We start from the raw sequence: 57,475 nt of genomic DNA, 5'->3' as shown, positions 1-57,475 counted from the left end.
CCAAGCACGGTCTGGAGGGGCTGAGCAAGGTCGCCGCGCTCGAAGGCGCCGCGCACGGGGTCACGAGCAACTGCGTCGATCCCGGCTACGTGCGCACCCCGCTGGTCGAGAACCAGGTCGCCGACCAGGCCCGCGCGCGTGGCATCGCCGAGCACGAGGTCCTCGGCGAGGTGTTCCTCGGCCGCACCGCCGTCAAGCGGCTCATCGAACCCGACGAGGTCGCGGCCGTGGTGCTGTGGCTCTGCGGCGAGCACGCCGGGCACCTCACCGGCGCCTCGATCCCGTTGGACGGCGGCTGGACCGCGAGCTAGTCCCCGAGGTTGTCCCGAGTCCGCACAAAAGGTTCGCACAACGGAGTGGTGAGCAGAATGCCCGAGAAAACGTCCATCAAACGTGTCGTCGGTGCCAGCATGATCGGCACCACGGTCGAGTGGTACGACTTCTTCCTGTACGGCTCGGCCGCCGCCCTCGTGTTCAACAAGCTGTTCTTCCCCGACGCCGACCCGCTCGCCGGCACGATGCTGGCCTTCGCGACCTACGCGATCGGCTTCCTCGCCCGGCCGCTCGGCGGGCTGGTGTTCGGCCACTTCGGCGACAAGCTGGGCCGCAAGAAGCTGCTCGTGCTGAGCCTGCTGCTGATGGGCGGGGCGACGTTCGCGATGGGGCTGCTGCCCACGTACGCGACGATCGGCGTCGCCGCGCCGCTGCTGCTGGTGTTCCTCCGGCTGGTGCAGGGCTTCGCGGTCGGCGGTGAGTGGGGCGGCGCCGTGCTCATCGTCTCCGAGCACGGCGACGACCGGCGGCGCGGCTTCTGGGCCTCCTGGCCGCAGGCCGGCGTGCCCGGTGGCAACCTGCTGGCCACCGCGGTGCTCGCCGTCCTCGCCGGGGTGCAGAGTGACGCGGCGTTCGAGGCGTGGGGCTGGCGCATCCCGTTCCTGCTCTCCGGCCTGCTGGTCGGGATCGGCCTGTGGATCCGGCTCGCCGTCGCGGAGTCGCCGCTGTTCGTCGAGGCCGTGCGCAAGCGCGACGAGCACGCCGCGCCGGAGAAGGCGCCGATCATCACCGTGCTGCGGCACAGCTGGCGCGAGGTGCTGATCGCGATGGGCGCGCGGTTCGCGGAGAACGTCTCCTACTATGTCATCACCGCGTTCGTGCTCGTCTACCTCACCAACCATCTCGACCTGTCGAAGTCGGTGGGCCTGAACGCGGTGCTGGTCGGCTCGGTCGTCCACTTCCTCACCATCCCGGCGTGGGGCTGGCTCTCCGACGTCATCGGCCGCCGGACGGTGTACCTGTTCGGCGCCACCGGGATGCTGGTGTGGAGCTTCGTGTTCTTCACGATGCTGGACACGAGGTCCGCACTCGGCACGATGGTCGCCGTCACCGTCGGGCTCGTGCTGCACGGCGCCATGTACGGCCCGCAGGCGGCGTTCTTCTCCGAGTTGTTCGGCACGAAGGTGCGCTACTCCGGCGCCTCGATCGGCTACCAGCTCGCCTCGATCGTCGCGGGCGGGCTGGCGCCGCTCATCGCGACCGCGCTGCTCAGCGGCACCGGCGGCAGCCTGATGATCTCGGTGTACGTCGCGGCGACGTGCGTGGTCACCATCGTCGCCGTTTACCTGGCTAAGGAGACCAGGGGCATGTCGCTGGCCGACGCGGGCGAGCGCTCGTCATCGTCGGTGTCAGCATGAGCGGGTGAACGATTCCGTGCACCGTCTGCTTGAGCTGCTGTCCGCGGGCGCGAGCAGCGAGGAGCTGGCTCGCGTTCCCGCGGACAGCGGCCTGGTGGAGCTCGCGATGCGCATCCGCCGCACGCTCGACGCGCACAGCCGCCGGGAGGCCGAGCTGGCGGCGCTGTTCGACACCGCGAGTGATCTCGCCCGGCTGCGGGATCTCGACGCGGTGCTGCGCTCGATCGTGCGGCGGGCGCGGATGCTGCTGCGGGTGGACGTGTCCTATCTCAGCCTCAACGACGAGGCGGACGGGAGCACGTACATGCGGGTGACCGACGGCTCCGCGTCCGCGCTGTTCCAGCAGGTCCGGCTCGGGATGGGGGAGGGGCTCGGCGGGCTCGTGGCGCAGACGGCGCGGCCCTACGCCACCGCCGACTACCCCGCCGACGACCGGTTCGACCACACCGAACCGATCGACCGGGCCGTCGGTGACGAGGGCCTTGTGGCGATCCTGGGCGTCCCGCTCTCCCTTGGCGACCGGGTGATCGGCGTGCTGTACGCGTCCGACCGGCGCACCCGCAGGTTCACCCCGGACGAGGTCGCGCTGCTGTCGTCGCTGGCCGACCACGCGGCGATCGCGATCGACAACGCCCGGCTGATGGAGGAGAGCGCCGCCGCGCTGGCCGACCTCGGCGCGGCGAACGCGACGATCAAGGCCCACCACGAGGCGATCGCGCGGGCACAGGACTCCCACGACCGGCTGACCGAGCTGGTGCTCGGCGGCGCGGACGTGCCGGAGGTCGCGGCGGCGGTGGCCGAGGTGCTGGACGGCGGGATCATCGTGCACGACGCCGACGGTGCCGAGCTCGGGCGAGCGGGCACACCTCCGGCCGAACCGTCCGGGCAGGCGCTGGTCGCCTCCCGCTCCGGTGGCCGCGCCGTCGCCGACGGCGACACGTGGCTGTGCGCCGTGATGGCGGGGCCGGAGCTGCTGGGCAGCATCACGCTCACCGGGCGGCCCGGCCTCGCCGACGCCGACCGGCGGCTGTTCGAGCGGGCGAGCGTGGTCACCGCGCTGCTGCTGTTGCTGCGCCGCTCGGCGGCCGAGGCCGAGGACCGGGTGCGGGGCGAGCTGGTGGCCGATCTGCTGACGGCGCCCGATCGGGACCCGGCTGCGCTGCTGGACCGGGGCAGGCGGGTCGGGGTGGATCTCACCGCGCCGCACGTGGTGCTCGCCCTGCACGCTGAGGGTGTCTCGCGGACCCGGCTGGCTTCCGCGGCGGCGCGGGAGGCCGCGCTCGCCGGGGTGTACGCGGAGCAGGTCGTGGTGTTCACCGGTGCCGCCGAGCCCGGCCCGGCGGCCCGGCGGACCTCCGCCGAGCTGACCGCGCGGCTCGGTTGCGCGGTGACCGCCGGTGCGGCCGGGCCGGCGAGCGGTCCCACCGGGCTGGCGCGGGCCCACGCCGAGGCGGCGCGTTGCCTGCGCGCCCTGCTGGCGCTCGGCCGCGCCGGTGCCGGTGCGGCGCCGGAGGACCTCGGCTTCGTCGGGCTCGTGCTCGGCGACAAGACGGAGGTGCCCGCGTTCGTGCGCGCGACCCTCGGGCCGGTGCTGGACTACGACGCGGCCAGGGGCACCGAGCTGGTCCGCACCCTGCGCGCGTACTTCGCCTGCGGTGGCAACCTCAGCCAGGCCAAGGACGAGCTGCACGTGCACGTGAACACGGTGGCGCAGCGGCTGGAACGGATCTCGGCGCTGCTCGGCGCCGACTGGCGGGAACCGGACCGCGCGCTCGAGCTCCAGCTCGCGTTGCGCCTGCACCGGCTGGCCGTCTGACTCGTGAGTGCCTACGCGCGTGAGAACTCGTGTGCGCACGCGAGCGTCGCGCTAGGTGTCCTGCCTGGCGAGCAGCTCGTCGAGGAAGCCACGGGCCTCGGCGGCGGCACGGTCGGGATCGCCGTCGGCGATGGCCGCCAGCAGGCCCCGGTGCTCGATCTCGTTGGACCCCGACACGTCGGTCTGCGAGGTGGTGGCCACGCTCGCCGTGATGACTTCGGTGAGCCCGCGGTAGAGCTCGGTGAGCAGGGTGTTGTGTCCCGCCTGGACCACGGCGAGGTGGAACTCGGTGTCCGTGCGGACGAACCTCTCGAAGTCGTTCCCGGCCTGTGCGCGGTCGCGCAGGTCGAGCCACTCCGTGATGGCCGCGAGTTCGGCGTCGGTGCGCTCGGTCGCCGCGAGCCGGGCGCCCTCGACCTCCAGAGTCCGGCGTACCTGCAGCACCTCGCGCAGCTCGGACCCGCACAGCCTGCGGACGGCACCGGAGACCTCGCTGGTGGCGCGCACGTAGGTGCCGTCACCCTGGCGCACCTCGAGCAGGCCGCTGTGGGCGAGCGCGCGGACGGCCTCGCGCACGGTGTTGCGCCCGACGCCGAGGCCGGCGACCAGTTCCGGCTCGGTCGGGATGCGCTCGCCGACCGGCCATTCGCCTTTCCGGATCGCCTCGCGGAGCTGGCCGATCACCTGGTCGACGAGTCCGGATCGGTGGGTCGCGGCCAACGGCATCCGTATCGTCCTTTCAGCCGATCATCCTACGTATTGTTAGGATAACGGACATGACGGCCGACGGCGGAATGTCCGTGGGCGGGGCCCCGAGCGTGGGCGAGCGCCCCGCCCGCCACCGGAGCTGGCTGGGCGGCGGGCTGCTGCTCATCGTCGCCGTCGTGCTGGCCGCCCTGAACCTGCGTCCCTCGATCACCGCCGTCGGCTCGGTGCTGGACGAGATGCGGGACGGCCTCGGTGCCTCGGCGACGTGGGCGGGTGCGCTGACCACGATGCCCGGCCTTTGTTTCGCGCTCGCGGGCCTCACCGCGCCGTACCTGGCCAAGAGGATCGGCGTGAACTCCGCCGTGGCCACGGCACTGGCGGTGCTGACCGGCGGCCTGCTGCTGCGAGTGCTCGACGGGCCGCTGGTGGTGCTCGGCGGCACGCTGGTGGCGAGCGCGGGCATCGCGCTGGCCAACGTGCTCATCCCCGTGGTGGTGAAGGCGTCGTTCGCCACCAGGGTCGGGCTGATGACCGGCATCTACACGGCGGCGTTGCAGACCGGGGGCGCGCTCGGCTCCTCGGTGACACCGCCGCTGGACAGCGCGCTCGGTGGCTGGCGGCCCGCGCTGGCCAGCTGGGCCGTGCTCAGCGCGCTGGCGCTGGCACTGTGGCTGGCCGCGACGCGCGGCAGCCCCGGCGTCACCGGTGCGCCGGGCGGGGTGAGCGGTGGCCGCTCGATGCTGCGCAACCCGCTGGCGTGGACGGTCACCCTGTTCTTCGGCTCGCAGGCGTGCTTCGCCTACATCATCATGGGCTGGCTGCCGCAGGTGCTGATGGACGCGGGGGAGAGCCGCGCGACCGCGGGCCTGCTGCTGGGCCTGGTGTCGATCCTCGGCCTGCCGGTGAGCCTGTTCGTGCCCGCACTGGCCGCGCGGCAGGGCAGCCAGAGCTGGTGGATCGTGGGCCTCGGCACGTTCGGCCTCGCGGGCATCGCGGGACTCATGGTGGCGCCTTCGGCTTCGCCCCTGCTCTGGTCGGTTCTCGTGGGCATCGGCATGAGCGTGTTCTCGCTCGCGCTGACGACGATCGCGCTGCGCGCCCGCGACAGCGCCGACACCGCGAAGTTGTCCGGGATGGCGCAGGGCTTCGGCTACCTGCTGGCGGCGCTGGGACCGTTCCTCTTCGGCCTGCTGCACGACGTGACCGGCGGCTGGACGGTGCCCTTCGCGATGCTGCTGACCGTGGTCGCCGGGCAGATCGTGTTCGGCTTCCTCGCCGGCCGCCCGAGGTATGTGTAGCGCCTCAGTCGAGTGGCAGGTTCAGCAGCGCGTTCTCCACCAGCTCCGGCATCGCGGGGTGGATCCAGTACTGGCCGCGGGCCATCGAGCGCGCGTCCAGGCCGAAGCTCATCGCCTGGATCAGCGGCTGGATCAGCGTGGGCGCCTGAGGGCCCATGATGTGCGCGCCGAGCAGCTGCCCGGTCGCCGGGTCGGCGAGCAGCTTCGCGAACCCGCTGGTGTCCTCCATCGCCCAGCCGTACGCGATCCCCGCATAGTCCTGCGTCGACACGACATGACGCACCCCCCGCGCGGCGGCGTCCCGCTCGGTGAGCCCCACCGAGGCGATCTGCGGCGAGCCGAACACGGCGTGCGGCACGAACCGGTGATCGGCCGCGACCGGCTCGTCCGGATGCAGCAGGTTGTGCTGCACCACGCGCGCCTCGTGGTTGGCGACGTGCTTGAGCTCGTGCCGCGCCGAGATGTCGCCGAGCGCGTAGATGCCGTCCACGCCGGTCCGCTGGTACTCGTCCACCACGATGTGCCCGCTGTCCCGCGTCGCCAGACCGGTGGCCGCCACGTCGAGCACGTCGGAGTTCGGTGTCCGTCCCGTCGCGACGAGCAGCAGGTCCGCCTCGACGGTCTGCGCACCGACCGGGCCCTCCAGGTCGAGCGCGACTCCCGTAGCGGTGCGCCGGGCGCGCACGGTCCTGCTGTTCAGCCGGACGTCGAAGCGGCGGCAGGCGAGGTCGGTGAACCGCTGGCTGATGTCGTTGTCCTCCACGCGCAGCAGCGCGTCGGAGCGCGCGACCATCGTCACGTCGACGCCGAGGGAGCCGAACACGTGCACGAACTCCGCGCCGATGAAGCCGCTGCCGAGGATGATCGCGCGGGCGGGCAGCTCGTCGATCCGCATGACCGTGTCCGACGTGTGATACGCCACATCGGCCAGGCCCGGCACGTCCGGGACCACCGGCCGGCCGCCCGCCGCCAGCACGAACTGGTCCGCCGTGAGTGTCTCCGGCCCGCCCGGCAGCTCGACCGTCAGCTCCTTGTGCCCGGTGAACCGCGCCCGGCCCTCGTACACCGAGACGTTCGCGTTGTCCTCGTGCTCGCGCCGGTACTCGCGCCCACCGGCCGCGATGGGGTCGATCCGGCCGAAGATCCGGTCCCGGATGTCCCGCCAGCGCACGCTCCGCAGCTCGGCGTCCACCCCCAGCCGCGCCCCGGCCGCGGGCGCCGCCGCCACGTCCGCGGTGTGCACGAACATCTTCGTGGGAATGCAGCCGACGTTGAGGCAGGTGCCGCCGAAGACCCCCTTCTCCACGACGGCGACCTTCCGGTCGGCGAAGCGGTGGTCGAGGATCGAGTTGCCCGATCCGGTCCCGACGATCACCAGGTCGTAGTGCGGCACGGCGTTACCCTTCGGACGGATGTGGTTGTGCCCGGCCGTCCGGCTCAACCGCGGTGTCCCCTGAGTTGTTCCCCGAAGGGTATGTCCTTGGCCAGCGCACGCGTCCCGGTCGTCCTCGTCGCCGGCTTCCTCGGCTCAGGGAAGACCACCCTGCTCAACCACCTGCTGAACAACAGCGGCGGCACCCGGATCGGCGTGGTGGTCAACGACTTCGGCAGCATCAACGTCGACGCCATGAGCGTGGCAGGCCAGGTCGACTCGATGATGACCCTGCAGAACGGCTGCCTGTGCTGCGCGGTCGACGCGGGCGGCCTCGACGCCATGCTGGCCAAGCTCACCCGGCCGGGGACGGACCTCGATCTCGTCGTCGTCGAGGCGAGCGGGCTGGCCGAGCCACGGAGCCTGGTCCGGCTCCTGCTCGCCAGCACCAACCCCGGCATCGAGTACGGCGGCCTGGTCGAGGTGGTCGACGCCGTGGAGTTCGAACGCACCCGCGAGCGGCATCCGGAGCTCGATCAGCAGCTGCGGCTGGCCGACCTGGTGCTGCTCAACAAGACCGACCGCCGCACCGACCACGGGCACCTGCTCGCGGACGTGCGGCGGCTGGTGGACGGCGTCCCGGTGCTGCCGACGAGCCACGGGCGGGTCGATCCGGCCCTGCTGTTCGACCCGGAGCGGCGCGCGCCGCGCGAGCCGGTGGCCCGGCAGCTGTCCTTCGACGACCTGCGCGAGCCCGACGACTGCGCCGCCCACGCGCACACCGCCTACGAGAGCGTGGAGTACTCCGCGGAGGCGGCGCTCGATCCGCGTCGGCTGATGCGGTTCCTGGAGTCCCGCCCCGGCGGCCTCTATCGGATGAAGGGCGTCGTCTACTTCGGAGTACCCGGGCACCGGCAGAAGTTCACGCTGCACACGGTGGGCGCCTACCTCCGGTTCCACCGCTCGCGCTGGACCGCGGCCGAGCGGCGGCGCACCGAGCTCGTGCTCATCGGGGCCGGCATCGACCCCGCCGTGCTGCGTGCGCGGCTGGAGTCCTGTGTGGAGCCCGCACCGGAGCGGGCCGATCCGCAGGGCATGCTGCGGGTGCTCCGTCACACCGAGGACTGATCAGCCTGATCGGCCTGATCCGCGCGGCCGAGCCGGATCCACGGCAGGCCGGGCGGCACCCCGCCGGAGACGAGCGCGAGCAGCGCTCCGGTGTCCACGTGCTCCTCGATCGCGTCGGCGAGGTCGTCGAGCATCGCCTCCCGCCGCGCCGCGAAACCCGGCGCGTCGGCCGGTCGCCACGCCACCCCGGCCTGCGCGGCCGCCTCGGCGAGCCACGCCCGCCGGAAGTCGTCGTTCTCGAAGACGCCGTGCCACATCGTCGCCCAGACGGCGCCCCGGCGCAGGCCGTCGAGAAACGGCTCGGCACCGTCGCCCGGCCTGGTCTCGGTGATCCCGTGGTGGATCTCGTAGCCACGTACCCGGTGCCCTCGCCACCGTCCGGCGGGCCTGGTCAGCGTCTTCTCCTCGGCGAAGCGGACGGTGAGCGGCAGCAACCCGAGCGCGGCCACCGCGCCGGCACCGGACTCGACGTCGTCGGTGATCGTGCCTGCGAGCATCTGGCAGCCGCCGCAGATGCCGAGCACCGGGCGGCCCTCCTCCGCCCGTGCCTCGATCACCCGGGCGATTCCGTTCTCCCGCAACCAGTTCAGGTCGTCCACAGTGGATCGGCTGCCGGGCAGAATCACCACGTCGGCCGCGGCGAGCACGTCCGGGTCGGCCGTCACGGTCACCGAGACACCCGGCTCGGCGGCGAGCGGGTCGAGGTCCGTCGCGTTCGACACCCGGGGCAGCCGCACCGCGGCCACCCGCAGCGTCGCGCCGGGGCCGCGCCGGTGGCCTGCCCAGCCCGCCATCGCCAGCGCGTCCTCGGAGTCGAGCCACGCGTCCGGCAGCCAGGGCAGCACGCCGAGCACCGGCCGGCCGGTCAGCTCGCTCAGCGAGCGCAGGCCCGGTTCGAGCAGCGCGGCGTCCCCGCGGAACTTGTTCACCAGGAAGCCCGCGACGTGCGCCTGATCCTCCCTGCCCAGCAGTGCGACGGTGCCTGCCATCGCGGCGAGCACGCCGCCACGGTCGATGTCGCCGACGACCACGACCGGCAGGCCCGCCGCCCGGGCGAGTCCCATGTTGACGTAGTCGCCGTCGCGCAGGTTGATCTCCGCGGGGCTGCCCGCGCCCTCGCAGAGCACCACGTCATAGCGTTCGCGCAGCTCCGCCAGCGCCTCCTGCGCGGCGGTGGCGAGGGCGCGGCGCCCCTGCGCCCAGTCGCCCGCGACGAGCTCGCCCCACGGCTTGCCGCGCAGCACGACATGGCTGCGCCGGTCGCCGCCCGGCTTGAGCAGCACCGGGTTCATCGCCGACTCGGGCTCGACGCCGGCGGCGACGGCCTGCAGCCACTGCGCCCTGCCGATCTCGGCGCCGTCGGCGCACACCATCGAGTTGTTCGACATGTTCTGTGCCTTGAACGGCGCCACCCGCACACCCTGCCGCGCCAGCCAGCGGCACAACCCCGCGGTGACGGTCGACTTGCCGGCGTCCGACGTCGTGCCTGCGATGAGGAGGCCACCCTGGACGGTCACCTGACCAGCTTCGCAGAAACGCTGAGTAAGCATGTACTCCACCCGGTTCAGTGACACCGATCCGAGCTCGTTCCCTCTATTGTGGGCGCCGGTCCAGTGAGGGGGATGAAGCATGTCCACGAAACTCCGGCGTGCCGCTGCCATGGCCGCCGCCCTGCTCGCGGGCGCGATGTTCGTACCCGCCGCCTCGGCCGCGCAGTCCGGGGGGACGCAGCCGTACATCGTCGGTGGCGGGGAGGTCTCGATCGCCGACCATCCTTACGCCGCCTACCTCGTCGACCGGCGGGGCAACCAGTTCTGCGGCGCGGTGATCGTCGCGCCCGACGCCGCGCTGACCGCGGCACACTGTGCACTCGCCGTGCGACGCTCCGAGCTCGGGGTGGTCGCGGGCAGGCAGGACAAGCGCGGCTCCGGCGGCACGGAGGCCGGCGTGCGCCGCGTGTGGACCGCCCCGGACTACGAGGAACCGAGCTCCGGAAACGACATCGCGGTGCTCTCGCTCGACGACCAGGTGCCCTACCGTGCGGCACGGATGGCCGGAACCGACGACCGCTCGCTGTACGCCCCTGGCACCATGGCAACCGTGCTCGGCTGGGGCCGCACCTCCGACGGCGGGCCGAAGGCGGACTCGCTGCGCGGCGCGCAGGTGCCCCTCGTCGACGACAAGACCTGCGCGGGGGCGTACGGCTCCTACGATCCGCGGACCATGGTGTGCGCCGGTTACCCGGAGGGCGGCGTCGATGCTTGCCAGGGCGACTCCGGTGGCCCGCTGATGGTGGGCGACACGCTGATCGGGATCGTGTCGTGGGGCCAGGGCTGCGCCGAGGCGGGCAAGCCCGGCGTCTACACGCGCGTGTCGAGTTTCTTCGAGGACGTCAGTCGCAACGTCGAGATGTGAGTTTGGTACGCATGGGGCGTGACCGAGATTCTCGCGTGCGCGGGCGGTGAGCTGACGGCGGCCCAGCTGCACGACATACTCAGGCTCCGGGTCGACGTGTTCGTGGTCGAGCAGGAGTGCCCGTACCCGGAGATCGACGGCCGGGACCTGCTGCCCGGCACGCGGCACTTCTGGGCACAGGGCGAGGACGGGGCCGCGGGGTATCTCCGGGTGCTCGCCGAACCCGGCGGTGTCCTGCGCATCGGCCGGGTCTGCACGGCACCGCAGGCCCGGAGCACCGGCCTCGGCGCGCGGCTGATGACGGCGGCGCTGGAGTACGCCGGTGGCGCGGAGTGCGTGCTCGACGCCCAGACCTACGCGCAGGGCTTCTACGCGCGGTTCGGGTTCCGGCCGGACGGCGAGGAGTACCTCGAGGACGGCATCCCGCACATCCCGATGCGCCGGTCGTGAGTGCGTAACAGTGTTCTAACTTGCGTGCGCACTCACGAGTGGTGACCGGGCACAACGCCGAGCCTCCGTGGGATCTCCGTGACCAGCCGCTAGCTCGCCCCCGCGGGGGCGGCCTCGCCGATCACCCTGACGGCGCGGTCCAGTTCGGACTCGGTGAGGTCGGCGCGGGCGGTCAGGCGCAGCCGGGAGATCCCGTCGGGTACCGAGGGCGGGCGGAAGCAGCCCACCCGCACGCCCTGCTCGGCGCACCGGGCCGCCCATGCCACCGCCTCGTCCGGGCCGGGGGCGTGGACCGCCACCACGGCGCCGTCCGGTGTGCTCACCGTGAAGCCGGCCGCTCCGAGTCGTTCGGACAGCTCGTGCGCCGTGGCCAGCACCCGCTCGGGCAGTCCGGGCTCCTCGCGCAGCACCCCCAGCGCGGAGAGGGCCGCCGCCACGCTGCCCGGGGCCAGCGCGGTGTCGAAGATGAAGCTGCGCGCCGTGTCGACGAGGTGCCGGATCACCCGCCGGGGGCCCAGCACCGCGCCGCCCTGCGCACCGAGCGCCTTGGACAGGGTGATGGTGGTGACGACGTCCGGCTCGCCGGACAGACCCGCCTCGTGGACGGCGCCCCGGCCGCCCTCGCCGAGCACGCCGAAGCCGTGCGCGTCGTCGACCAGCAGCGCGGCGCCGTGCTCGCGGCAGGCCGTGGCGAGCGCACCGAGCGGGGCGAGGTCGCCGTCGACGGAGAACACCGAGTCGGTCACTACGAGCGCGCGCTGCTTGCGGCGGGTGGCCAGCGCATGGGTCACGGCGGCCGGGTCGCGGTGCGCGACCGCGGCGACATCGGCCCGGGAGAGCCGGCAGCCCTCGATGAGCGAGGCGTGGATGTACTTGTCGGTGACGATGGCGGACTCGGCACCGGAGAGGGCCGTGACCGCGCCGAGGTTCGCCATGAACCCGGAGGAGAAGACCAGCGCGGCCTGCGCGCCGCAGAACCGGGCGAGCTGGTGTTCCAGCTCCGCGTGCAGTTCGGTGGAGCCGGTCACCAGCCGGGAGCCGGTGGAACCGGCGCCCCAGCGCAGGGCGGCCGCCGCGGTGGCTCCCGCGACCCGCTTGTCCCTGGCCAGGCCCAGATAGTCGTTGCCTGCGAGGTCGAGCTCACCGGTGTCCGCGGCGCGTGCCCGCAGGCGGCGGACCAGGCCGGCCTCGGCGCGGCGCTCCGCCTCGGTGTCGAGCCAGTCGAAGACCTGCTCCGGCGGCATCGCCGGTGACGTCGCTGTGGGGGCTGGACCGGGTGAGTTCACGCCCCGCAGTGTCCCAGGACCGCTCCGGACGCGACGCAGGCCACCGTCCCGGGGGACGATGGCCTGCGTCACGGAAAGGCTGAGCGGATCAGCCCTCGGCTCAGTCCTGCGCGGAGTAGCGGCGCGCGGGGCGGCGGTTGCCGCCACGCCCGGGAGCCCCGCCGCGGCCCTGCTCACGACGGCCACCGCCGCCGAAGGACGGCCGGCCCCGGCCAGCCGGGGCGCCACCGCGGCGCGGGCCCGCCTGGCGCTGGGGCCGGTGCTGCTCCACGATCGGCACGCCGCTCGGAACGCGCGCACCGGTGATCCGGGCCAGCTCGCCGTCGCCAGGCCGGACCACGGTCTGGGCCGCCTTGACGCCGGCCTTCTCGGTCATCCGGCGCACGGTGCGGCGCTGATCGCTGGTCATCAGCGTGACCACGACGCCCGACGCGCCCGCCCTGGCGGTGCGGCCGGCGCGGTGCAGGTAGTCCTTGTGGTCCGCCGCCGGATCGACGTGCACCACCAGGCTGATGTCGTCGACGTGGATGCCGCGTGCCGCGACGTCGGTGGCGACCAGCACCGGCGTGCGGCCTTCCTTGAAGTCGGCGAGCACCCGGTTGCGCTGCCCCTGCGTCTTGCCGCCGTGCAGCGCCGCGGCGTGGACGCCGTTGGCCCGCAGCTTGGTGGCCAGCCGGTCGACGTGGTGCTTGGTACGCACGAACATGAGCGTGCGGCCCTCGCGGGCACCGATCTCGGCGAGGATGTCCTGCTTCTCCTGGTGCGACACCTGCAGCAGGTGGTGCTCCATGGTGGTCACGCTCGCGGTGACCGGGGCCACCGAGTGCGTCACCGGGTCGGCCAGGTACGCGTCGACCAGCCGCTTGACGTCGCCGTCCAGCGTCGCCGAGAACAGCAGTCGCTGCCCGCGCGGCGGGGTGAGGTCGAGGATCTCCCGCACCTGCGGCAGGAACCCCATGTCGGCCATCTGGTCGGCCTCGTCGAGCGCGACGAAGTTCACGTCACCGAGCACGCACGTGCCCTGGCGGACGTGGTCGGAGAGCCGGCCGGGAGTGGCGATCAGCAGGTCCACGCCGCGGCTGAGCGCCTCGGCCTGCCGGTTGAAGGCCATCCCGCCGACGACCGTGCGGCACCACAGGCCGAGCGTCTTGGCCAGCGGGGTGAGCGCGTCGGCCACCTGCATGGCCAGCTCACGGGTGGGAACGAGGACGAGCGCACGCGGCCGCTTCGGCCGTGCCTTGCCGCCGTCGAGCCTGGTCAGCAGCGCGAGGCCGAAGGCAAGCGTCTTGCCGGAGCCGGTCTGGGCGCGGCCGAGCACGTCGCGGCCGGCGAGCGCGTCGGGCAGCGTCGCGGACTGGATCGGGAACGCGTTCGTCATGCCCGACTCGCGCAGTGCCCGCAGCAGCGGCTGGGGCAGGTTCAGGTCGGCGAACGACCTGGTGGGGATGTTCTCGGACGAGGTCTCGCCGTCCCGGCCGCGGTGGTTCCGCTGCTGGCTGGACGGGCGGGAAGTCGATGTCGTGGTCACTCATGCCTCTCGGACGTGGCACGTCGCAAGGAGGCCCGGTTGCCTGCACACGGGCAGGGCACGATCTTGGTGCAATGGGCGTTCACAGGGACGAACCCGGCGTTCGGTTCCTGCGTGGTACCGCCCGCCGCTGATGGATGGAGCACCGCATGCCGAATCGGTCGGCTTGACGGCGCGCAAGTGCGTCGCCAACGGCGGTGCTCCCTCAGCTTACCTCAGGGTGGGAAGGCGCTTCGGCACCCGGGCCGCCGATCATGTCACCATGTTAGCTGCGTCACAGCCGGAACACCGCGAACAGCGCCGCCTGCCGATCGTCCACAAGCGACCAGCCGCGCCGGTACGGTGTCCTGCGGCAAGCTGGCACCTATGCGGATCATCGTGATCGGAACGGGGATCGCCGGCGCCGCGGCTGCCTACCAGCTCGCCCGGCTGGGTGCCGACGTGGTCGTCGCCGACGCCGGCCTCACGGGTGCGGCGACCGACGCGGGTGCCGGGATCGTCAGCCCGTGGGCGTCGCGCAAGCTCGACGACCCGGCGATGGAGCTGGCCGCGCGGGCCGCCGCGTTCTACCGGACGCTCGGGGAGCAGCTCGCCGCGGACGGCCGGCCCGGCGGCTCATTCGAGGTCGTCGGCGGGATGGTCGTGTCGGCGGACGAGGGTGAGCTGGCCGCCACTCATGACCGGATCACCGCGCGGGCCGCCGAGTGGCCCGACGCCGGTTCCGTGGACCTGCTCGACCCCGCACAGGCGCGGGGGCTGTTCCCGCCGCTGGCGCCCGGTCTCGGCGCCGTGCACCTCTCCGGTGCGGGCCGCGTGGACGGCAGGCGGCTGCGCGAGACGCTGCTGCGCGCCGCGGCCGGGCTCGGCGCGCGGGCGATGGCGGGCCGGGCGGAGCTGCACCTCACGGGCGGCCGGGTGGCGGGCGCCCGGATCGCGGGCGAGCTCGTCTGGGCCGACCGCGTGGTGGTCGCCGCGGGCGCGTGGAGCCCGCCGCTGCTCGCCCCGCTCGGGGCACGGCTGCCGGTGGAGCCGCAGCGCGGGCAGATCTGCCACTTCGATGTTCCTGGCGCGGACACGGCGGCCTGGCCCGTCGTGCTGCCGGTGTCCAGCCACTACCTGCTGGCCTTTCCCGGCTCGCGCGTGGTGGCGGGGGCGACCCGGGAGGACGGGTCGGGCTTCGACCACCGGGTGACCGCCGCCGGGCAGCACGAGGTGCTCGAACACGCGCTGGCGGTGGCGCCCGGCCTCGGCGGGGCCACGCTCGCGGAGACCCGGGTCGGCTTCCGGCCGGCCACCCCCGACGGCGCCCCGCTGCTCGGACCGGTCGCCGGCCATCCTGAGGTGATCGTGCTCACCGGATTCGGCCCCTCCGGGCTGACGCTCGGTCCCTATGCGGGGCGGCTGGCCGCCGCGCTGGCGCTCGACCGGCCGCCGCCGATCGACGTGAGCGGGCTGCGGCCAGGGCGGTTCAGTGACCGGTGAGCAGCTCCAGTTCCCGCTCGCCCGTGCGCTCGACGAGGTGCCCGCTTCGCGTCACCAGGCGCACGAGCCGGTCCACCGTGGACGGTTCGGACCGGCTCCTGGCGAGCGTGGCCGCCAGCGTGCCCTTGTGGGCCTTGTTGTGATGGCTGACGGTCCTGCGCCTGCCCGTCCCGTCGTCGGTGACCACGCGCACCGTGACCGCGCCCGGCACGCGGGCCAGTGCCGCGTAGGGCCCCGAACGCAGGTCGACGACCAGGCCGCCGGTCCCGGCGAGCGCGGGCTCCAGCACCGGGCGCCACAGCGCGCGCAGTGACCCGGCCGCGGGCAGGGTGTTGCCGCCGGAGAGGCGGTAGGCGGGGATGGGATCGGCCGCGCGGACCAGGCCGAACAGCGCGGAGGCCACGGCGAGCCGTTGCTCGGCCCTGGCCAGCTCCGCCCTGCCGAAGCCCGCGATGTCCAGCGCGTCGTACAGCACGCCGGTGTAGCGGCGCACGGCGGGCGTGGTCGGTGCCGACCACAACCGGGCGTTGCGGGCGACCTCGTCCTCCTGCCGCGGCGACAGTTCCAGCGCCCGGAGAGCGGCAGGCACGTCCTGGGCGAGGTCGACGAGTTCGTCGGCGAGCTTGCGCCGTACCGGGTTCAGCTCGGCGAACGACAGCGCGCCGAGGTCGAGCGGCGGGCCGGCACCGCCCGCGGCCTTGGTCTCGGAAGGGGGCAGCAGCACGAGCACGACCAGCAGGGTAGTCGTGAGTGCGCACGAGCTCGGCGGGCACTCACGAGCCCTCGTCGTGGTGGGTGCTCACGCAGAACTCGTTGCCCTCGGGGTCGGTCAGCACGGTCCAGCTCAGGCCAGGCACGTCGTGCTCGGCGACCCGCCGCGCGCCGAGCGCGACCAGGCGCTCGATCTCGCGCGCGGGGTCGTCGGTGCCCAGGTCGAGGTGCACGCGGTTCTTTCCGGCCTTCGGCTCCGGGACCCGCTGCAGGCCGATGTTCACGCCCGCCTGCTCGCCGCCGGTCAGCACGATGTACTCGTCGTAGTCCGCGGCGATCTCGCCGCCGAGGACACTTGTCCAGAATCCGGCGAGCCTTCGCGGGTCCGCGCAGTCGATGGTCACCATGCCCAGTCGCAGAGTCATGCGCGTGACGCTATGGAAGGGGTCCGACAATCCGAGGGCAAATACCCGTTGGAGCAGCTCGGGGCCGGTTGACTACGCTTCGCACAGCGTTTCTCTCCAGGTTTCTCTCCAGCCAAGGAGCTCAAAGTGATCACCAGGATGTCGTCGCTGTTCCTGCGCACCCTGCGCGAGGACCCGGTGGACGCGGAGGTGCCCAGCCACCGGCTGCTGGTGCGCGCCGGTTACGTCCGCCGCGTGGCCCCTGGCGGGTACTCCTGGCTGCCGCTGGGCCTGCGGGTGCTGCGCAACATCGAGACCGTGGTGCGCGAGGAGATGGACGCCATCGGCGGGCAGGAGATCCAGTTCCCCGCGCTGCTGCCGAGGGAGCCCTACGAGGCGACCGGCCGGTGGGAGGCATACGGCCCGAACCTGTTCCGGCTGAAGGACCGCAAGGGCGCCGACTACCTGCTCGGGCCGACCCACGAGGAGCTGTTCGCGCTCACCGTGAAGGGCGAGTACAGCTCGTACAAGGACTACCCGGTCATCCTCTACCAGATCCAGACCAAGTACCGGGACGAGGCGCGGCCGAGGGCCGGGATCCTGCGCGGCCGCGAGTTCGTCATGAAGGACTCGTACTCCTTCGACCTGGACGACGACGGCCTCGCCCGCTCCTACCGTCGGCACCGGGACGCCTACGTCAGGATCTTCGACCGGCTCGGCCTCGACTACGTCGTCGTCGCCGCCACGTCCGGGGCGATGGGCGGCTCCGCGTCGGAGGAGTTCCTCGCCGTCGCGGGCACCGGTGAGGACACCTACGTCCGCAGCACCGAGTCGGGCTTCGCCGCCAACGTCGAGGCGGTCGTCACGCCCGCGCCGCCCGAGCAGCCCATCGAGGGCAAGCCTGAGGCGCAGGTGCATCACACGCCGAACACGCCCACGATCGAGACCCTGGTCGACTTCCTGAACGGCGCCGGGCTCGGCCGCACCTTCACCGCGGCCGACACGCTGAAGAACGTGCTCGTGAAGGTCCGCGAACCGGACGAGAAGGACTGGCGGCTGCTCGCGGTCGGCGTTCCCGGCGACCGCGAGGTCGACATGAAGCGGCTGGAGGCCGCGCTCGAACCGGCCGAGGTGGCGCTCCTGGAGGAGGCGGACTTCACCGCGAACCCGTTCCTGGTGAAGGGCTACATCGGCCCGGGCGCGCTCGCCGCCAACGGCGTGCGTTACCTGGTCGATCCCCGCATCGTGCGCGGCACCGCCTGGGTCACCGGTGCGGACAAGGCGGATCACCACGTCGTCGACCTGGTGTGCGGCCGCGACTTCACTCCCGACGGCACGATCGAGGCCGCGGAGGTCCGGGAGGGCGACGCCTCGCCGGACGGGCGCGGCACGCTCGTCGCGGCGCGCGGTATCGAGATCGGCCACATCTTCCAGCTCGGCCGCAAGTACACCGACGCGTTCGAGGTCGACGCCCTCGGCCCGGACTCGAAGCCGATCCGCATCACGATGGGCTCCTACGGCATCGGGGTCTCGCGGCTGGTGGCCGCGATCGCGGAGCAGCACCACGACGAGCTGGGCCTCGTCTGGCCGCGCGCGGTCGCCCCCGCGGACGTGCACCTGGTCGTCGCGGGCAAGGACGACACGGTGACCGAGGGCGGGGAGCGCCTCGCCACGCAGCTCTCCGAGCGCGGTGTGCAGGTGCTGCTCGACGATCGCAAGGCCAGCCCCGGGGTCAAGTTCGCCGACGCGGAGCTGGTGGGCGTGCCGACCATCGTGGTGGTGGGCCGCGGGCTCACCAAGGGGGTCGTCGAGGTGAAGGATCGTCTCAGCGGCGAGCGGACCGAGATCGCCGTGGACGAGGCGGTCGACCACCTAGCCTCGCTCACCGGCCGGTAGCGGCGCATGGGGTGGTTCCGGAAGTCGCCGGAGGGCCCGTTCGGCTACGAGGACCGGGCGGCGCTGAAGGGGTTCGGCGGCTTCGAACCGGCCGACCCCGCCGACGCGACTCCCGGCTACGTCCAGCCCGCGCCGCCACCGGCGCCGGAGCCTCGCCGGCCGGAGGCCCGCGAACGGCCTGCCCGCGGGCGGCCGCGCACGGTGCCGGTCGGCGTGATCGCGACGATGGTGTTCGCGATCGGTGTCTTCGCGCTCAGCTTCGGCCTTGGCAGCGATCCGTCGAAGGAGGCCAGGTCCGCACCGAGCACCGCGAGGACGGCCGCGCCCTCCACCCCGTCGCCGCGGATCGAGGTACCCGCCGTCATCGACGGCTGGTCGCCGGTGCCCGGCAGGGACGGCACCTACGCCTATGACGTATCCCCCTCGTGGGAGCCGCGGCCGACCACGATCCACGGCTGGCAGGACGGTCCCGACAACCCCGGGATCACGCTCGTGACCAGCGCGTTCATCGGCCAGGGCTACTGCGCGGCCGACGACGACCGCGACCGTGGCGGCAGCGGGCTCGCCTCCGCCGACCAGCCCGATCCGGTCCTCGCGGCGCGCGAGACGGCGACTCTGGTGGCGCGGCAGGCCTACACGCCCGACGGCGGTGCCGCACCCGGGCTCGCGGTCGGCGCGCCGCGCGCGGTCACCGTGCCGTTCCGCGACGGCGGCGAGCGGGCGGCGGCCCTCACGCTGGTGGAGGTCACCGTCCGGGCGGGCGCCGACCCGTGCCTGCCGGACCGGGCGCTGGTCGGCGCTCTCGCGGTGGGCTCCGGTACTGCGAGCGGGGGCAGCGCCGTGCTGGTGGCCTACGCCGACCAGGGCGTTCCCGGAGCGCCGGCCCGGGAGGAGCTGGAGCGACTGCTCCGTAGTTTCCGCAGCGTGCCGGAGGCGGACCGGGCCACGGTGACGCCCACCGGCTAGCGCGCGTGGCGCGGAACCTCCCCGGAGCTGCCCACGCGCTGGGCGGGCAGCAGCGCCGCCAGTACGGCCCCGGTGTCGGAGAGGTCGCCCAGCACGGCGTGCGCACCGGCCTCACGTAGCTGCCCCTCGGTGTACCTCCCGGTCGCGACCCCGACGGCGAGGGCACCGTGCTGCAGCGCCGCGTCGATGTCGTGCGGGGTGTCGCCGACGACCACCACCGAGCCGGGTTTGAACGTGGTGCCGTGCTTCGCGGTGGCCAGCTCCGCGGCGTGCGTCACGAGGTCGGGCCGGTGCGCCGACAGCGAGCCGTAGCCGCCGAGGGCGAAGTCGATGTGCTCGTTGAGGCCGAACGCGGTGAGCTTGTGCCGCGCGATCTCCGGCAGGTTGCCGGTGACCAGCGACTGCACCACGTGGTCACGGCCGGCGAGCTCGGTGAGCGCGGCGGCGGCGCCGGGCAGCGCCCGCCCGCGCTCGGTGAGCGTCGGCAGCGCGCGGGTGGAGATCACGACCAGCTCCCGCCAGATCCGGCGGATGATCTCCTCGCTCGGTTCGAGCCCGTGGGCGTCGAGGATCTCCAGGGTGATCGCGCGCTCGGTGCGGCCGGGGAACGACGGCACGTCCCGCATCGCCACATCGGCCACCGTGGCGAGCGCCTCCGCGTACCAGTCGCCACCCAGTCCGTGCAGGTCGACGAGCGTCAGATCGATGTCCCAGAGCACGAGCCGGGAGGAGTCGCCGTTCACGATCCCACCGTACCGGCCAGCTTTTCAACGCTCGTTGACTTTCGGCGGCGGCCGGACGTATTCTCACCCCTAAATTCAACGTACGAGGAATTTAGGAGGTCGGCATGCCGGGTCCTGGAACACGACGGCCGGGGCGGCTCGTCGTGCTGACGCCGCTGGCCGGTGCGCTCATCGCGGTGATGCTCGGATTTCTCACCTTCGGCGCGCAGACGACGGCGGAGCCGCGCGGCCTGCCGGTCGCCGTCGCGGCGCCCGAGGGCGGGCCGCTGCGGGGCGCGGCCGAGCGGGTCGCCGGGCAGGGCGGTGACGCCCTCAGCTGGCGGGTCACCACGCCCACCGAGGGCAGGCGGCTACTGACGGACAAGGAGGTCTACGGCGTGCTCGAGCTCGCCGGTGGACCGGACGGTCCCACGGCGACGGTCGTCGTGTCGGGCGCCGTCAACCCGACCGGGACCCAGGTGGCGCAGCAGGCGCTGACCGGAGCCGGGCAGGCGCTGACGGCTGCGCTCGCGCAGGGCGGGCAGGCCACCCCGGTGCGGGTGGAGACCGTGCACCCGGCCGGCGCGGCGGGCCGGGCCGGTCCGCTCGGTGTCAGTGCGCTCGCCTGGGTCGGCGGCCTTGCGGCCGGGGCCGCGCTGACCCTGCTCGCCGCCCGCGCCCGGTACCGCCCGGGGGCGGGCGCCCGCCTCGCCCATCTCGGCACGACGAGCGTGCTCGTCACCGGTGTGCTCGCCGGTTTCCTGGCGCTCTGGGACTCCTCGCTGCACCTCGGCTGGAGCACCCTCGGGTTCCTGCTGCTCACCGTCTCCGGGTTCGCCGCGCTGCAGGCGGGGCTGCTGCGGTGGCTCGGCCTGCGGGCGATGGCCCTGCTCGGCCCGCTGTACCTGCTCGCGCCCGCCGTGGCGGCCCAGGTGCCGCAGTTGCTGCACCCGGCCTACGAGGCACTGCTGTGGTCGTGGACACCGTTCCGGTTCTCCACCGAGGGCCTGCGCAGCCTGCTGCTGGGCATCCCGGAGGCCCCGGACGTCGGGACCGGGATCTGGGTGCTCTCCGGCCTGCTGGTGGCCGGGCTGGTGCTGCTGCTGTGGCCGCGCCGCGGGTCAGCCGGCGAGGAAGCTGAGCCGCAGTCGCCGGACGGCGTTGTCGATGTTGGTGTCGACCAGGCAGATCGACTGCCAGGTGCCCAGGGCGAGGACGCCGCCCAGCACCGGCACGCTCGCGTACGGCGGTAGGAAGGCGGGCAGCACGTGGTCACGTCCGTGGCCACGGCTGCCGTGCCGGTGCCGCCAGCGCTCGTCGCGGGGCAGCAGGTCGTCGATGGCGGCGAGCAGGTCGTCGTCGCTGCCCGCACCGGTCTCCAGGATCGCGAGGCCGGCCGTGGCATGCGGCACCCAGACGTGCAGCAGGCCGTCGCCGGCCTCGGCCTCGGAGAGGAACTCCTCTGCCTGCTTGGTCAGGTCGTGCACCACGGCGTCGCCGCCGGTGCGCACCTCGATCTCCGTGGAGTGCATACGTCCACCGTAACCACGCGCCCCGCCTCGTGAGTGGCTACACGAGTTCTAACTCGGGTAGCCACTCACGAGGGGTTGTCGTCCTCCTGCGCCCGGCGGGAGGCCTCGCGCATCTCGATGACGTCGGTGAGCCAGTCACCGGTCTCCCTGGCGACGTCCCGCACGGCGCCGGTGAGGATCGTCGCGATGTTGCCGATGTGCGTGGCGGCGGACTCGGTGAGTTCCTGCACCGTATCCTTGCCACTTTCGAACCGACCGACCATGTCCGTCCCTACGCCGCCGCGAGCCGCTGCCTGTCCTCGTCGAGAGTAGTTGACTTCTCCTCGCGCGGGCGGCCGTTCCACGGCAGGGCGAGCTTCACGATCTTCTTCGCCACCGAGGCGAGCTGCCGGTGCAGCGGGCCGGTGTTGTAGGGCAGCCCGTACTTCCGGCAGATCGCCCGCACCTCACCGGCGATCTGCGGGTACCGCCGCGCCGGGATGTCCGGGAACAGGTGGTGCTCGATCTGGTGCGAGAGGTTGCCGGTGAGGATGTGGAACAGCGGCCCGCCGGTGATGTTGGCCGAGCCGAGGATCTGCCGCAGGTACCACTGGCCCCGCGTCTCGTTCTCCGTCTCCTCCTCCGTGAAGCTCTCCACGTCGGCGGGGAAGTGCCCGCAGAAGATGATCGAGAAGGCCCACAGGTTGCGCACGACGTTGGCGGTGGCGTTGCCGAGGAACGTCAGCGGGGCGAGCGGGCCGGTCAGCGCCGGGAACAGCACGTAGTCCTTGCCGACCTGCCGCGCGGCCTTGCGCAGCATCCGCTCCCGGACCTCCTTGGTGTCCGCCCACGTGCGCTCGCCCTTGACGATCCGGTCGAACTCCAGGTCGTGCAGCATCACGCCCCACTGGAAGATGAACGCCAGCACGACCGCGTAGGCGGGATTGCCCAGGTAGTACGGGTGCCACTTCTGGTCCGGGTCGATCCGCAGGATCCCGTAGCCGACGTCCCGGTCCTTGTCGAGGATGTTGGTGTAGGTGTGGTGCATGTAGTTGTGCGAGTGCCGCCAGTTCTCGGCGGGGGCCACGTTGTCCCACTCGAACCGCTGTGAGCTCAGCGCGGGGTCGCGCGTCCAGTCGTACTGGCCGTGCATGACGTTGTGGCCGATCTCCATGTTGTCCAGGATCTTGGCCAGCGACAGCGTGCCGACCCCAGCGACCCAGGCAGGCGGGAAGAAGCCGGCGAAGAGCAGGCTGCGGCCGACGACCTCCAGGGCGCGCTGGGTCCTGATCACGGTGTGGATGTAGTCGACGTCCTCCTTGCCGAGGTCGGCGACGATCCGCTGCCGGATGGCGTCCATCTCGCGGCCGAACTCCTCGACCTGTTCCGGGGTGAGGCGGTCCTGCAGTCCTGTCATCGGAGTCTCCTGTTCACGCGTTGATCTCGACGTCGCCGACCGGGACGGAGATGCAGAGCTGGATCTCTTGGTTGTCGTCGGGAAAGAGCTCGCCGGAGCGGGCGTCGCGCACGCAGCCGCTGGTCTTGACCTTGGTGCAGGAGAAGCAGATCCCCATCCGGCAGCCGTGTTCCGGACGCAGCCCTGCCTCCTCGGCCTGCTCGAGCAGCGGACGGCCGGAGTTGTCGATCTCCTTGCCGCTGTGCGCGAACCGGATCCGGCCGGTGGCGCCGGTGGTGTCGAGCCGGAGCGGCGGCGGCGCGAACTCCTCGGTGTGCAGTTGTTCACTCAGTCCCATCGTGTCGTACAGCTCCCGGACCGAGTCCATCAGCGCCGGGGGCCCGCACAGGTAGGTCTGCGCTTCGGCGTACCACGGCGCGGCGTGCTCGAGATGCCTGCCGGAGAAGAAGCCGTGCAGCTCCGAGCCCTTCTTCTCGTGGGTGTAGGCGAAGACGATCCGTACGCCGGGGTGCCGTTCGGCCAGCTCGGTGAGCTCACGCCGGTAGAGCACGTCCCCGGCCGAGTTGGCGTAGTGCAGGAAGGTGATCTCGCCGGGGTGCCGCTCGTCGACGAGCGTGCGCAGCATCGAGAGTACAGGTGTGATCCCACTGCCACCGCTGATGAGCAGTATGCGGCGTGGCCGCGGGTCCGGCAGCGTGAACCCGCCGTCCGGATCGGACAGCCCGAGCACCAGGCCGGGAGCCGCCTGGGTGTGCAGGTGCCGCGAAACCAGTCCCTGCGGATCGGCCTTGATGGTCAGTTCGAGGTCCCGCCCCCCGCGGTGCTGCGAACACGTCGGGGAGTAGCACCGCGTGCGGCGCACGCCGTCGATGTCCACGCTCACCCGGACGTACTGGCCCGCGGTGAAGCCGCGCCACGCCCTGCTGGGGCGGATGGCGAGCGTCACCGTGTCGTCCGTCTGCCTGCGTACGGCGGTGACGACGCCGCGGATCTCCCGGCGTACCAGCATCGGGTGGATCAGCTCGAGGTAGCGATCCATGCCGTGCGGCGTGAGCAGCGCCTCCGCGATCGCGGCGAGCCTGCGCATGTCGCCTCCCAGTACAGTGAACGTGTGTGCACTGACAAGTGCACCGCAGCGAGTACGAGCAAGTCAACGCCCGGGAGATGTGACATGGCCGATAGCGCGGGGGCGCGTAATCTCGTCCGGGTGACCGCCGAGCCCGTCAGCCGCCAGGAGCGCAAGCAGCGCACCCGGCAGGCACTGCTGGACGCCGCGCTGAGCCTGCTGGCCGAGCGCACCCTCGCCGGCCTCAGCCTGCGCGAGGTGGCGAAGCGGGCCGGGCTCGTGCCGACGGCCTTCTACCGGCATTTCGCCTCGATGGACGACCTCGGCGTGGCACTGGTCGAGGAGTCGATGCGGACGCTGCGCAGGATGCTGCGCGCGGCCCGTAGCGATCCGACCACCTATGCCGACATCATCCGCTCGTCGGTACTGACGCTCTACGAGCACGTGCGGGCCAACGAGGACCATTTCCGGTTCCTGACCAGGGAGCGCTACGCGGGCTCCGGTGCCGTTCGGCGTGCCATCAGCGTGGAGTTACGGCTGTTCTCCAGCGAGCTCGCCGTGGATCTCGCCCGCTTCGATTACCTGCGCGAATGGACCACCGAGGACCTGCGCATGATGGCCGACCTCATCGTCACCGCGATGTTCGAGACGGTGCTGGAACTCGTCGAGGCCAGGCCGCACGACGCCGCGAACGATGCCGAGATCGTTCGAACGGCCGAGAAACGCCTCCGGCTCATCGTGCTGGCGGTGCCCAATTGGCGGAGCCGGCCGTAGAAATCGGTGACGTGACACTTCTCACGTGATCCCAATCACGCGTTAGTCCAGTATGGTCTGATCTCCGGTACCTCACCGTCGAGGAGGTCACGAAGTGCCCGAGACCGAATCGCCGCCGACGATCGGCGTGGTCAAGGAAACGAAGCCGGACGAGCGCAGGGTCGCACTGGTGCCCAAGCTCGTCGAACGGCTCACCAAACGCGGTCTGCGCGTCGTCGTGGAGGGCGGCGCCGGTGCGGCCGCGCACCTGCCCGACGAACTCTACGAGCAGGCGGGCGCCGAGATAGGCGACGCCTGGGGCGCCGATGTCGTGCTCAAGGTCGCGCCGCCGACGCGGGCCGACATCGAACGGCTTGCGCCGGGCACCGTGCTCATCGGCTTCCTCGCCCCGCTGTCCAATGTGGATGAGCTGGCGGCGCTGAAGCAGTCCGGTGTACGCGCGTTCGCTGTGGAGTCGATTCCGCGTATCTCCAGGGCTCAGGCAATGGACGCGCTGTCGTCGCAGAGCAGTGTCGCCGGTTACCGCGCGGTGCTGCTGGCCGCGCAGCGGCTGACCCGCTTCTTCCCGATGCTCACCACCGCCGCGGGCACCGTGCCACCGGCCAAGGTGCTCGTCCTCGGCGCCGGGGTGGCGGGCCTGCAGGCGCTGGCCACGGCGAAGCGGCTCGGCGCCAGGGCCACCGGTTACGACGTGCGCCCCGAGGTCGCCGAGCAGGTGCGCTCGGTGGGCGCGACCTGGCTGGACCTCGGCATCGAGGCCGTCGGTGAGGGCGGCTACGCCCGAGAGCTGACCGAGGAGGAGCGGGCCGAGCAGCAGCGGCGGCTCACCGAGGCCATCACCGGGTTCGACGTGGTGATCACCACCGCACTGGTGCCCGGCCGGAAGGCGCCGAAGCTGGTGACCGCCGAGGCCGTGCGCGGGATGCAGCCCGGCAGCGTGGTCGTCGACATGGCCGGTGAGGCCGGTGGCAACTGCGAGCTGACCGAGCCGGGGCGGGACGTCGTCGCACACGAGGTGACGATCTGCTCCCCGCTCAACCTGCCCGCCGAGATGCCGGCGCATGCCAGCGAGCTGTACTCCCGCAACCTCACCGAACTCCTGGAGCTGCTGGTGGACGAGAACGGCAAGCTGGCGCTCGACTTTTCCGACGAGATCGTGGCCGGCGCGTGCGTCGCCGGCGCGGACGAGGAGGTGAACTGATGCTGGTGCAGAGCCTGGCGATCCTCGTGCTCGCCGGATTCGTGGGGTTCGCGGTCATCTCGAAGGTGCCCAACACCCTGCACACGCCGCTGATGTCGGGCACCAACGCGATTCACGGCATCGTCCTGCTCGGTGGCCTGATCGTGCTGGGGCTCGGCGCCGAGGGCGTGCTGAACAAGGTGCTGCTCGTCATCGCCATCGCGTTCGGGACGATCAACGTCGTCGGTGGCTTCCTGGTGACCGACCGGATGCTCGCGATGTTCAAGGAGAAGCCGAAGGACTCCGCGAACGCCAAGGGGGCCGGTTCATGACGACCGTCGTCTCGCTCCTCTACATCGTCTCCTTCGCACTGTTCATCTACGGGCTGATGGGCCTGACCGGTCCCCGTACGGCCGTGCGCGGCAACTGGATCGCCGCGGTCGGCATGGGCCTGGCCGTGATCGCCACGCTGCTGCTTCCCGGGATGGGGAACTGGTGGCTGATCGCGCTCGGCATCGTGCTCGGTACGGTCGTCGGCGTTCCGGCGGCACGTAAGGTCAAGATGACCGCGATGCCGCAGATGGTCGCGCTGTTCAACGGCGTCGGCGGTGGCGCGGTCGCGCTCATCGCGTGGGTGGAGTTCCGCACGACCGACGGGTACGCGCACGAGCCGCTCTACGTCGCGATCGCTTCGCTGTTCGCCGCCATCGTCGGTTCGATCTCGTTCTGGGGCTCCAACGTCGCGTTCGGCAAGTTGCAGGAGCTCGTGCCCAGCAAGCCGATCACGATCGGCAGGCTGCAGCAGCCGCTGAACGCCGTCGTGGTGGTGGCCGCCGTGGCCTGTGCCGTGGCGATCGCCGCGGGGGTCAGCTCGGAGTGGCTGATCATCGGCGTGCTGGTCGCCTCGGCGCTGTTCGGCCTCATGGTGGTGCTGCCCATCGGCGGCGCGGACATGCCGGTGGTCATCTCACTGCTCAACGCGATGACCGGGCTCTCGGCCGCGGCGATGGGACTCGCGCTGGACAACACCGCGCTGATCGTGGCGGGCATGATCGTCGGCGCGTCCGGCTCCATCCTGACCAACCTGATGGCCAAGGCGATGAACCGCTCGATCCCGGCGATCATCGCGGGTGGCTTCGGCGGCGGCCCGGCGGCTGCTGGGGGCGGCACCGGTACCGGCGAGGCGCGCCCGGTGCGCAGCACCAGTGCCGCCGACACGGCGATCCAGATGGCGTACGCGAGCAGGGTCGTCGTCGTGCCCGGCTACGGGATGGCCGTCGCCCAGGCGCAGCACGCGGTGCGTGAGATGGCCGACCTGCTGGAGAGCAAGGGCATCGAGGTGGCGTACGCGATCCATCCCGTCGCCGGCCGCATGCCCGGGCACATGAACGTGCTCCTCGCCGAGGCGGATGTGCCCTACGACCAGCTCAAGGAAATGGACGAGAGCAACTCGCAGTTCCCGCAGACGGACGTGGCACTGGTCATCGGCGCCAATGACGTGACCAATCCCGCGGCGCAGTCCGACCCGAGCTCCCCGATCTACGGCATGCCCATTCTCCACGTCAACGCCAGCCGCTCGGTGATCGTGCTGAAGCGTTCGATGAGCTCCGGTTTCGCCGGGATCGAGAACGAACTCTTCCACGACCCGAAGACCAGCATGCTCTTCGGCGATGCGAAGGCTTCGGTCGGCGACATCGTCGAGGAGCTGAAGAACCTGTAGCGCGCGGTCGCCGCTGCCGCTACTTCGCGGCCGAGAACATGACCGGGGGAACGGCGGAGGTGGACGCCGTTCCCCCGGTCTGCTTGGCGGGCGCGGTGGTTTTCCTTCCGGTGGCCCGCTTGGGCGTCGCCTGCTGCGCGGCGTTCTTCGCCGGTGCGGCCTTCGCCTGCGTCCCCTTGGCCGTTGACCTGCTCGCCGGCTTGGCCGTCCTGCTCGCGGTGCTCCTGCCCGCGGCGCTCTTGCCTGCCGCCGTCTTGTTCGCCGCGGTCGCGCTCTTGGTCGCCTTTCCCGCGGTGGTCCTGGCCGCGCCGGTCTTGGGCGTGGCGGTCTTCGCGGTGCTCGCCTTGCGGGCAGGGGCCTTCGCCGGCGCGGTCGCCCGCGTGGTGGTCTTCTTGGTGGCGGCGGCCTTCTTCGGCGCGGGCTTCTCCGCCGCCGTTTTCGCGGACCTCGTTTTCGCGGCGCCCGCTTTCGCTGCCGCTTTTCCGGAGGCCGTCTTCGATTGCGTTGTTTTCGCGGAGGCGGCCTTACCGGCGGTGGCCTTCGCGGCCGTTTTCTTCACCGGCGCCTTTCGCGCGCCGCCTTTCCGCCTCCCGATGACCCGGGGCCGCCGCTTGCGACCACCCGCGCGGCGGGCGGCCTCGACGTAACGGCCCAGCGTCACCCGCAGGTTGTCCGCGTTGTCGCCGGAGAGGTCGATGTCGTACTCGACACCGTCCAGTGCGAAACGGACGGTCTCCTCGGCCGGCTCCCCATCGATGTCATCCAGCAGTTCGACTGCCGTGCTCCTGGCCATGAAGACCTCCCCGTATTACCGCCGACCGTTCGCCGCAAGGATAGCGCTTGGCGGTAATTTCCCCCGCGGGCGTCCCGGCTTGCGTTCGGCCGCAGCGTGGTGTGCGCTCTCTGCATGACTGAGACTTTCGACGTGGTGGTGATCGGCGGCGGCCCGGTGGGGGAGAACGCGGCCGGGCGAGCGGTGCGGGGCGGCCTGTCCACCGCGCTCGTCGAACACGAACGCTTCGGCGGTGAATGCTCGTACTGGGCCTGCATGCCGAGCAAAGCGCTGCTGCGGCCGGGAAACCTGCTCGCCGCGGCACGGCGGGTGCCCGGCGCCGGCGTCACCGGAGGACTCGACACCGACGCGGTGTTCGCCAGGCGGGACGCGTTCGCGGCGCACTGGGACGACGGCGGCCAGGTCGACTGGGCTCGCGGTGCGGGCATCGAACCGGTCCGGGGGCATGGGCGGATCACCGGCGAGCGCGAGGTGACCATCGACGACGGTCGCGTGCTGCGCGCCACGCACGCGGTGGTGGTGTGCACCGGCAGTGTGCCGAACATGCCTCGCCTGGACGGTCTGGCGGACGTGCCGGTGTGGACCTCGCGGGACGCGACGGCGGCCTCGGAGGTACCCGGCAGGCTGGCGGTGCTCGGCGGCGGTGTGGTCGGGGTCGAGATGGCGCAGGCATGGGCCCGTCTCGGTGCCACGGTGGACCTGATCGTGTCCGGTGCCCGGCCGCTGCCGCGGCTGGCGGGGTTCGTGGGTGACGCGGTGGCCGAGGGCCTGCGCGAGGACGGCGTCCGGGTGCACCTGGAGGCCGACGCCGAGCGCGTGTCCACAGTAGATGGTTCGGTTCGGATCGGGCTCGCCGACGGCCGTGAGCTGGCGGCGGACCGGCTGCTCGTCGCCACCGGCCGCAGGCCGGCCACCGACGACATCGGCCTCGGCATCGTCGGCCTCGATCCCGGCGCCGCGCTCATCGTCGACGACAGCGGCATGGTGTCCGGGGTGGACGGCGACTGGCTCTACGCGGCGGGTGACGTCACCGGGCGTGCGCCGCTGACCCATCAGGGCAAGTACGCGGCGCGGGTCGTCGGTGACGTGGTGGCGGCGAAGGCACGGGGCGAGCGGCCCGTGGCGGCGCCGTGGAGCCGCTTCGCCGCGACCGCCGACCACCATGCGGTGACGCAGGTGGTGTTCACCGACCCCGAGGTGGCGTCGGTGGGACTGCCCGCTGCCGAGAGCGAGCGGCACCGGGTCGTGGATCTGGACATCGCGGTGGCGGGCTCGGCGTTGCACGCGGACGGCTACTCCGGCAGGGCACGGATGGTCGTGGACACGGAGCGGGAGGTGCTGGCCGGGGTGACGTTCGTCGGGCAGGACGTGGCGGAGCTGCTGCATTCGGCGACGGTCGCCGTCGTGGGAGAGGTGCCGCTGCACCGGCTGTGGCACGCCGTGCCGGCGTTCCCGACGATCAGCGAGGTGTGGCTGCGGTTGCTCGAGGAGTACGGCCTCTGACCGGCAGGCCGGAGCCGGAGGCTCAGTCCGGTAGCGGGATCTCCAGCGCGGCGCGCGCTGCCTTGCCCAGTTCGGTGTCGTCCGGGTTCGAGGGGCCCTCGACCGGACAGCTCAGGGCGAGGTGGACCGCGGACCCGTTCACGGCGCTCGCGTACGCGGCATCGGTGAAGGCGGGCACCGGCCGCGGCCAGCTCGCGGTCTCCGTGGCGACGTCGGTGATCGTGCCGCTGCCCGGCGTGTCGGCCAGTGCCAGGAACTCCTGTGCCTGCTGCTCGTCGGCGAACGTCACGGCAGCCACGGACACGGCGATCTGCCTGCCGTCGACCTCCGTCTCGTAGCTGCCGCGCCGGAGGTGGACGCAGCCGGTGCGCCGCAGCGACGCCTGCAGGTCGCCCTCGGCGTGCGCGGCGCACTCCTGCTGCACGGCGGTGGCCCGCTGGGTGAAGTCGGTCCCGCCCGCCGGGACGACCGGGGGAGTGCGGCGGGGCGGGGGATCGCCGCCGCCCTGGGTGGTGGCGAGCACGATCGCGGCCGCGGCGATGGCCACCAGGAGGGCGAGCGCGGCGATGCCCTGCCACCGCACGGGGCGCCCGCGCCCGGGTTGCGCAACCGCCGCCCCCTGGCGCGGGCCGGCCGCGGACGGCGGCGCCGGAGCGACCGATGGTCGTGGTGCGGGCACTTCCTCGGTGGCCGTGAAACCCTCCGCCACGAGCGTGCTCTCGGTCAGCTCGGGTGCGTCCGGCGCGAGCCGCTCGACGAGTGAGCGGACCGCGGCGGTGGAGAAGGTCTCCTTCGCGGACGCGAGGGAAACGGTCGCGGCGAGCATGCTCGTGGGCGTCGGGTGGATCACACGGACCGGGCCGGCCAGGTCGGCGGGCGGCTGCTCCACGGTCTCGACGAACGGGCCGACGGCGATCACCGTGCCGATGGTGGCGCCGGGCCGGGCCGCGCGGACGAGACCCGCGACGGCCTCGGCCAGCGCGAGCGCCTCCGTGGCGGGGTTGACGGCCGCACCTGGGTGAACCAGCGGCCAGCCATCGGCCTCCCACCGGCCGGTCAGCGGGGCCGTGAGCCGCATCGCCGGATCAGGCAGGTCGACCCCGAGGACCACCAGCACGCCGTGCGGCACGATCAGGACGGCGTCGACGGCGCTAGTCCACCCGGGCGGCTGCACGCCGACCAGCGCGAGCCCGCCGACGACGTTCTCGCCGCGGCCGAGGGAGGCCAGCGCGGCGCGGACGTCGTCGGACACCCGGGCGGGCTGCCGTGGAAACCGGACGAGCCGCACGTCGACACCTCCCCTGGAACCGCACGTCGCGGTGCACACGCTAGCGCGGTCCGAGCAGGACCGTTTCAGCAGCTTTCACCAGCTTTCACCAGCTTTCACCAGCTTTCACCAGCTTTCACCAGCTTTCACCAGCAGAGCCCTCACCTGTGAGTGACCTCGTTCAGGGTGCCCAGCTCAGAATCCTGGCGGAAAGTAACCGTTGACAGTGTTCACCGTCACCTAGTTCAGTGCTACTCGTTGGTAGGCACGGTATTGGCAGGCGAAGTTCGGAGGCCGAGATGCGCCCACGCAAGAGCCGGTTGCGACGATCAGCACTGGTCGCCGCATCCGTCATCGCACTTCCGCTCGCGGGTTCCGCGCCGGCGTTGGCGCAGGACGCCGATCCGCTCGCGCCGGTCTCCGGCACGCTCGGGGCACTGCTGGGGTCGGCAGGCGCGGCCGCGCAGGTTACCGCGCTCGTGCACGGCACCGATCTGGCGGCCGCGCAGGGCGCCGTCCGCGAGGCCGGCCTGGCGCCGATCACCAGCTTCCGCAAGATCGGCGTCGTCGCCGCGACCGGGACGGCCGACCAGGTGCGTGCGGTGCGCGCCGCCGAGGGCGTCAGCTACGTGGAGAACAACGATCCGCTGCGGGTGTTCGCCAGCACAGGCACCGAGGCGACCCGCAGTGCGCAGGCACGCACGACGCTGACCGGGGCCGACGGTCAGGCGCTCGACGGCCGCGGGGTCTCGGTGGCGGTGATCGACACCGGGGTGGACCCGAACCATCCGGCCTTCCGCGGCCCGGACGGCTCGAGCCGGGTCGTGGCCAACCTCAAGAGTCTCTGCGCGGGCGGAGGCACCGACACGGGCTGTGTGGTGCGGGTGCCCGGCAACGTGGACACCGACACGCTGTCCCTCGGCGGGCACGGCACGCACGTCACCGGCATCGCCGCGGGCAACGCCCTCACCGTGTCCGGCGACACGCCGGTCGGCGGCTCGGCGCCCGGCTCGAAGATCGTCTCCATCTCCACCGGCGCGGCGCTGGTCGTGCTCGGCAGCGACGCGGCGCTGAACTGGGTGCTGGAGAACCACGAGGCCCCGTGCGGCGCGGGCGTCTCGCCGCAGGCGTGCCCGCCGATCAAGGTCATCAACAACTCCTACGGGCCGAGCGGGGGCGGCGGGTTCGACCCGAACTCGGCCACTGTGAAACTGCAGCGTGCGCTGGCTGCGGAGGGCGTGGTCACGGTGTGGGCCAACGGCAACGACGGCGGCGACGGATCGGAGAACCTGTCGAACCCGCCGGGGCAGGACCCCACGCCGGGCGTGCTGTCCGTGGCCTCCTACAACGACCAGGGCACCGGGACCCGCGACGGCACGGTGTCGGACTTCTCGTCGCGGGGCCTGGCGACCGACTCGCAGAGCTGGCCGGACATCTCCGCTCCCGGCGAGAACATCCTGTCCGCCTGCCGGCCGTACCAGCCGATCTGCTCCACTGGCCTGCAGCCGGTGAACGGGCCGGGGCTGCTCGACCTCGGCACGTACAACGTGATCAGCGGTACGTCGATGGCGGCGCCGCAGATCACCGGCATCGTGGCGCAGCTCTTCCAGGCGAAACCGGGCGCGACACCCGGTGAGATCGAGGACGTGCTGAAGTCGACCGCGTACAAGTTCTCCGACGGTGCGCCGTACGAGCAGGCCGGCGGGTACACGTCGAGCTTCGACAAGGGCACCGGCCTTGTCGACACGGTCGCCGCGGCCACCAGCCTCGGCGCCCGGCCGGCCGCCTGATCCGGCCGAGGGAGCGCTGAGGGAGCGCAGAGGGAGCGCAGAGGGAGCTCTGCCACTTTCGGCCGCCGGCAGAGCTCCCTCGCTCACCGCCAGGTGTGATTTCTGGTGCTCATGTGGCCAAATGGGTGAGCGCAGTGCAGAATGGGCGCTGGAGTCGCTACGAGTCGATATATTTCCGCCGCTCGCGAGGTCGTAGGGGAAGACGCCCCTCGTCGAGTAGCGGAGGTCAGCAGTGAGCACTCGTGGCGTGGTGTACGTCCACTCGTCGCCGTCTGCGGTATGCCCGCACGTCGAGTGGGCGATCTCGGGCACCCTGGGTGGCCGGGTGGATTTGCGGTGGACGGCGCAGCCGGCCGCCCCTGGGCAGCTGCGTGCCGAGTGTGACTGGCGTGCGCCCGCGGGCACGGCCGGGAAGCTGGCTGCCGCGCTCAAGGCGTGGCCGATGCTCCGTTTCGAGGTCGCCGAGGAGCCGAGCCCCGGTGTCGACGGGCAGCGGTTCTGCTACGCGCCCGGCCTCGGGTTGTGGCACGGGCGGACCAGCGCGAACGGCGACATCGTGGTGGGGGAGGACCAGCTCCGCAGCCTCGTCGCCCGCAGCCGCGCCGGCGAGCAGCTCGCGCACAAGCTCGACGAGCTGCTCGGCGCGAACTGGGACGAAGCACTCGAACCGTTCCGCCACGCCGGGGACGGCGCCCCGGTCACCTGGCTGCACCAGGTGGGCTGATGGGCAAGGCACCCTGTCCCCGCGCTACGAACACGCGTGCACCGGGTGCGGACACGTGAGCACCGGGTGCGGACACTAATCTGGCGCCGTGCCGCTGACGCCGTCCAACAGCTCGCTGCGGTGGCTGCTGCCCGTGCTCGTCGTGGTGGTGTCGCTGACCGTCGGCGGCGGCCTGCTGACCAGGGAGCTGTACCACCGGCCCGCCGCAGGCGAGATCGCGGTGTCCCGCTCGGCGACGAGCTCGCTTCCCCCGGGGCGGGAGCCCGGCTCACCGCGGGTCGAGCTGACCGCCGACGCGGCCGCGCACCCGGACAGCGAACGGGTCCGGCAGGTGCTGCAGGCCCATTTCGACGGCATCAACCGACGCGACTACGACCTGTGGGCGAGCACGGTCGTCGAGGACCGCATCCGGGCGCAGCCGCGGCGGGAGTGGCTGGCCAACTACCGGAGCACCCGGGACGGCAGCATCCTCGTGCATCGCATCGAGCTGGCGCCGGAGGAGCGGCTGAACGTGCTGGTCGGTTTCACCAGCACCCAGGATGTCGCCGACGCGCCGCCGGAGTTGCCCGAAACGTGCATCCGGTGGCGGCTGACCCTGCCGCTGTCGCTGGAGGGCGACCGGTGGAAGCTCGACACCGTCCCGGCGGGCACAACGCCGGAACGCGAGAAGTGCTGACGCCTGCCGCCCTCGTGAGTGGCCACACGAGTTAGAACTCGCGTGGCCACTCACGAGTGCTACGCCGGGGTGAACAGCAGGGCGGTGTTGTGGCCGCCGAAGCCGAACGAGTTGCTGACGGCCGCGGAGAGCTCCACCTTGCGCGGCTCACCGGCGACGACGTCGAGCTCGACCTTCGGGTCCAGCTCCTCCAGGTTCAGCGTCGCCGGGACCAGACCGTGGTAGAGCGCCAGGATCGTCGCGATGCCCTCGACCGCGCCCGCACCGCCGACCAGGTGACCGAGTGCGCCCTTCGGGGCGGTCACCACGGGGTGCTCACCGATGGCCTTGCGGATGGCCGCGGCCTCGCCGATGTCGCCGACCACGGTCGAGGTGGCGTGCGCGTTGACGTGGCCGACGTCGGCAGCCGACAGCCCGGCCATCCGGACCGCCTCGTTCATGGCCGCGATCTGGCCGATGCCCTCCGGGTGGTTGCCCGTGATGTGGTGGGCGTCCGAGGTGATCCCGAAGCCGCCCAGCCGTGCGTACACGGTCGCGCCGCGGGCCGCGGCCAGGTCGGCACGCTCCAGGATGACCACACCCGCGCCCTCGCCGAGCACGAAGCCGTCCCGGTTGGTGTCGAACGGCCGGGAGGCGTGCGCCGGGTCGTCGTTGCGCGTCGACACCGTCCGGGCCTGCGCGAACCCGGCGATGGTGATCGGGTGGATGCAGGCCTCCGCGCCGCCTGCGATGACCACGTCGGCACGGCCGGTCTGGATCATCTGGTAGCCGAGCGCGATCCCCTCCGCGCCGGAGGCACACGCCGACGCCGGCGAGTGCACTCCGGCGCGGGCCCTCAGGTCGATCCCCACATGGGCGGCCGGGCCGTTCGGCATCAGCATCGGCACGGTCAGCGGCGAGACCTTCCGGATGCCGTGCTCCTCGAGCAGGTCGTCCTGGTTCAGCAGCGTGACCGGGCCACCGATACCGGTGCCGATGGACACGCCGAGGCGCTCCGGTACGACATCGGTGTGCTCGTCCGTCGGCTCCGTGAAGCCCGCGTCGGCCCAGGCCTGCCGCGCGGCGATGAGCGCGACCTGCTCACAGCGGTCGAGCCGGCGAGCCTGCACGCGCGGAATCCGCTCCGTCGGTTCCTCGGCGAGCGCCGCGCCGATCTTCACCGGCAGGTCGAACCGCTCGACCCAGTCGGCCTCGATGGTGCGGACGCCGCTGCGGCCTGCGAGCAGCCCGTCCCACGTGGACGCGACGTCCCCGCCGAGTGGCGTGGTGGCGCCGAGCCCGGTGACGACGACGTCGATCTTGCTCATCTGGAGTCTCCCCGAGGTGTGCGGGTGGTTATTTCGAGTTGGCCGAGACGTAGTCCACGGCGTCGCCGACGGTCTTGAGGTTGGCGAGCTCGTCGTCCGGGATCTTCACGCCGAACTTGTCCTCGGCCTGCACGGCGATCTCCACCATGGACAGCGAGTCGATGTCCAGGTCGTCCACGAACGACTTCTCCAGGCTCACGTCGTCCTGGGCCACGCCGGCGACCTCTTCGACGATCTCGGCCAGACCGGACAGGATCTCTGCTTTTTCCGCCACTGGGGATTCCCTTTCTGCTTTTCGCTCTGCTTGCGACACGGCGGGCCGGATGCCCGCGGGGGTAAGTGGTATCACGGGCAGATGATGACCTGGCCCGCGTACGACAATCCGGCACCGAAGCCGATCATGAGCACCACGTCGCCGGTGCGCACGGTCCCTGCGGCGCGCATGTGGTCCAGCGCCAGCGGGATCGAGGCCGACGAGGTGTTGCCGGAGTAGATGATGTCGTCGGCGACCACCATGTCCTCGCGCGCGCCCTTGGCGCGCAGCCGCTTGGCGATCGCCTCGACGATGCGCAGGTTGGCCTGGTGCGGGATGAGCACATCCACATCGGACGGTTCCAGTCCGGCCAGCTCCACCGCGCGCAGCGCGATCGGGGCGATCTGGGTGGTCGCCCACCGGAAGACCGACTGGCCCTCCTGGTGGATGTAGCGGTGCTCCCGCATGTAGATGGTGTCCACGAGGTCGCCCGCGCTGCCCCAGGCCACCGGCCCGATGCCGGGTTCGGTGGAGGGGCCGACCAGCGCCGCGCCCGCGGCGTCGGCGAAGATGATCGCGTTCGCCCGGTCCGTCGGATCCACCACGTCGGTGAGCTTCTCCGCGCCGATCACGAGCACCTTGTCGGCCGACCCGGCCCGGATGAGGTCCGAGGCCACGCCGAGGCCGTAGCAGAAGCCCGCGCACGCGGCGTTGAGGTCGAACGCACCCGCCGCCTTGATCCCGATCCGGTCGGCCACCTGGCCCGCGGCGTTGGGTATCGGCGAGGGCATCGTGCAGTTCGGCACGATCACGGTGTCCACTTCGGACGGATCCGCGCCGGCGTCGGCGAGGGCCTTGGCGCCCGCGGTGACCGCCATGTCGACCAGCAGCTCGTCCTTGGCGGCGAACCGGCGCTCGATGATGCCGACGCGCTCCCGGATCCACTGGTCGGTGGTGTCCATGGTCCTGGACAGGTCCTCGTTGGTGACCACCCGGTCGGGCTGGGTGCTGCCGATACCGAGCACGCGCGTGGCGGATGCGCCCTGGCTCAGCCGCAGCGCCGGTCGTTCACGGGTCATCGGGTCTCCTCCCGCCCCGCGACGAGCGCCGTCACGGCCTCCACGTCGTCCCGGGTCTTCACGGCGACCGCCTTCGTCACCGTGCCCTTGAGCTCGCGCTTGACCAGGCCGGTGAGCGTTCCGGCGGGCGGCAGCTCGACGGTGCCGGTGACGCCGAGCGAGACGAGGCCGTGCATCGTCAGGTCCCAGCGCACCGGGCTGGTCACCTGCCTGACGAGCCGGTCGAGGTACTCGGCGCCGTCGCGCACCACGGCGCCGTCGGCGTTGGACAGCAGGGGACGGGTGGGCGCGGCCGGGCTGATCTCCGCGGCGTAGGCCCGCAGCGCCTCGGCCGCCGGAGCCATGTACCCGGTGTGAAACGCCCCGGCGACCTTGAGCGGGCGCACCTTGGTGCCTTCGAGTGGCTCGGCGACGATCCGCTCGATCGCCTCGCGCGCACCGGAGGCGACGATCTGGCCCGCGCCGTTCCGGTTGGCGGCTTCGAGCCCGTTCTCGTGCAGCCAGCTCACCACCCGCTCGGGCTCACCGAGCATGACCGCGGCCATGCTGCTGGGCTCGATGGCGCAGGCCTTCGCCATCTCGGCCCCGCGGACGGCGGCCAGCGTGACGGCGTCCTCGGCGGGGAACACCCCGGCGATCGCGGCGGCGGCCAGCTCACCCACCGAGTGCCCCGCGACCGGGGCGTCCGCAGGCACCTCGTCGCGCAGCCGCTCGTAGGCGAGCAGTGAGCCGGCGACGATCAGCGGCTGGGTGATCGCCGTGTCCTGGATCTCCTCGGCGTCGGACTCGGTGCCGAGGCGCAGCAGGTCGAGCCCGCAGCGGTCGGACCAGTGTCGCAGCCGGTCACGGGCACCGTCGGCGTCGAGCCAGGGAGTGAGCATGCCGGGGGCCTGAGACCCCTGTCCGGGGCAGAGAAGGGCGATCACACTATCCAGGGAACACGTTCGGCGCGCTCCGCCGTGATGCCGCGAGTCACCAAGTCCACGCCGTGACGTTGTGGGAACCCTACAAATGTGACGAGGAGATGAACCGCGACGGGGGAAAAGAATTGTCGGGTTCGAGCACTTTACCGGTGAGTCCGGTCACGCCCGAACGGACTACCAGAGGCCGCGTGAGCGGGCGAGCCTGCCGACCGTGAGCGCGATCCGGAGCACCAGGCCGTCCCGCGGATCCGCCGGATGACGGCCGGTCAGCTCCGCCGCCTTGCGCAGCCGGTAGCGCACTGTGTTCGGATGCACGAACAACGTGCGCGCGCACGTCTCCAGCACGCCGCCGCTCTCCAGGTATGTCTCGATCGTCTCCAGCAGCGCAGGGCCCGCGTCCTCCAGCGGGCGCGCGATCTCCTCGATCAGCAGGCGCTCGGCCTCGGCGTCACCGGCCAGCGCGCGTTCGGGCAGCAGGTCCGCCGAGCGGGCCGGACGGGGGGCAGCGGGCCAGCCCACGACGGCGCGCAGGCCGGACAGTGCCTCCGCGGCGCTCAGATGCGCCTCGGCGAGGCTGGGCACCGTCGGACCTGCGACGACCGGACCTTCGGCGAAGGCGATGGACAGGGTGGACAGGATCGCCCGGTCCTTCGCCGTGCCCTCGGTGGGCCCGGCGACCACCACGACCAGCCGCGAACCCTGCACGCTGAGCAGCACCGGCCTGCCCGCCCGCGCGGCGCGGCTGCGGACCTCGAAGACGACGGTCGGGGGGTCGTCCGACGGTGGGTTGCCGACGAGGACGGTGGCGTTCGCGGCCGGGTCCCAGCCGAGTGCCGCGGCCCTGGACAGCACCGACTCCTCGGCGTCGCCGCGCACGATTCCGTCGACGACGAGGGCCTCGAGCCGGGCGTCCCACGCACCGCGTGCCTCGGCCGCGGCGGCATAGGAGCTGGCGGTGGCGAAGGCGACCTCCCGGCCGTAGCGGAGGATGCCCTCGGTGAGTGCCGCGCGCTCCTTGTCGTCGGCGGCGAACTCCGGCAGCTGCTCCTCGAACACCTCGATGGCCAGCCGCACGAGGCCGACCGCCTGCCGGAGGCTGATCCAGCGGGAGAGCTCCTGCGGTGCGGTACGGAAGGCCTCGGTGGTGAGCCGGAGCGCCTCCTTCGAGTCACGCAGCCAGCGCACGAAGCCGGCGGCCCCGCTCTGGGTGATGAGCACGACGCTGGCCCGCTGGTCGGCAGGCAGCCGGCTGAACCACGGGAGCTGTTCCTCCATGGCCGTGACACTCGCCTTGGCGAGCCGGCCGGAGGCCCGTTCCAGTTCCCGCAGGGTCTTGGCGGACAGACCGTGCCGCTTCGTCGGTGACATCGTGTCGTGATCCTACGTCGCGGCGCATCGGCACCCGGCCGTGCCACAAATACGAGACCGCCCGACGCGCTGCGGGTTCTCGCTGCGTCGGGCGGTCTCGTCTCCCCGGTCCCCACCGGTGATTCCACTATGGACCTTGTCGATCATCGGGCGCCAGTGGTCTCACCCGTTCGTGGCTCACTTGGATTGGGCCGATTCCGCAGCTCAGCGGCTTGCGGAGGGCGCCTCACGCGAGTGGGTGACAGCCTCGGTGCCGCTCAGCGCAGCGCCGCGTGCGCCGGCGTCAGCTCGCCGACGGAGCGCACGCCGAGCAACTGCATCGTCCGCACGATCTCGGTGCGCAGGATGTCGACGGCGCGCTGCACGCCCCGCTCGCCGCCCGCCATCAGGCCGTAGAGATAGGCGCGGCCGACCAGGCACGCGTCGGCGCCCATGGCGATAGCCGCCACGATGTCACCCCCGGAGAGGATTCCGGTGTCGAGCCACACCTCCGCATCGCCGCCCACGGCGTCGAGTGTCGCGGGCAGCAACTCGAGCGGGGTCGGTGCCCGGTCGAGCTGCCTGCCGCCGTGGTTGGAAAGGATCACCGCCTCGGCACCCGCCTTGACGACGTCGCGGGCGTCGCCGGGGTTCTGGATGCCCTTCACCACGAGCCTGCCCGGCCAGCACTCCCGGACCCAGGCCAGGTCGTCGTAGTTCAGGGTCGGGTCGAAGATCTCGTTGATGAGCTCCTGCGCGGTGCCGTCCCACCTGCTCAGCGAGGCGAATGTCAGCGGTTCGGTGCTGAGCAGGTTCATCCACCAGGCCGGGTGCATCGCGCCGTCGAGGAAGGTCCGCAGGGTCAGTGCGGGAGGGATCGTGAGCCCGTTGCGCACGTCGCGCATCCGGGCGCCGCCGACGGGCGTGTCGACCGTGAGCATCAGGGTGTCGTAGCCTGCCTCGTGCGCGCGTGCCATCAGGTCCCGGCCTGCGGCGCGGTCGCGCCAGACGTACAGCTGGAACCACCTGCGCCCGGCCGGTGCGGCACCGGCCACGTCCTCGATCGAGGTCGTCCCCATCGTCGACAGCGCGTACGGGATGCCCGCGCGCTCGGCGACCCGGGCGACCGCGCGCTCGCCCTCGTGGTGCATCATCCGCGTGAACCCGGTCGGGGCGAACGCGAACGGCAGCGCGGAGCGCTCGCCGAGGATCTCGACGCTGGTGTCCACATCGGACACCCCGCGCAGTACGTTGGGGCGGAACTCGATGTTGCGGAAGGCCTGCCTGGCCCGGCGCAGGCTGTCCTCGAGCTCGGCGGCGCCGTCGGTGTAGTCGAAGACCGCCCGCGGGGTGCGCCTGCGGGCGATCGCGCGCAGGTCACCGATCGTGTGCGCGGCCGCGAGCCGCCGGTCGGTGGGGTTCAGTACGAGTGGCTTCGGCCGCAGGATCTGCCCGAGCTCGGCAGGCCGTGGCACCCGGCGCCTGGTCACCATGTCAGCTCCTCGAGTTGCCATGAACGACCCGTTACTGGCGAAAAGTGCCAGTAACGGGTCGTTCATGGCAGTTGACCGGCTAGGCGGAGCCGGGGTCGGATGTCTGCGGGCCCGCGGCGGTGACGTCGTCGATGCGGTACCGGCGCGCCGCCTCGACCACCTTCGCCTGGTCGAGTTCGCCCCGCCTGGCCAGCATCGTCAGCACGGCCACCGTGATCGACTCGGCGTCCACCAGGAAGTACCTCCGCGCGGCCGGCCGGGTGTCGGAGAAGCCGAACCCGTCCGTGCCGAGCGTGAGCATGTCGGTGGGAACCCACGGCCGGATCAGGTCCGGCACGGCGCGCATCCAGTCCGACACCGCGACGACCGGGCCTTCCGCCTCACTCAGCGTCCGCGTCACGTACGGCACGCGGGGCGTGTCGGCCGGGTAGAGGAAGTTGTCCCGGTCGACCTCCACCGCCTCGCGGCGCAGTTCCGTCCACGAGGTCGCCGACCAGACGTCGGCCCGCACGCCCCACTCGTCGGCGAGCATCTCCTGCGCCCGCAGGGCGTCCGGCATGGTGACGCCGGAGACGAGGATCTGCGCCTTCGGGCCCTCGTCACCGGGCGCCGTCTGGTACCGGTAGAGCCCCTTCAGCAGCCCGTCGACGTCCAGGCCCTCCGGCTCCGCGGGCTGCTGGTACGGGTCGTTGTAGATGGTGACGTAGTAGAAGACGTTCTCGCCGTTGCCGTCCGGGCCGCCCTCGCCGTACATCCGGCGCAGACCGTCCCGCACGATGTGCGCGATCTCGAACGACCACGCCGGGTCGTAGGACACCACCGCCGGGTTGGTGGCCGCCAGCAGGAACGAGTGGCCGTCGGCGTGCTGCAGCCCCTCACCGGTCAGCGTCGTGCGGCCGGCGGTGGCGCCGAGCATGAACCCGCGCGCCATCTGGTCGGCCGCGGCGTACAGTCCGTCGCCGGTGCGCTGGAACCCGAACATCGAGTAGAAGATGTAGATCGGGATCATCGGCTCACCGTGTGTCGCGTACGACGTGCCGATCGCGGTGAACGACGCGGTCGAGCCCGCCTCGTTGATGCCCTCGTGCAGCAGCTGTCCCTGCTCGGACTCCTTGTACGCCAGCATCAGCTGAGCGTCGACCGACGTGTAGGTCTGCCCCTGCGGGTTGTAGATCTTGGCCGTCGGGAACATCGAGTCGAGGCCGAACGTGCGTGCCTCGTCCGGGATGATCGGCACGATCCGGCTGCCGATCTCGGCGTCCTTGGCCAGCTCGCGGACCAGCCGGACGAACGCCATCGTGGTGGCGACCTCCTGCTTGCCCGAGCCCTTGCGGATGGCCTCGTAGGTCTTGTCGCCCGGCAGCACCAGCGGTTTCGCCTTCGACCGGCGTTCCGGCAGGAAGCCGCCCAGCGTCTTACGCCTGCCGAGCATGTACTCGATCTCCGGCGACTCCTCGCCGGGGTGGTAGTACGGCGGCAGCTTCGGGTCGCGCTCCAGCTCCTCGTCGCTGATCGGGATGCGCTGGGCATCGCGGAACAGCTTCAGGTCGTCGAGGGTGAGCTTCTTCATCTGGTGCGTGGCGTTGCGCCCCTCGAACGCAGGGCCGAGGCCGTAGCCCTTGATGGTGTGGGCGAGGATCACCGTCGGCTGGCCGTGGTGCTCCAGCGCCGCCTTGTAGGCCGCGTAGACCTTGCGGTAGTCGTGGCCGCCGCGCTTGAGGTGCCAGATGTCGGCGTCCGACAGGTCCTTGACCAGGTCCTTCGTCCGCGGGTCGCGGCCGAAGAAGTGCTCGCGGACGTAGGCGCCGTCGTTGGCCTTGTACGTCTGGAAGTCGCCGTCCGGCGTGGTGTTCATCAGGTTGACCAGCGCGCCGTCGCGGTCGGCGTGCAGCAGCGCGTCCCACTCCCGGCCCCAGATGACCTTGATGACGTTCCAGCCCGCGCCGCGGAAGTAAGCCTCCAGCTCCTGGATGATCTTGCCGTTGCCCCGCACCGGGCCGTCCAGGCGCTGCAGGTTGCAGTTGATGACGAAGGTCAGGTTGTCGAGGCCCTCGCCGGAGGCGACGTGGATCAGCCCACGCGACTCCGGCTCGTCCATCTCGCCGTCGCCGAGGAACGCCCAGACGTGCTGGTCGCTGGTGTCCTTGATGCCGCGGGCGTTCAGGTACCGGTTGAACCTGGCCTGGTAGATGGCGTTCATCGGGCCGAGGCCCATCGACACCGTGGGGTACTCCCAGAAGCCGGGCATCAGCCGCGGGTGCGGGTACGACGGCAGGCCGCCGCCCTCGCCGGCGTGCGAGTGCTCCTGCCGGAAGCCGTCCAGCTGGTCGTCGCTGAGCCTGCCCTCGAGGTAGGCGCGCGCGTAGATGCCGGGGGAGGCGTGCCCCTGGATGAAGATGTGATCGCCGCCACCGGAGTGGTTCTTGCCGCGGAAGAAGTGGTTGAAGCCCACCTCGTAGAGCGCCGCGGAGGAGGCGTAGGTCGAGATGTGACCACCGACACCCACACCCGGCCGCTGTGCGCGGTGCACCATGACCGCCGCGTTCCATCTGATGTACGCGCGGTAACGGCGCTCGATCTCCTCGTCGCCGGGGAACCACGGTTCGTTCTCGGTGGGGATGGTGTTGACGTAGTCGGTCGCGGTCAGCGGCGGCACGCCCACGTTGCGTTCACGGGCGCGTTCCAGCACCCTCAGCATCAGGTACCTGGCGCGCTGCTGCCCGCCCCTGGCCAGCGCCGCGTCGAAGGAGTCCAGCCACTCGGCCGTCTCCTCGGGGTCGATGTCGGGCAGGTGCGCCGCCAGTCCGTCACGGATGACGCGGACACGCGCCGGGGCTCCCTGGCCGGAGGCGCCGTCGCGCCCGGCCTCGTCGTTCTGGGGGGCCAAGGGATCTCCTCGCCGATTGTTGCCGTTGTGTTTTGTGCTCGTTCGCCATCGTCGTCGCAAACGCGGCCCACGTCACCGCTACTGAACGGTAACGTTTGCCTCGCCCGGTCGCGCAGCGTTCGGCCTGCTGACGCCCCTGGTGAGGCCTCCCGTCTACCCTAGTTCAGAGCGCTCACGCAGGTTCCGCGCTGGCGTTCACAGGGCTGTTTTCGCTCGCTGACGTGCCGCCGCGTCCGGTTCCGCCGGCCACGAGTTGCCGACGATCCGGTGTGGACGGTTGCGCCGTGCGCCGCGCCAGTGTTCGCTAAGCCCATCCGTGTCCGAACGTGCGGCTGCGGGCTCCGTGAGGAGTGACGTGCCGCACATCGTCGTAGTTGGAGGAGTGAAAGTCGTGGTCGCCGCGGGAGACGCTGACCAGAACAGCGTCGCCGAGAGGCTTGGGATCAAGCCGGACATGGTGGTCCAGGAGATCGGCTGGGACGAGGACGTCGATGACGACTTCCGGGCAGCCATCGAGGAGCACGTCGGCGGTGAGCTGCTCGACGAGGACGCCGACGAGGTCATCGACGTCGTGTTGCTCTGGTGGCGGGACGGCGACGGCGACCTCGGTGACGCCCTGGTCGACGCGCGGGGGCCGCTCGACGAGAACGGCGCCATCTGGGTGCTGACCCCCAAGACCGGGCAACCGGGGCACGTCGAACCGAGCGACATCGCCGAGGCGGTGCCCACGGTCGGGCTGTCGCAGACCTCCAACATCAGCGTGGGGTCCGCCTGGACGGGAACGAGGCTGGTGCCGAGGTCGCGATAGGGTTGCCCGGTACGAGGATTCCTTTCAACGCGGGACGACCCATCGGGAGGACGCGCGGTATGGCAGTCGAGGTCGGTACGCAGGCTCCGGATTTCACGCTCAACGACTACAACAAGCAGCCCGTCACGCTGTCCTCGTTCCGCGGGGACAGGCCGGTGCTGCTGGTGTTCTACCCGTTCGCGTTCAGCGGCATCTGCCAGGGCGAGCTGTGCCAGCTTCGGGACGAGTTCGCCGACTACGAGAACGAGGGCGTCCAGGTCCTCGGGGTTTCCGTCGACACCCCGTTCTCGCTGAAGGCGTGGGCCGAGCAGCAGGGCTACCAGTTCCCGCTGCTGTCCGACTTCTGGCCGCACGGCGAGGTCGCGCAGGCCTACGGCGTCTTCAACGAGAAGGCCGGGCTGGCCAACCGGGGCACCTTCCTCATCGACAAGGAGGGGATCGTGCGCTTCGCCGAGGTGAACCAGCCCGGTGAGGCCCGTGACCAGCAGGCATGGAAGAAGGCGGTCTCCGGACTCGCGTGACCTTCCGGCGGCGCCCGTGGCGCCGCCACCAGGGCGCATAGCTCAGCGGAAGAGCACCTGCCTTACAAGCAGGGGGTCGCAGGTTCGAACCCTGCTGCGCCCACCGAACGCATGCGTGCCGCATCCGGCCGGTGCGGACCTGCCCGCGCGAGTTCACGGCGGGTTCCCGGTTCGTTCGGGAGTCGGACCAATCCGGCGATTAGCGTCCCTGCGCGTCCCCACCACGACGCGAGAGGACAACTCGTGACAGACACCGCCGACTCCGGTCTCGCCCGCCGCCGCTTCCTGCAGGGCGGCCTGGCCACCGCCGCCGCGCTGGCCACGCTCGGCCCGCTGGAGGCACTCGGCGCCCGCACCGCGGGCGCGGCGCCGCTGCGCAAGCGTGACTCCAGCCCCGACTACGGCCCGCTCTCCCCGGTCCGGGACCAGACGACCGGGCTCGCCCTGCTCGCCCTGCCGAAGGGCTTCGAGTACCTCAGCCACGGCTGGACCGGCGATCCGATGTCCGACGGTTCCCCGACCCCCGCGGCCCACGACGGCATGGCCGCCTTCCGCCGTCCGGACGGCAAGGTCGCGCTCGTCCGCAACCACGAGCTCGGCGGCTACTCGGGCGCGTTCGCCGAGCCCGCCTACAACCCGGCCGCGCGGGGTGGCACCACCAACCTCGTCTTCGACCCCGACAGGGGCGAGTTCACCGAGTCCTGGGCCAGCCTGTCCGGCACCATCCGCAACTGCGCCGGTGGCCCGACCCCGTGGGGCACATGGCTGAGCTGCGAGGAGACCACTGAGGTCGCCCCGGACGGCACGCGGCACGGCTATGTCTTCGAGGTGCCCTTCGACGGCAAGGGCGACCCGGCCCCGCTGCGCGAGATGGGCCGGTTCAGCCACGAAGCCGTCGCGGTGGACCCCGGCACCGGGGTCGTCTACCTCACCGAGGACGCGACACCCTCGGGCTTCTACCGCTACCTGCCGCGTAAGCGGGGCGAGCTTGCCGCAGGCGGCGAGCTGCAGATGCTCGTCGTGCGGACCCCGGACGGCTCGTCGTACTCGACCTACGCCGACGGCACCGGCACGGAGTACCGCACGTCCTGGGTCACGGTGCCCAACCCCGACTACGCACCCGGCGAGACCCGGCCCGCGGAGCAGGGCGCCGCGCTCGGTGCCGCCGTCTTCCGCAGGCTCGAAGGTGCCTGGTGGGGCAACGACCGCGTGTACATCGTCTCGACCAGCGGAGGGCCGAAGGGGCAGGGGCAGGTCTTCGAGTACGACCCGCGGGCCGAGCGGATGCGCGTGCTGTTCGCCTCGCCCGACGCCGCGGTGCTGAACAACCCGGACAACATCTGTGTCAGCCCGCGCGGCGGCATCGTGCTGTGCGAGGACGGCAGCGAGGGCGAGTACCTGCACGGCCTCACCACCGACGGCGAGATCTTCCCGTTCGCGCTCAACCAGGTCGTCATCCCGGAGGGTGGGGTGCCGGGCAAGGCCGCAGCCCCTGGCGACTACTCCGGCTCGGAGTGGTGCGGCTCGACGTTCGAGCCGAAGAACGGCAACTGGCTCTTCGTCAACGCGCAGAGCCCGGGCATCACGTTCGCCATCACCGGGCCCTGGCGCACCGGATCGCTGTAGCGCAACGACTCGATGGCGGCCACGGCACTTTCCGCGTTTCCGGTCGCCGTGGCCGCCACCGCGGCTTATCCTCGCCGCCTACGCCGAACCGAAGCCGAGCCCGAGGTGGTCGTGGATACAGCAGGCAACCGTCCCGAGCCACCGGCGCGCCCGCGGCCGTTGATCGAGGATCTGCCGCTGTCCGGCTGGGAGCCGCAGGTGGAGCAGAGACGGCCGGTCCCGCCGCCGCGCCGGCCTGCCCGGCGCGGCCTGCCGGTGGTGGTCGCGCTGCTGCTCGTCGCCGGACTGCTGTTCGTGACGAACTCCGCGGACGACGGCCACGGCGATGCGTCCGGCGAGGTGCCCGGAAGCGCCCGGCCCGCCGCGGGCCCGGAGCCGGTCCCCAGCGCGGCACGCAACCCGCTGCTCGTCGCCGATGTCCCGCTTCCGCCGGTGACCTGCGAGCTCCCCGCGATGGGCCGGGACCTCGCCCGGCTGCGCGCGCTCTACCTGGCACAGATCGGTTGTCTCGAACGGGCCTGGGCGCCGGCTCTGGAACGGGCGGGCCACCCGTTCGGCCCGGTCCGGGTCCAGCTCGCCGACCACCCGCGCACCGCGTGCGGTGCGCTGCCGCCCGCCGACGAGGCGACCGGCTTCTACTGTGGCGACGACCACACCATCTACCTGCCTCGCCAGCGGGTGCTCGCCGCTCTCGGCGCCGATCCTCCCGCCCACATCGCCACGCTCGCCCACGAGTACGGCCACCACGTGCAGCAGCTGAGCGGGATCCTCGCCCGCGCGGGGCAGAAGCTGGCGGCGCACGAGCCGGGCAGCGCGGGCGACCGGGAGGTCGGCCGCCGCGTCGAGCTGCAGGCGAACTGCTTCGCGGGGATGTTCCTCGCCAGCGTCGCCGGCCGCGGCACGGTGAGCGCCACGCAGGCTCAGGACGCCGTCGACGACTTCCGCAACTGGGTGGACAGCCGCACGCACGGTTCCAGCGACACCCAGTTGTACTGGGCGCGCGCCGGTTTCGACGGCACGGGCACCGCGGCGTGCAACACGTGGGTGGCCGCACTCGACCAGGTCTCGTAACGCCGTCGCGGGGCTGGTGCGGGAAAGGCCCGGCGGCGCATGCTGACCGGATGGAACCACAGCTCTCCGAGGTCAGCCTGCCCGCGCGACTGGCGGAGCCCGACGAGGACATCAGTGCCGAGGAGCTGGCGCTGGCGGCCCGCAACCACGGGATGCCGCTGGAGGCGCTGCGCCACGACCGCACTCCCGCGGGCCTGCACTACCTGCTGGTGCACTACGACATTCCGTACCTGGACCCGGAGACCTGGCGGCTCGCGGTCACCGGACAGGTCGGCAGCCCGTTCGAGCTCTCCCTGGCCGAGCTGCGGGAACTGCCGGCGCGCACCGTGCGGGTGACGATGGAATGCGCAGGCAACGGGCGCGCCCAGCTCCGGCCCCGGCCGGTCAGCCAGCCCTGGCTCGTCGAGGCCGTCGGTACCGCCGACTGGACCGGCGTCCCCCTGCGGGAGGTGCTCGAACGGGCCGGGGCCGACCCGGACGCGGCCGAGGTGGTGTGCACCGGTGCCGACCACGGCGTGGAGCGCGGCGTCGAGCAGGACTACCAGCGCGGCCTGCCGCTCGGCGAAGCGCTCCGCGACGAGGTCCTGCTCGCCTACGCCATGAACGGCGAGCCGCTGCCCCCGCAGCACGGCTTTCCGCTGCGGCTCGTCGTGCCCGGCTGGTACGGCATGGCGCACGTGAAGTGGCTGCGGGAGATCGAGGTCGTCGGCACGCCGTTCACCGGATTCCAGAACGCCGTCGCCTACCGCACCCGGCAGAGTCCCGAGGACCCCGGCGAGCCGGTCACCCGGATCGCGCCGAGGGCATTGCTCGTGCCGCCCGGCTTCCCCGACTTCCAGTCCCGCCACCGGATAGTGCGTCCCGGCCCGGTCGAGCTCACCGGGCGCGCCTGGTCCGGCCGCGCTCCGCTCGCCAGGGTGGAGGTCAGCACCGACGACGGCGCCTGCTGGCGCGACGCCGAGGTGGAGCCGGCGGGGGCGCATCCGTGGGCCTGGCGCCGTTGGCGCGCGACGTGGCGGGCGGAGCCGGGCCGGTACGTGCTCTCGGTGCGCGCGACCGACGCGGACGGCGTCCAGCCCGTCACGCAGCCCTGGAACCGGGGCGGTTTCGCCAACAACGCCGTGCACCGGGTGCCCGTGACGTGCCTGCCTGCCCGGAACGGGTGAGCCTGCCGGGCCGGGACGCGGTGGCGGGTTTTGTCCATTTCCGCGCGGGTAAACACCGGACAGTGACCCATCGCACAGAGGAGGCGGTCATGACTCGTCCGGCAGAAACCCGGGTCCGGGTGGGGGGTCTGCAGCCCACGCAGGTCCTGGCGGGGCTCGTTGGGCTGGCGTACCTGGCCATCGGGATCATCGGCTTCACCATTACCGGGTTCGGCGACTTCGCCGCGGCGGAGCACAGCACGCTGTGGGTGTTCGCCATCAACCCGCTGCACAACGTGGTGCATCTCGTCATCGGTGTGCTCGGCGTGCTGATGGCGGTGATGTCCGGGCTGGCCCGTACGTTCGGGTGGCTGCTGTTCGTGGCCTTCGGCGTGCTGTTCGTGTGGGGCCTGGCGATCACCGACGTGTTCGCGACCAACCCGGTCTCCGGACTGGGCAACCCGTTGGCGATCGACACCGCCGACAACTGGCTGCACCTCGGCACCGCGCTCGTCGGCCTGCTGATCGCCGTGCTGCCGGCCCGCAGGGTCGTGGAGCGCGGGGAGACGGTGCCGCCGGGCACGGTTGAGGAGCGACGGCCTGCCGAGGAAAACGAACCGACCACCGAGACCACCGAGACCACCGAGCACGGCGGGCACCGGCGCTTCGGCAGGCACGACCCGGCTCGCTAGGGCCGCCTCCTCCCGCGCGGCATCGGCTCGGCTCCGCCGCCGGGAGCCGACGCCGCGCAGGGAGACCGGTGCGCACTGTTTCCGCAGGTCACCGCTCGTGAGTGAGGAACCGCGTTCTAACTCGGCCAAACACTCACGAGCGGTGACCAGGCACTAGGCGATCCCGACGTCCACGACGACGCAGGTGATGTTGTCCGGGCCGCCGTGGCTGTTGGCGAGGTCGATGAGTGTCCGCACGACCTCCTCCGGCTCGCCGCCGGACTCCAGGACGTCGCCGATCTCCCCGTCGGTCACCACGTCGGTGAGGCCGTCGGAGCAGAGCAGGTACCGGTCGCCGGCGCGCACCGGCTGGATCGACACGTCCGGCTCGGCCGGGCTGTCGGCCAGCAGAGCGCGCGTGAGCACCGAGCGGTGCGGGTGGCTCGCCGCCAGCTCGGGCGCCAGGCTGCCCTCGTCGACGAGCGACTGCACCACCGTGTGGTCCCGCGTGATCCTGCTGAGCTCGCCCTCCCTGAACAGGTAGCCGCGGGAGTCGCCGATGTGGGCAAGCGCGAACCGGGTCCCGTCCCAGAGCAGTGCGGTGAGCGTGGTGCCCATCCCCGCCAGATCGGGGTTCGCCGCCACCCGTTCGTCGAGGCGTTCCGCCGCGTCGGCCACGCCCTGCGCGAGCTCGGCGGCCGGGTCCAGCTCCTCCGTGCCGACATCGGTGAGCCGCCGGTCCAGATCGGCGATCGCGGCGATCGCCACCTCGCTCGCCACCTCGCCGTGGGCGTGCCCGCCCATGCCATCCGCGACCGCCAGAAGGCGCGGGCTCGTGAAGGCCGAGTCCTCGTTCTCCTCGCGTCGCCGCCCGGTGTCGGAGCCGGCCGCGTACCGGAGCACGAGCACCTCGTCGTGAGTCATATGTGCAGTGAACCACGTGCGGAAAACCGGCCTGCGAGCGTGGACGGTTCGGTCAGAATGGCGCCATGGTGATGCGCGCGGAGGACGTCAGCAGAGCACGGGCCGAGACGCCGGGGTGCGCCGAGGTGATCCATCTGAACAACGCGGGATCGGCGCTGCCGCCGCGCCGGGTGACCGACACCGTGATCGAGCACCTGCGTGCCGAGGAGCTGCGCGGCGGCTACGAGGCGGCGGCCGGGGCACAGCCACGGGTCGACGCCGTCTACGAGTCGATCGCCACGCTGGTCAACGCGTCCGCGCGGGACGTCGCTCTGGTGGACTCCGCGACCAGGGCTTGGCAGGCGGTCTTCTACGCGCTCGACTTCCGCCCCGGCGACCGGATTCTGACCTGCCGCGCCGAGTACGCCAGCAACGCGATCGCGCTGCTCCAGGTCGCCGGGCGTACCGGGGCGGTGATCGAGGTGGTCGACGACGACGCGAACGGCCAGCTCGACCTCGCGGACCTGCGCAGGCGGCTCGACTCCGGGGTGCGGCTGGTCGCGATCACCCACGTGCCCACCCAGGGCGGCCTGGTCAACCCGGCCGAGGAGATCGGCGAGATCACCGAGGAGGCGGGGGTTCCGTTCCTGCTGGACGCGTGCCAGTCGGCCGGGCAGCTCGACCTCGACGTCGAGCGGCTGCGCTGCGACGCGCTCAGCGTGACCGGCCGCAAGTTCCTGCGCGGCCCGCGCGGCACCGGTTTCCTCTACGTGCGGCAGCGCCTGTGGGAGCGTGTCGAGCCGGCCATGCTCGACCTGCACTCGGCCGCGTGGACCGCGCCCGATCGCTACGAGCTGGCCGACGGCGCCCGCAGGTTCGAGACGTGGGAGCGCAACGTCGCGGCCGTGCTCGGGCTGGGCGCCGCGGTGGACTACGCGCTGTCCTTGGGGCTGCCGGACATCGAGCGGCGGGTCACCGAGCTGGCCGGGCAGCTCCGCGCTGAGCTCGCGGCGCTGCCCGGCGTCGCGGTGCACGATCAGGGCACCCGCCGCTGCGGCATCGTCACCTTCACCGTCGACGGTGAGGACTCCGCCGACGTGCAGCGGCGGCTGGCCGCGGCCGGGATCAACACCTCGGTGGCCTCGGCAGGCTCGGCCCGGTACGACCTGCCCGCGCGTGGCCTGCCGCCGCTCGTGCGGGCCTCGGTGCACTACTACAACACCGAGGAGGAGATCCGGCGGCTCGTCGAGGAGGTGTCCGCGCCGGTTTCGTGACCGGTACGCTTCCACGTGAGTAAGCGCTTGATCAGTGGAGCGGGAGGTCGCGTGGACGCCGAGGACTTCGCAGCCATCCGGTCGGCGGTACGGGAGTTCGTCCGACGGGAGGTGGTTCCCAGGGAGGCGGAGATCGACGAGCGGGACGAGATCTCCGCCGAGATCCGGGACAAGGCCGCCGGGCTCGGGCTGTTCGGCTGGGCACTGCCCGCCGAGTACGGCGGGCTCGGGCTGAGCATGGCCGAGGACGTGCGGCTCGCCATCGAGCTCGGCTACACCACCCCGGCGTTCCGCTCCCTGTTCGGCACGAACAACGGAATCGCGGGCCAGGCGATCGTCAACTACGGCAGCACCGCGCAGCGGGAGCACTGGCTGCCGAAGCTGGCCGCGGGCGAGGCGATCGCGGCCTTCGCGCTGACCGAGACCGAGGCCGGGTCGGACCCGAGCGGGCTGGCCAGCAAGGCCGTCCGCGACGGCGACGGGTATGTGCTCTCGGGCACGAAGCGGTTCATCACCAACGCCCCGCTCGCCGACGTGTTCGTGGTGTTCGCGCGGACCGATCCGGCGGCGTCCGGGCGGCACGGCATCTCCGCGCTGCTCGTGCCCGCGGGCCTGCCCGGACTGACCGTCGGCCCGCACGACCCCAAGATGGGACAGGCGGGCGCCTGGACCGCCGAGGTGTTCCTCGACGAGGTGCGCGTGCCCGCCGACGCGGTGATCGGCGCCGAGGGTGACGGGTTCCGGATCGCGATGGCCTCACTGGCCAGGGGCAGGCTACACATCGCCGCGGTGTGCGTCGGCATGGCCGAGCGGGCACTGGCCGAGGCGGTCGAGCACGCGCGCGACACCCGGCAGGGCGGCCGCGCGATCGGCGACTTCCAGCTCGTGCAGGCGCTGCTCGCGGAGTCGCACGCCGAGCTGGCCGCCGGGCGGGCGATGGTGCTGCAGGCGGCCGGGGAGTACGACTCGGGCGCGGACCGCACGCTCGGCCCCTCCAGCGCCAAGCTTTTCTGCACCGAGATGCTCGGCCGGGTCGCCGACCGCGCGGTGCAGGTGCACGGCGGCATGGGCTACATGCGGGGTGTCGCCGTGGAACGCATCTACCGCGACGCGCGCCTGTTCCGGATTTACGAGGGAACCAGCGAGATCCAGAAGCTCGTCATCGCGCGCAACCTCCTCCATCCGCGCTGAGCCACCGAGGCTGAGTCCGTGGTCCGTACGGCGGGTCGCCACCACCGAGGCGGGCCGGCGAGGGAAGATCGGGGGCGCGCCCTGCTCCTCGGTTCTGTCGCACCCCCGGGCTAGGGTGATGAGCCTGCGGGACGCGTGCCGCCGCTCGTACCACTCAGGGGAGGTTTTCGCTGGTGTCGAACGATTCCTTCGTCCACCTGCACGTCCACACCGAGTACTCGATGCTCGATGGTGCGGCGAAGATCGCTCCGCTGTTCTCGGAGGCGGCCCGGCTGGAGATGCCGGCCGTGGGGATGACCGACCACGGCAACATGTACGGCGCCGACGAGTTCTACCAGCAGGCACGCCAGGCCGGGATCAAGCCGATCATCGGCATCGAGGCATACGTCGCGCCGGAGAGCCGGTTCCACAAGAAGCCGGTCTTCTGGGGGCAGAGCAACCAGCGCGGCGCGGACGAGTTCGGTGAGGGTGGTGACGTCTCGGGCGGCGGCGCCTACACCCACATGACGATGCTGGCCGAGAACGCCACCGGCCTGCGCAACCTGTTCAAGCTCTCCTCGCTGGCGTCGATGCAGGGCTACTACCGCAAGCCGCGGATGGACCGCGAGCTGATCGCGGAGAACGCCGAGGGCATCATCGCCACCACCGGGTGCCCTTCCGGCGAGGTGCAGACCCGGCTGCGGCTCGGGCAGAAGGACGAGGCACTGCGGGCCGCCGCCGACTACCGGGACATCTTCGGCGCGGACAACTTCTTCCTCGAGCTGATGGACCACGGGCTGCCGATCGAGCGTTCGGTGCGCGATGGCCTGCTGGAGATCGGCAGGCAGCTCGGCCTCAGCCCGCTGGCCACCAACGACTCGCACTACGTCACCAAGGACCAGGCCGACTCGCACTCGGCGCTGCTGTGCGTGCAGTCCGGCAAGACGCTCTCCGACCCGAACCGGTTCAAGTTCGACGGCGACGGCTACTACCTCAAGTCGGCCGCCGAGATGCGCGAGTACTGGGACACCGAGGTCCCCGGTGCCGCGGACGCGACGCTGCTGATCGCCGAGCGCGTGCAGTCCTACGAGGAGATCTACGCGCACCGCGACCGGATGCCGAAGTTCACCGTGCCCGAGGGCCACGACGAGGGGAGCTGGCTGCACCACGAGGTGATGAAGGGCCTGGAGTGGCGCTTTCCGGACGGCATCCCGGACGGCTATCTCGAGCGGGTGCAGCACGAGCTCGGCGTGATCAACCAGAAGGGTTTCCCCGCCTACTTCCTGGTGGTCGCCGACCTGATCAACTACGCCCGCAGCGTCGACATCCGGGTCGGCCCCGGCCGTGGCTCCGCGGCGGGCTCGCTGGTGGCCTACGCGCTCGGTATCACCAACCTGGACCCCATCCCGCAGAAGCTGCTGTTCGAGCGGTTCCTCAACCCCGAGCGCGCGTCGATGCCCGACATCGACATCGACTTCGACGACCGCAGGCGCGGCGAGATGGTGCGCTACGCCACCGAGAAGTACGGCGCCGACCGCGTCGCGCAGGTGATCACCTTCGGCACCATCAAGACCAAGGCGGCGATCAAGGACGCGGCGCGGGTGCAGTACGGCCAGCCCGGTTACGCCATCGCCGACAAGATCTCCAAGGCGCTGCCGCCGCCGATCATGGCCAAGGACATCTCGCTGTCGGGCATCGTCGACCCCGAGCACGAGCGCTACGCCGAGGCCGCCGAGGTGCGCTCGCTGATCGAGAACGACGAGGAAGTCTCGACGATCTTCAACACCGCGCGCGGCCTCGAGGGCCTGATCCGCAACGCGGGCGTGCACGCCTGCGCGGTGATCATGTCGTCGGAGCCGCTGATGGACTCCATCCCGCTCTGGCAGCGCGACGACGGCTCGGTCATCACCGGCTGGGACTACCCGTCGTGTGAGGCCATCGGCCTGTTGAAGATGGACTTCCTCGGGCTGCGCAACCTCACCGTCATCGGCGACGCGATCGACAACATCAGGGCCAACCGCGGCCAGGAGATCGATCTGGACCGGCTCGGAATGGACGATCCAGAGACCTACAAGCTGCTCTCCCGTGGCGACACGCTCGGCGTCTTCCAGCTGGACGGCGGCGCCATGCGCGACCTGTTGCGGCGCATGCAGCCCACCGGCTTCGACGACATCGTGGCCGTCGGCGCGCTCTACCGGCCGGGGCCGATGGGCATGAACGCCCACAACGACTACGCCGACCGCAAGAACGGCAGGCAGAAGGTCAAGCCGATCCACCCCGAGCTCGAGGAGCCCCTGAAGGAGATCCTGGCCGACACGCACGGCCTGATCGTCTATCAGGAACAGATCATGCACATCGGGCAGAAGGTCGCCGGCTACTCGATGGGCCGCGCTGACGTACTGCGCCGCGCGATGGGCAAGAAGAAGCAGGAGGTCCTGGAGAAGGAGTTCGAGGGCTTCCACGCCGGGATGCGGGAGAACGGCTTCTCCGACGAGGCCATCAAGGCGCTGTGGGACACGATCCTCCCGTTCGCCGGGTACGCGTTCAACAAGAGCCACGCCGCTGCCTACGCCCTGGTGTCCTACTGGACCGCCTACCTCAAGGCGAACTACCCGGCGGAGTACATGGCCGCCCTGCTCACCTCGGTGGGCGACAACAAGGACAAGTCCGCGATCTACCTCTCCGAGTGCCGCAGGCTCGGCATCAGGGTGCTGCCGCCGGACGTCAACGAGTCGGAGCAGCGGTTCGCGGCCGTCGGCGACGACATTCGCTTCGGTCTCGGCGCCGTGCGCAACGTCGGCGCCAACGTGGTCGAGTCGATCATCCGGACCCGCGAGCAGAAGGGCAAGTACTCCACGTTCACCGACTTCCTCGACAAGTCGGAGCTGGTGGTGTGCAACAAGCGGGTGGTGGAGTCGCTGATCAAGGCGGGCGCGTTCGACTCGCTCGGCAACACCCGCCTCTCGATGATCCAGGTGCACGAGGACGCGGTGGAAGCCGTCGTGCCGCTCAAACGGCAGGAGGCGATGGGACAGTTCGACCTGTTCGGCTCCGGCGAGACCACCGAGCCGACGGAGTCCTCGTCCCCGCTCGCGCACCTCAAGTTCGGCGAGGAGGAGTACCCCCGCAAGCAGTTGCTCGCCTACGAACGCGAGATGCTCGGCCTTTACGTGTCCGCGCACCCGCTCGACGGCGCCGAGCGCATCCTGCGCAAGCACGCCAGGCGGCCGATCGCCGCGATCCTCGACGATCCGCCGAAGGAAGGCGAGATCGAGATCGCCGGGCTGATCACCTCGCTGGAGCGGCGGGTGAACAAGCGGGGCGAGCCGTGGGCGATCTGCACGGTCGAGGACATGGACGCCTCGATGGAGGTGCTGTTCTTCGCCAAGGCGTACGCGATGTTCTCCGCCGACCTGGTGGAGGACAACGCGGTGCTGGTCAAGGGCAGGGTGAACTGGCGCGAGGACAGGATGTCCGTCTTCGGTGGCGCGCTCGTGCCGCTGGACCTGAGCGAGGCCGCGATCGGGAACGAGGAGCCGCCGCTGATGCTGCTCGCCTCCGCGGAGCGGATCGATCAGGGCGTGGTGAGCGAGCTGAAGCAGACCCTGCAGGCGCACCGCGGGGAGACACCCGTCCACCTCAAGCTGGTCGGCAAGGACCGGCAGACGGTGTTCGCGCTGTACGACTACCCGGTCAAGGTCACCTCCATGCTCATGGGTGAGCTGAAAGGCATTCCGGGGATCACGGCCAGCACCTGACCGGGGCGCTGAATACCGTGGACGGGTGACGTCCGACCACGAGCCCGATCCCCGGCGCTGGCGCGCGCTCGCCGTCACCCTCACCGCGGGGTTCATGTCCCTGCTCGACGTGAGCATCGTCAACGTGGCGCTGCCGTCGATCCAGCGCGGCCTCGGCGCGTCCGTCTCCGGCGCCCAGTGGGTGGTGTCCGGCTACGCCCTCACGTTCGGGCTCGTCCTCGTGTCCGGCGGCCGGCTCGGGGACGCACTGGGCAGGCGTCGCATGTTCCTCGTGGCGCTGTCGGCTTTCGTGCTCACCAGCGCGCTCGCCGGTGCCGCGGTGAACGAGGCGATGCTGGTCGCCGCCCGGCTCCTGCAGGGGATGGCGGCCGGCCTGCTCACCCCGCAGAACACCGGTCTGGTCCAGGAGCTCTTCCGGGGCGCGGAACGGGGGCGGGCGTTCGGCATGTTCGGCGCCACGGTCGGGATCTCCACGGCCGTCGGACCGGTCCTCGGTGGACTGATCATCAAGGCCTTCGGCGAGGAGAACGGCTGGCGCTGGGTGTTCTTCGTCAACGTCCCCATCGGGGCGGTGGCCCTCGTGCTCGCCGCGCGGCTGCTGCCGGGCGCGGCGCCGCGGAAGCGCCCGCTGCGCAAGGAACTCGACTTCGTCGGCAGCCTCCTGCTCGGCCTCGCGGTGCTCGGAGTCCTGCTGCCGCTGGTCGAGTCCGAACAGGGCGGGCTGAGCAGGCTGTGGTGGCTGTTCCCGCCTGCGATCGTGTTCGGTGCCGCCTTCGTGCGGTGGGAGCGGCGCATGGTGCGCAGGCGGCGCGCGCCGCTGTTGGACACCCGGCTGTTCACCGAGACGCCCGGCTTCGCGACCGGGGCCTCGATCGCGACCGTGTACTTCTGCGGGTTCACCGGCATCTGGCTGGTGTTCGCGATGTTCTTCCAGCAGGGACTCGG

50 protein-coding genes, 1 tRNA gene and 1 pseudogene (2 of these 52 running past the window's edge) are annotated in these 57,475 nt (G+C 71.7%); 30 read left to right on the top strand and 22 right to left on the bottom strand.

Features of this window, described 5'->3' with window-relative positions; translation table 11 throughout:
• The 3 genes in view from JAP66_RS04555 to JAP66_RS04545 are tightly spaced (at most 57 nt apart) and all read left to right on the top strand, a layout consistent with a single transcriptional unit that may run on beyond the window.
• Positions 1–311, top strand: partial view of a 3-hydroxybutyrate dehydrogenase gene (locus tag JAP66_RS04555; RefSeq protein WP_199430275.1) — the 3' end only. It extends 442 nt beyond the left edge of the window; the window shows 311 of its 753 coding nt (coding positions 443–753); its start codon lies off the left edge, out of view; the stop codon is at positions 309–311.
• Between the two features lie 57 nt (positions 312–368).
• Positions 369–1,691: an MFS transporter gene (locus JAP66_RS04550; protein WP_199430274.1), complete on the top strand. Its 1,323-nt coding sequence runs from the start codon at positions 369–371 to the stop codon at positions 1,689–1,691.
• A 4-nt stretch (positions 1,692–1,695) separates the two neighbouring features.
• The gene (locus tag JAP66_RS04545; protein ID WP_199430273.1) at positions 1,696–3,507 is read left to right on the top strand and encodes a helix-turn-helix domain-containing protein; all 1,812 of its coding nucleotides are present in this window, start codon (positions 1,696–1,698) and stop codon (positions 3,505–3,507) included.
• Between the two features lie 51 nt (positions 3,508–3,558).
• On the opposite strand, the gene JAP66_RS04540 is transcribed toward JAP66_RS04545, so the two are convergent.
• On the bottom strand, positions 3,559–4,233 hold the full coding sequence (locus JAP66_RS04540; RefSeq protein WP_199430272.1) for a FadR/GntR family transcriptional regulator: 675 nt from the start codon (positions 4,231–4,233) through the stop codon (positions 3,559–3,561).
• 50 nt (positions 4,234–4,283) lie between these two features.
• Here JAP66_RS04540 and JAP66_RS04535 point away from each other — a divergent pair, with 50 nt between their 5' ends.
• On the top strand, positions 4,284–5,513 hold the full coding sequence (locus JAP66_RS04535) for a CynX/NimT family MFS transporter (protein WP_199430271.1): 1,230 nt from the start codon (positions 4,284–4,286) through the stop codon (positions 5,511–5,513).
• Positions 5,514–5,517: 4 nt separating this feature from the next.
• On the opposite strand, the gene JAP66_RS04530 is transcribed toward JAP66_RS04535, so the two are convergent.
• Positions 5,518–6,906: a mycothione reductase gene (locus JAP66_RS04530; protein WP_199430616.1), complete on the bottom strand. Its 1,389-nt coding sequence runs from the start codon at positions 6,904–6,906 to the stop codon at positions 5,518–5,520.
• Between the two features lie 87 nt (positions 6,907–6,993).
• On the opposite strand from JAP66_RS04530, the gene JAP66_RS04525 reads away from it, so the two are divergent.
• Complete coding sequence (locus JAP66_RS04525; RefSeq protein WP_199430270.1) at positions 6,994–8,013, top strand: CobW family GTP-binding protein; 1,020 nt, start codon at positions 6,994–6,996, stop codon at positions 8,011–8,013.
• Here JAP66_RS04525 and JAP66_RS04520 read toward each other — a convergent pair.
• The gene (locus tag JAP66_RS04520) at positions 7,998–9,530 is read right to left on the bottom strand and encodes a cobyric acid synthase (RefSeq protein ID WP_307849434.1); all 1,533 of its coding nucleotides are present in this window, start codon (positions 9,528–9,530) and stop codon (positions 7,998–8,000) included. The two genes, JAP66_RS04525 and JAP66_RS04520, sit on opposite strands and share 16 nt — an antisense overlap.
• Before the next feature lie 112 nt (positions 9,531–9,642).
• On the opposite strand from JAP66_RS04520, the gene JAP66_RS04515 reads away from it, so the two are divergent.
• A complete protein-coding gene (locus JAP66_RS04515; protein ID WP_199430268.1) occupies positions 9,643–10,428 on the top strand; it encodes a S1 family peptidase in 786 nt (261 codons plus the stop codon).
• An 18-nt stretch (positions 10,429–10,446) separates the two neighbouring features.
• Positions 10,447–10,878, top strand: coding sequence for a GNAT family N-acetyltransferase (locus tag JAP66_RS04510; protein WP_199430267.1), 432 nt, complete (start codon positions 10,447–10,449; stop codon positions 10,876–10,878).
• Between the two features lie 89 nt (positions 10,879–10,967).
• Here the strand turns inward: JAP66_RS04510 and JAP66_RS04505 are convergent, their stop codons facing one another.
• Together JAP66_RS04505 and JAP66_RS04500 are read right to left on the bottom strand one after the other, a co-directional pair.
• Positions 10,968–12,164: an 8-amino-7-oxononanoate synthase gene (locus tag JAP66_RS04505; protein ID WP_199430266.1), complete on the bottom strand. Its 1,197-nt coding sequence runs from the start codon at positions 12,162–12,164 to the stop codon at positions 10,968–10,970.
• A gap of 100 nt (positions 12,165–12,264) precedes the next feature.
• Positions 12,265–13,692 carry a DEAD/DEAH box helicase gene (locus JAP66_RS04500; RefSeq protein ID WP_199430265.1) on the bottom strand — a complete coding sequence of 476 codons (1,428 nt, stop codon included), beginning with the start codon at positions 13,690–13,692 and terminating at the stop codon, positions 12,265–12,267.
• 366 nt (positions 13,693–14,058) lie between these two features.
• Between JAP66_RS04500 and JAP66_RS04495 the strand changes: the two genes are divergently transcribed.
• The gene (locus tag JAP66_RS04495) at positions 14,059–15,174 is read left to right on the top strand and encodes an NAD(P)/FAD-dependent oxidoreductase (RefSeq protein WP_199430264.1); all 1,116 of its coding nucleotides are present in this window, start codon (positions 14,059–14,061) and stop codon (positions 15,172–15,174) included.
• Here JAP66_RS04495 and yaaA read toward each other — a convergent pair.
• Both yaaA and JAP66_RS04485 read right to left on the bottom strand, forming a co-directional pair.
• On the bottom strand, positions 15,161–15,904 hold the full coding sequence (gene yaaA, locus JAP66_RS04490) for a peroxide stress protein YaaA (RefSeq protein WP_199430263.1): 744 nt from the start codon (positions 15,902–15,904) through the stop codon (positions 15,161–15,163). The genes JAP66_RS04495 and yaaA overlap by 14 nt on opposite strands.
• A 43-nt stretch (positions 15,905–15,947) precedes the next feature.
• Complete coding sequence (locus tag JAP66_RS04485) at positions 15,948–16,310, bottom strand: VOC family protein (protein ID WP_199430262.1); 363 nt, start codon at positions 16,308–16,310, stop codon at positions 15,948–15,950.
• A 126-nt stretch (positions 16,311–16,436) separates the two neighbouring features.
• Between JAP66_RS04485 and JAP66_RS04480 the strand changes: the two genes are divergently transcribed.
• On the top strand, positions 16,437–18,185 hold the full coding sequence (locus tag JAP66_RS04480; protein WP_199430261.1) for a proline--tRNA ligase: 1,749 nt from the start codon (positions 16,437–16,439) through the stop codon (positions 18,183–18,185).
• Positions 18,186–18,191: 6 nt separating this feature from the next.
• On the top strand, positions 18,192–19,151 hold the full coding sequence (locus JAP66_RS04475) for a DUF8017 domain-containing protein (RefSeq protein WP_199430260.1): 960 nt from the start codon (positions 18,192–18,194) through the stop codon (positions 19,149–19,151).
• Here JAP66_RS04475 and JAP66_RS04470 read toward each other — a convergent pair.
• Positions 19,148–19,894, bottom strand: a complete 747-nt coding sequence (locus tag JAP66_RS04470) for an HAD family hydrolase (protein WP_307849433.1) — start codon at positions 19,892–19,894, stop codon at positions 19,148–19,150. The genes JAP66_RS04475 and JAP66_RS04470 overlap by 4 nt on opposite strands.
• Positions 19,895–19,998: 104 nt before the next feature.
• Here JAP66_RS04470 and JAP66_RS04465 point away from each other — a divergent pair.
• Positions 19,999–21,051 (top strand): annotated as a pseudogene (locus JAP66_RS04465) (YhgE/Pip domain-containing protein); the annotation flags it as partial.
• On the opposite strand, the gene JAP66_RS04460 reads toward JAP66_RS04465, so the two are convergent.
• The 4 genes from JAP66_RS04460 to JAP66_RS04445 all read right to left on the bottom strand — a co-directional run bounded on the left by JAP66_RS04460 (position 20,995) and on the right by JAP66_RS04445 (position 23,888).
• The gene (locus tag JAP66_RS04460) at positions 20,995–21,405 is read right to left on the bottom strand and encodes a YjbQ family protein (protein ID WP_199430259.1); all 411 of its coding nucleotides are present in this window, start codon (positions 21,403–21,405) and stop codon (positions 20,995–20,997) included. The pseudogene JAP66_RS04465 and the gene JAP66_RS04460 sit on opposite strands and share 57 nt — an antisense overlap.
• A 65-nt stretch (positions 21,406–21,470) precedes the next feature.
• Complete coding sequence (locus JAP66_RS04455) at positions 21,471–21,668, bottom strand: hypothetical protein (protein WP_199430258.1); 198 nt, start codon at positions 21,666–21,668, stop codon at positions 21,471–21,473.
• An 8-nt stretch (positions 21,669–21,676) separates the two neighbouring features.
• The gene (locus JAP66_RS04450) at positions 21,677–22,801 is read right to left on the bottom strand and encodes a fatty acid desaturase family protein (RefSeq protein WP_199430257.1); all 1,125 of its coding nucleotides are present in this window, start codon (positions 22,799–22,801) and stop codon (positions 21,677–21,679) included.
• A 13-nt stretch (positions 22,802–22,814) separates the two neighbouring features.
• On the bottom strand, positions 22,815–23,888 hold the full coding sequence (locus JAP66_RS04445) for a ferredoxin reductase (RefSeq protein WP_199430256.1): 1,074 nt from the start codon (positions 23,886–23,888) through the stop codon (positions 22,815–22,817).
• Between the two features lie 84 nt (positions 23,889–23,972).
• Here JAP66_RS04445 and JAP66_RS04440 point away from each other — a divergent pair, with 84 nt between their 5' ends.
• The 4 genes from JAP66_RS04440 (at position 23,973) to JAP66_RS04425 (ending at position 27,541) form a co-directional block, all read left to right on the top strand.
• Positions 23,973–24,641, top strand: coding sequence for a TetR family transcriptional regulator (locus JAP66_RS04440; protein ID WP_199430255.1), 669 nt, complete (start codon positions 23,973–23,975; stop codon positions 24,639–24,641).
• Between the two features lie 94 nt (positions 24,642–24,735).
• On the top strand, positions 24,736–25,842 hold the full coding sequence (locus JAP66_RS04435; protein ID WP_199430254.1) for a Re/Si-specific NAD(P)(+) transhydrogenase subunit alpha: 1,107 nt from the start codon (positions 24,736–24,738) through the stop codon (positions 25,840–25,842).
• Positions 25,842–26,153: an NAD(P) transhydrogenase subunit alpha part 2 gene (locus JAP66_RS04430; protein ID WP_199430253.1), complete on the top strand. Its 312-nt coding sequence runs from the start codon at positions 25,842–25,844 to the stop codon at positions 26,151–26,153. Before JAP66_RS04435 ends, JAP66_RS04430 begins: the two co-directional genes overlap by 1 nt.
• Positions 26,150–27,541, top strand: a complete 1,392-nt coding sequence (locus JAP66_RS04425; protein WP_199430252.1) for an NAD(P)(+) transhydrogenase (Re/Si-specific) subunit beta — start codon at positions 26,150–26,152, stop codon at positions 27,539–27,541. Before JAP66_RS04430 ends, JAP66_RS04425 begins: the two co-directional genes overlap by 4 nt.
• 19 nt (positions 27,542–27,560) lie before the next feature.
• On the opposite strand, the gene JAP66_RS31985 is transcribed toward JAP66_RS04425, so the two are convergent.
• On the bottom strand, positions 27,561–28,334 hold the full coding sequence (locus tag JAP66_RS31985; RefSeq protein ID WP_235998753.1) for an Lsr2 dimerization domain-containing protein: 774 nt from the start codon (positions 28,332–28,334) through the stop codon (positions 27,561–27,563).
• 114 nt (positions 28,335–28,448) lie between these two features.
• Here JAP66_RS31985 and JAP66_RS04415 point away from each other — a divergent pair, with 114 nt between their 5' ends.
• Positions 28,449–29,837: a dihydrolipoyl dehydrogenase family protein gene (locus JAP66_RS04415; RefSeq protein ID WP_199430251.1), complete on the top strand. Its 1,389-nt coding sequence runs from the start codon at positions 28,449–28,451 to the stop codon at positions 29,835–29,837.
• A gap of 22 nt (positions 29,838–29,859) precedes the next feature.
• Here the strand turns inward: JAP66_RS04415 and JAP66_RS04410 are convergent, their stop codons facing one another.
• The gene (locus JAP66_RS04410; RefSeq protein ID WP_199430250.1) at positions 29,860–31,125 is read right to left on the bottom strand and encodes a hypothetical protein; all 1,266 of its coding nucleotides are present in this window, start codon (positions 31,123–31,125) and stop codon (positions 29,860–29,862) included.
• A gap of 278 nt (positions 31,126–31,403) precedes the next feature.
• Between JAP66_RS04410 and JAP66_RS04405 the strand changes: the two genes are divergently transcribed.
• The 3 genes from JAP66_RS04405 to JAP66_RS04395 all read left to right on the top strand — a co-directional run bounded on the left by JAP66_RS04405 (position 31,404) and on the right by JAP66_RS04395 (position 34,294).
• Positions 31,404–32,894, top strand: a complete 1,491-nt coding sequence (locus JAP66_RS04405; protein WP_199430249.1) for a S8 family serine peptidase — start codon at positions 31,404–31,406, stop codon at positions 32,892–32,894.
• A gap of 232 nt (positions 32,895–33,126) precedes the next feature.
• Positions 33,127–33,618, top strand: coding sequence for a DUF3145 domain-containing protein (locus JAP66_RS04400; protein ID WP_199430248.1), 492 nt, complete (start codon positions 33,127–33,129; stop codon positions 33,616–33,618).
• An 88-nt stretch (positions 33,619–33,706) separates the two neighbouring features.
• Positions 33,707–34,294 (top strand): hypothetical protein, encoded by a 588-nt coding sequence (locus JAP66_RS04395; protein WP_307849432.1) that lies wholly within the window; start codon positions 33,707–33,709, stop codon positions 34,292–34,294.
• 59 nt (positions 34,295–34,353) lie between these two features.
• On the opposite strand, the gene JAP66_RS04390 is transcribed toward JAP66_RS04395, so the two are convergent.
• From JAP66_RS04390 to aceE, 7 genes are all read right to left on the bottom strand, one after another.
• A complete protein-coding gene (locus JAP66_RS04390) occupies positions 34,354–35,601 on the bottom strand; it encodes a beta-ketoacyl-[acyl-carrier-protein] synthase family protein (protein ID WP_199430247.1) in 1,248 nt (415 codons plus the stop codon).
• A 28-nt stretch (positions 35,602–35,629) separates the two neighbouring features.
• Positions 35,630–35,875 (bottom strand): acyl carrier protein, encoded by a 246-nt coding sequence (locus JAP66_RS04385; RefSeq protein WP_199430246.1) that lies wholly within the window; start codon positions 35,873–35,875, stop codon positions 35,630–35,632.
• A gap of 71 nt (positions 35,876–35,946) precedes the next feature.
• Entirely contained in the window at positions 35,947–36,933 is a 987-nt protein-coding gene (locus JAP66_RS04380) for a beta-ketoacyl-ACP synthase III (protein WP_199430245.1), read from the bottom strand.
• On the bottom strand, positions 36,930–37,868 hold the full coding sequence (locus JAP66_RS04375) for an ACP S-malonyltransferase (RefSeq protein WP_210769727.1): 939 nt from the start codon (positions 37,866–37,868) through the stop codon (positions 36,930–36,932). The genes JAP66_RS04380 and JAP66_RS04375 overlap by 4 nt, the downstream gene beginning before the upstream one ends.
• A gap of 162 nt (positions 37,869–38,030) precedes the next feature.
• Positions 38,031–39,224, bottom strand: coding sequence for a PucR family transcriptional regulator (locus tag JAP66_RS04370; protein ID WP_199430243.1), 1,194 nt, complete (start codon positions 39,222–39,224; stop codon positions 38,031–38,033).
• Positions 39,225–39,481: 257 nt separating this feature from the next.
• On the bottom strand, positions 39,482–40,693 hold the full coding sequence (locus tag JAP66_RS04365) for an alpha-hydroxy acid oxidase (RefSeq protein WP_307849455.1): 1,212 nt from the start codon (positions 40,691–40,693) through the stop codon (positions 39,482–39,484).
• 82 nt (positions 40,694–40,775) lie between these two features.
• Positions 40,776–43,583, bottom strand: a complete 2,808-nt coding sequence (gene aceE / locus JAP66_RS04360) for a pyruvate dehydrogenase (acetyl-transferring), homodimeric type (protein ID WP_199430241.1) — start codon at positions 43,581–43,583, stop codon at positions 40,776–40,778.
• 391 nt (positions 43,584–43,974) lie between these two features.
• Between aceE and JAP66_RS04355 the strand changes: the two genes are divergently transcribed.
• The 7 genes from JAP66_RS04355 to JAP66_RS04325 all read left to right on the top strand — a co-directional run bounded on the left by JAP66_RS04355 (position 43,975) and on the right by JAP66_RS04325 (position 49,446).
• Entirely contained in the window at positions 43,975–44,391 is a 417-nt protein-coding gene (locus JAP66_RS04355) for a DUF3052 domain-containing protein (protein ID WP_199430240.1), read from the top strand.
• A 59-nt stretch (positions 44,392–44,450) separates the two neighbouring features.
• Entirely contained in the window at positions 44,451–44,912 is a 462-nt protein-coding gene (locus tag JAP66_RS04350; protein WP_199430239.1) for a peroxiredoxin, read from the top strand.
• Positions 44,913–44,943: 31 nt separating this feature from the next.
• A tRNA-Val gene (locus tag JAP66_RS04345) sits at positions 44,944–45,015 on the top strand.
• A gap of 140 nt (positions 45,016–45,155) precedes the next feature.
• Positions 45,156–46,538 (top strand): alkaline phosphatase PhoX, encoded by a 1,383-nt coding sequence (locus tag JAP66_RS04340; RefSeq protein ID WP_199430238.1) that lies wholly within the window; start codon positions 45,156–45,158, stop codon positions 46,536–46,538.
• A 111-nt stretch (positions 46,539–46,649) separates the two neighbouring features.
• On the top strand, positions 46,650–47,609 hold the full coding sequence (locus JAP66_RS04335) for a neutral zinc metallopeptidase (RefSeq protein ID WP_307849431.1): 960 nt from the start codon (positions 46,650–46,652) through the stop codon (positions 47,607–47,609).
• Positions 47,610–47,659: 50 nt separating this feature from the next.
• Positions 47,660–48,775 (top strand): sulfite oxidase, encoded by a 1,116-nt coding sequence (locus JAP66_RS04330; RefSeq protein WP_199430236.1) that lies wholly within the window; start codon positions 47,660–47,662, stop codon positions 48,773–48,775.
• 89 nt (positions 48,776–48,864) lie between these two features.
• Positions 48,865–49,446, top strand: a complete 582-nt coding sequence (locus tag JAP66_RS04325; RefSeq protein ID WP_199430235.1) for a DUF4383 domain-containing protein — start codon at positions 48,865–48,867, stop codon at positions 49,444–49,446.
• Between the two features lie 153 nt (positions 49,447–49,599).
• On the opposite strand, the gene JAP66_RS04320 is transcribed toward JAP66_RS04325, so the two are convergent.
• Positions 49,600–50,349 carry a PP2C family protein-serine/threonine phosphatase gene (locus tag JAP66_RS04320; protein WP_199430234.1) on the bottom strand — a complete coding sequence of 250 codons (750 nt, stop codon included), beginning with the start codon at positions 50,347–50,349 and terminating at the stop codon, positions 49,600–49,602.
• Between the two features lie 71 nt (positions 50,350–50,420).
• Here JAP66_RS04320 and JAP66_RS04315 point away from each other — a divergent pair, with 71 nt between their 5' ends.
• The 4 genes from JAP66_RS04315 to JAP66_RS04300 all read left to right on the top strand — a co-directional run.
• Positions 50,421–51,602: an aminotransferase class V-fold PLP-dependent enzyme gene (locus JAP66_RS04315; protein ID WP_199430613.1), complete on the top strand. Its 1,182-nt coding sequence runs from the start codon at positions 50,421–50,423 to the stop codon at positions 51,600–51,602.
• A 51-nt stretch (positions 51,603–51,653) separates the two neighbouring features.
• A complete protein-coding gene (locus JAP66_RS04310) occupies positions 51,654–52,793 on the top strand; it encodes an acyl-CoA dehydrogenase family protein (protein ID WP_199430233.1) in 1,140 nt (379 codons plus the stop codon).
• A gap of 173 nt (positions 52,794–52,966) precedes the next feature.
• Positions 52,967–56,530, top strand: coding sequence for a DNA polymerase III subunit alpha (dnaE, locus tag JAP66_RS04305; RefSeq protein ID WP_199430232.1), 3,564 nt, complete (start codon positions 52,967–52,969; stop codon positions 56,528–56,530).
• Between the two features lie 25 nt (positions 56,531–56,555).
• Positions 56,556–57,475, top strand: the 5' portion of a protein-coding gene (locus JAP66_RS04300; RefSeq protein ID WP_307849430.1) for an MFS transporter. It continues 550 nt past the right edge of the window; only the first 920 of its 1,470 coding nucleotides appear in the window; its start codon is at positions 56,556–56,558; its stop codon lies beyond the right edge, outside the window.

The sequence above is a fragment of the Qaidamihabitans albus genome (assembly GCF_016464705.1).
Taxonomy (GTDB): Bacteria; Actinomycetota; Actinomycetes; order Mycobacteriales; family Pseudonocardiaceae; genus Qaidamihabitans; species Qaidamihabitans albus.
This window is presented reverse-complemented; position numbering and strand designations above follow the sequence as displayed.

Excerpts from the sequence above, each read along its gene's own strand:
- JAP66_RS04550 (WP_199430274.1), top strand. The coding sequence starts at position 369 with ATGCCCGAGAAAACGTCCATCAAACGTGTCGTCGGTGCCAGCATGATC.
- JAP66_RS04540 (WP_199430272.1), bottom strand. The coding sequence starts at position 4,233 with ATGCCGTTGGCCGCGACCCACCGATCCGGACTCGTCGACCAGGTGATC.
- JAP66_RS04535 (WP_199430271.1), top strand. The coding sequence starts at position 4,284 with ATGACGGCCGACGGCGGAATGTCCGTGGGCGGGGCCCCGAGCGTGGGC.
- JAP66_RS04515 (WP_199430268.1), top strand. The coding sequence starts at position 9,643 with ATGTCCACGAAACTCCGGCGTGCCGCTGCCATGGCCGCCGCCCTGCTC.
- JAP66_RS04495 (WP_199430264.1), top strand. The coding sequence starts at position 14,059 with ATGCGGATCATCGTGATCGGAACGGGGATCGCCGGCGCCGCGGCTGCC.
- JAP66_RS04485 (WP_199430262.1), bottom strand. The coding sequence starts at position 16,310 with ATGACTCTGCGACTGGGCATGGTGACCATCGACTGCGCGGACCCGCGA.
- JAP66_RS04475 (WP_199430260.1), top strand. The coding sequence starts at position 18,192 with ATGGGGTGGTTCCGGAAGTCGCCGGAGGGCCCGTTCGGCTACGAGGAC.
- JAP66_RS04460 (WP_199430259.1), bottom strand. The coding sequence starts at position 21,405 with ATGCACTCCACGGAGATCGAGGTGCGCACCGGCGGCGACGCCGTGGTG.
- JAP66_RS04455 (WP_199430258.1), bottom strand. The coding sequence starts at position 21,668 with ATGGTCGGTCGGTTCGAAAGTGGCAAGGATACGGTGCAGGAACTCACC.
- JAP66_RS04450 (WP_199430257.1), bottom strand. The coding sequence starts at position 22,801 with ATGACAGGACTGCAGGACCGCCTCACCCCGGAACAGGTCGAGGAGTTC.
- JAP66_RS04445 (WP_199430256.1), bottom strand. The coding sequence starts at position 23,888 with ATGCGCAGGCTCGCCGCGATCGCGGAGGCGCTGCTCACGCCGCACGGC.
- JAP66_RS04440 (WP_199430255.1), top strand. The coding sequence starts at position 23,973 with ATGGCCGATAGCGCGGGGGCGCGTAATCTCGTCCGGGTGACCGCCGAG.
- JAP66_RS04430 (WP_199430253.1), top strand. The coding sequence starts at position 25,842 with ATGCTGGTGCAGAGCCTGGCGATCCTCGTGCTCGCCGGATTCGTGGGG.
- JAP66_RS04425 (WP_199430252.1), top strand. The coding sequence starts at position 26,150 with ATGACGACCGTCGTCTCGCTCCTCTACATCGTCTCCTTCGCACTGTTC.
- JAP66_RS31985 (WP_235998753.1), bottom strand. The coding sequence starts at position 28,334 with ATGGCCAGGAGCACGGCAGTCGAACTGCTGGATGACATCGATGGGGAG.
- JAP66_RS04415 (WP_199430251.1), top strand. The coding sequence starts at position 28,449 with ATGACTGAGACTTTCGACGTGGTGGTGATCGGCGGCGGCCCGGTGGGG.
- JAP66_RS04405 (WP_199430249.1), top strand. The coding sequence starts at position 31,404 with ATGCGCCCACGCAAGAGCCGGTTGCGACGATCAGCACTGGTCGCCGCA.
- JAP66_RS04390 (WP_199430247.1), bottom strand. The coding sequence starts at position 35,601 with ATGAGCAAGATCGACGTCGTCGTCACCGGGCTCGGCGCCACCACGCCA.
- JAP66_RS04380 (WP_199430245.1), bottom strand. The coding sequence starts at position 36,933 with ATGACCCGTGAACGACCGGCGCTGCGGCTGAGCCAGGGCGCATCCGCC.
- JAP66_RS04370 (WP_199430243.1), bottom strand. The coding sequence starts at position 39,224 with ATGTCACCGACGAAGCGGCACGGTCTGTCCGCCAAGACCCTGCGGGAA.
- JAP66_RS04350 (WP_199430239.1), top strand. The coding sequence starts at position 44,451 with ATGGCAGTCGAGGTCGGTACGCAGGCTCCGGATTTCACGCTCAACGAC.
- JAP66_RS04330 (WP_199430236.1), top strand. The coding sequence starts at position 47,660 with ATGGAACCACAGCTCTCCGAGGTCAGCCTGCCCGCGCGACTGGCGGAG.
- JAP66_RS04325 (WP_199430235.1), top strand. The coding sequence starts at position 48,865 with ATGACTCGTCCGGCAGAAACCCGGGTCCGGGTGGGGGGTCTGCAGCCC.
- JAP66_RS04320 (WP_199430234.1), bottom strand. The coding sequence starts at position 50,349 with ATGACTCACGACGAGGTGCTCGTGCTCCGGTACGCGGCCGGCTCCGAC.
- JAP66_RS04315 (WP_199430613.1), top strand. The coding sequence starts at position 50,421 with ATGCGCGCGGAGGACGTCAGCAGAGCACGGGCCGAGACGCCGGGGTGC.